The organism is Arthrobacter sp. CAN_A1 (assembly GCF_015751665.1).
GTDB lineage: Bacteria > Actinomycetota > Actinomycetes > Actinomycetales > Micrococcaceae > Arthrobacter_D.
The window spans coordinates 1-56728 of sequence record NZ_JADOUR010000012.1; the positions used below are offsets into that span (position 1 = coordinate 1).

Annotated in this window: 56 protein-coding genes, 3 pseudogenes and 1 riboswitch (1 of these 60 cut by a window edge); of the genes and pseudogenes, 29 read left to right on the forward strand and 30 right to left on the reverse strand. The window is 62.0% G+C overall.

Annotated features, from left to right (window positions below; all coding sequences use genetic code 11):
* Positions 1–170, forward strand: a pseudogene (locus IWX62_RS12810) (IS30 family transposase); the annotation flags it as partial.
* Between the two features lie 51 nt (positions 171–221).
* Here IWX62_RS12810 and IWX62_RS12815 read toward each other — a convergent pair.
* From IWX62_RS12815 to IWX62_RS12865, 11 genes are all read right to left on the reverse strand, one after another.
* Complete coding sequence (locus IWX62_RS12815; RefSeq protein ID WP_196841808.1) at positions 222–1739, reverse strand: glycosyltransferase; 1518 nt, start codon at positions 1737–1739, stop codon at positions 222–224.
* Entirely contained in the window at positions 1739–3634 is a 1896-nt protein-coding gene (locus IWX62_RS12820) for a glycosyltransferase (protein WP_196841809.1), read from the reverse strand. Before IWX62_RS12820 ends, IWX62_RS12815 begins: the two co-directional genes overlap by 1 nt.
* A complete protein-coding gene (gene wecC / locus IWX62_RS12825; RefSeq protein WP_333483412.1) occupies positions 3631–4890 on the reverse strand; it encodes a UDP-N-acetyl-D-mannosamine dehydrogenase in 1260 nt (419 codons plus the stop codon). The genes IWX62_RS12820 and wecC overlap by 4 nt, the downstream gene beginning before the upstream one ends.
* A 28-nt stretch (positions 4891–4918) precedes the next feature.
* Positions 4919–6733: a glycosyltransferase family protein gene (locus IWX62_RS12830; protein WP_333483413.1), complete on the reverse strand. Its 1815-nt coding sequence runs from the start codon at positions 6731–6733 to the stop codon at positions 4919–4921.
* Positions 6734–6837: 104 nt separating this feature from the next.
* Positions 6838–7716, reverse strand: coding sequence for an ABC transporter ATP-binding protein (locus IWX62_RS12835; protein WP_196841812.1), 879 nt, complete (start codon positions 7714–7716; stop codon positions 6838–6840).
* Positions 7703–8536: an ABC transporter permease gene (locus IWX62_RS12840; RefSeq protein WP_333483414.1), complete on the reverse strand. Its 834-nt coding sequence runs from the start codon at positions 8534–8536 to the stop codon at positions 7703–7705. Before IWX62_RS12840 ends, IWX62_RS12835 begins: the two co-directional genes overlap by 14 nt.
* 46 nt (positions 8537–8582) lie before the next feature.
* Positions 8583–10022, reverse strand: a complete 1440-nt coding sequence (locus tag IWX62_RS12845; RefSeq protein WP_333483415.1) for a glycosyltransferase family 4 protein — start codon at positions 10020–10022, stop codon at positions 8583–8585.
* 302 nt (positions 10023–10324) lie between these two features.
* On the reverse strand, positions 10325–11524 hold the full coding sequence (locus tag IWX62_RS12850; protein WP_196841813.1) for a glycosyltransferase family 4 protein: 1200 nt from the start codon (positions 11522–11524) through the stop codon (positions 10325–10327).
* Between the two features lie 109 nt (positions 11525–11633).
* Positions 11634–12398 (reverse strand): S-layer homology domain-containing protein, encoded by a 765-nt coding sequence (locus tag IWX62_RS12855; protein ID WP_196841814.1) that lies wholly within the window; start codon positions 12396–12398, stop codon positions 11634–11636.
* A 483-nt stretch (positions 12399–12881) separates the two neighbouring features.
* On the reverse strand, positions 12882–13652 hold the full coding sequence (locus IWX62_RS12860; protein ID WP_333483416.1) for a hypothetical protein: 771 nt from the start codon (positions 13650–13652) through the stop codon (positions 12882–12884).
* An 11-nt stretch (positions 13653–13663) separates the two neighbouring features.
* Positions 13664–14701, reverse strand: coding sequence for an LCP family protein (locus IWX62_RS12865; RefSeq protein WP_196841816.1), 1038 nt, complete (start codon positions 14699–14701; stop codon positions 13664–13666).
* Between the two features lie 731 nt (positions 14702–15432).
* On the opposite strand from IWX62_RS12865, the gene IWX62_RS12870 reads away from it, so the two are divergent.
* The 6 genes from IWX62_RS12870 (at position 15433) to IWX62_RS12895 (ending at position 19907) form a co-directional block, all read left to right on the forward strand.
* Entirely contained in the window at positions 15433–16068 is a 636-nt protein-coding gene (locus IWX62_RS12870; protein WP_196841817.1) for a DUF5819 family protein, read from the forward strand.
* A complete protein-coding gene (locus tag IWX62_RS12875; RefSeq protein WP_333483417.1) occupies positions 16058–17152 on the forward strand; it encodes an HTTM domain-containing protein in 1095 nt (364 codons plus the stop codon). Before IWX62_RS12870 ends, IWX62_RS12875 begins: the two co-directional genes overlap by 11 nt.
* On the forward strand, positions 17149–18012 hold the full coding sequence (locus tag IWX62_RS12880) for a serine hydrolase domain-containing protein (RefSeq protein ID WP_196841819.1): 864 nt from the start codon (positions 17149–17151) through the stop codon (positions 18010–18012). The genes IWX62_RS12875 and IWX62_RS12880 overlap by 4 nt, the downstream gene beginning before the upstream one ends.
* Positions 18013–18050: 38 nt before the next feature.
* Positions 18051–18260: a hypothetical protein gene (locus IWX62_RS12885; protein WP_196841820.1), complete on the forward strand. Its 210-nt coding sequence runs from the start codon at positions 18051–18053 to the stop codon at positions 18258–18260.
* 250 nt (positions 18261–18510) lie between these two features.
* Entirely contained in the window at positions 18511–18987 is a 477-nt protein-coding gene (locus IWX62_RS12890) for a DUF3515 family protein (protein WP_196841821.1), read from the forward strand.
* Complete coding sequence (locus tag IWX62_RS12895; protein ID WP_196841894.1) at positions 18987–19907, forward strand: aldose 1-epimerase family protein; 921 nt, start codon at positions 18987–18989, stop codon at positions 19905–19907. Before IWX62_RS12890 ends, IWX62_RS12895 begins: the two co-directional genes overlap by 1 nt.
* Positions 19908–20053: 146 nt before the next feature.
* On the opposite strand, the gene IWX62_RS12900 is transcribed toward IWX62_RS12895, so the two are convergent.
* Complete coding sequence (locus IWX62_RS12900; protein ID WP_196841822.1) at positions 20054–20842, reverse strand: SDR family NAD(P)-dependent oxidoreductase; 789 nt, start codon at positions 20840–20842, stop codon at positions 20054–20056.
* A 100-nt stretch (positions 20843–20942) separates the two neighbouring features.
* Here IWX62_RS12900 and IWX62_RS12905 point away from each other — a divergent pair, with 100 nt between their 5' ends.
* Entirely contained in the window at positions 20943–21809 is an 867-nt protein-coding gene (locus IWX62_RS12905) for a helix-turn-helix transcriptional regulator (RefSeq protein WP_196841823.1), read from the forward strand.
* 354 nt (positions 21810–22163) lie between these two features.
* The gene (locus IWX62_RS12910) at positions 22164–23678 is read left to right on the forward strand and encodes a putative bifunctional diguanylate cyclase/phosphodiesterase (RefSeq protein WP_196841824.1); all 1515 of its coding nucleotides are present in this window, start codon (positions 22164–22166) and stop codon (positions 23676–23678) included.
* Positions 23679–23782: 104 nt separating this feature from the next.
* Here the strand turns inward: IWX62_RS12910 and IWX62_RS12915 are convergent.
* Together IWX62_RS12915 and IWX62_RS12920 are read right to left on the reverse strand one after the other, a co-directional pair.
* Positions 23783–24561, reverse strand: a pseudogene (locus IWX62_RS12915) (isocitrate lyase/PEP mutase family protein).
* 23 nt (positions 24562–24584) lie between these two features.
* Positions 24585–25418 carry an alpha/beta fold hydrolase gene (locus IWX62_RS12920; protein ID WP_196841825.1) on the reverse strand — a complete coding sequence of 278 codons (834 nt, stop codon included), beginning with the start codon at positions 25416–25418 and terminating at the stop codon, positions 24585–24587.
* A gap of 92 nt (positions 25419–25510) precedes the next feature.
* On the opposite strand from IWX62_RS12920, the gene IWX62_RS12925 reads away from it, so the two are divergent.
* Positions 25511–26071, forward strand: a complete 561-nt coding sequence (locus IWX62_RS12925; protein WP_196841826.1) for a TetR/AcrR family transcriptional regulator — start codon at positions 25511–25513, stop codon at positions 26069–26071.
* 128 nt (positions 26072–26199) lie between these two features.
* Here IWX62_RS12925 and IWX62_RS12930 read toward each other — a convergent pair whose 3' ends face one another.
* Positions 26200–27057: a C40 family peptidase gene (locus tag IWX62_RS12930; protein WP_196841827.1), complete on the reverse strand. Its 858-nt coding sequence runs from the start codon at positions 27055–27057 to the stop codon at positions 26200–26202.
* 3 nt (positions 27058–27060) lie between these two features.
* A riboswitch (cyclic di-AMP (ydaO/yuaA leader) is annotated at positions 27061–27274 on the reverse strand.
* Positions 27275–27586: 312 nt separating this feature from the next.
* On the opposite strand from IWX62_RS12930, the gene IWX62_RS12935 reads away from it, so the two are divergent.
* Entirely contained in the window at positions 27587–27994 is a 408-nt protein-coding gene (locus tag IWX62_RS12935) for a metal-sensitive transcriptional regulator (protein WP_196841828.1), read from the forward strand.
* Positions 27995–28062: 68 nt separating this feature from the next.
* On the opposite strand, the gene IWX62_RS12940 is transcribed toward IWX62_RS12935, so the two are convergent.
* The 4 genes from IWX62_RS12940 to IWX62_RS12955 form a co-directional block, all read right to left on the reverse strand.
* The gene (locus IWX62_RS12940; protein ID WP_442859260.1) at positions 28063–28962 is read right to left on the reverse strand and encodes a F510_1955 family glycosylhydrolase; all 900 of its coding nucleotides are present in this window, start codon (positions 28960–28962) and stop codon (positions 28063–28065) included.
* An 80-nt stretch (positions 28963–29042) separates the two neighbouring features.
* Entirely contained in the window at positions 29043–29681 is a 639-nt protein-coding gene (locus IWX62_RS12945; protein ID WP_196841829.1) for a DUF305 domain-containing protein, read from the reverse strand.
* 117 nt (positions 29682–29798) lie between these two features.
* Positions 29799–30302 (reverse strand): hypothetical protein, encoded by a 504-nt coding sequence (locus tag IWX62_RS12950; protein ID WP_196841830.1) that lies wholly within the window; start codon positions 30300–30302, stop codon positions 29799–29801.
* A 99-nt stretch (positions 30303–30401) separates the two neighbouring features.
* The gene (locus IWX62_RS12955; RefSeq protein WP_196841896.1) at positions 30402–32375 is read right to left on the reverse strand and encodes a heavy metal translocating P-type ATPase; all 1974 of its coding nucleotides are present in this window, start codon (positions 32373–32375) and stop codon (positions 30402–30404) included.
* 399 nt (positions 32376–32774) lie between these two features.
* Between IWX62_RS12955 and IWX62_RS12960 the strand changes: the two genes are divergently transcribed.
* Together IWX62_RS12960 and IWX62_RS12965 are read left to right on the forward strand one after the other, a co-directional pair.
* Entirely contained in the window at positions 32775–34010 is a 1236-nt protein-coding gene (locus IWX62_RS12960; RefSeq protein ID WP_196841831.1) for an MFS transporter, read from the forward strand.
* Between the two features lies 1 nt (position 34011).
* On the forward strand, positions 34012–34371 hold the full coding sequence (locus IWX62_RS12965; RefSeq protein WP_196841832.1) for an ArsR/SmtB family transcription factor: 360 nt from the start codon (positions 34012–34014) through the stop codon (positions 34369–34371).
* Here IWX62_RS12965 and soxR read toward each other — a convergent pair.
* Positions 34346–34813 (reverse strand): redox-sensitive transcriptional activator SoxR, encoded by a 468-nt coding sequence (gene soxR, locus IWX62_RS12970; RefSeq protein ID WP_196841833.1) that lies wholly within the window; start codon positions 34811–34813, stop codon positions 34346–34348. The two genes, IWX62_RS12965 and soxR, sit on opposite strands and share 26 nt — an antisense overlap.
* 106 nt (positions 34814–34919) lie before the next feature.
* Here soxR and IWX62_RS12975 point away from each other — a divergent pair, with 106 nt between their 5' ends.
* Entirely contained in the window at positions 34920–36146 is a 1227-nt protein-coding gene (locus IWX62_RS12975) for an MFS transporter (RefSeq protein WP_196841834.1), read from the forward strand.
* A 101-nt stretch (positions 36147–36247) separates the two neighbouring features.
* Here the strand turns inward: IWX62_RS12975 and IWX62_RS12980 are convergent, their stop codons facing one another.
* The gene (locus IWX62_RS12980; RefSeq protein ID WP_196841835.1) at positions 36248–36970 is read right to left on the reverse strand and encodes a CDP-alcohol phosphatidyltransferase family protein; all 723 of its coding nucleotides are present in this window, start codon (positions 36968–36970) and stop codon (positions 36248–36250) included.
* Positions 36971–36987: 17 nt separating this feature from the next.
* Positions 36988–37422: an SRPBCC family protein gene (locus IWX62_RS12985; protein ID WP_196841836.1), complete on the reverse strand. Its 435-nt coding sequence runs from the start codon at positions 37420–37422 to the stop codon at positions 36988–36990.
* A gap of 72 nt (positions 37423–37494) precedes the next feature.
* Between IWX62_RS12985 and IWX62_RS12990 the strand changes: the two genes are divergently transcribed.
* Genes IWX62_RS12990 through IWX62_RS13010 form a run of 5 tightly spaced genes read left to right on the forward strand, consistent with a single transcriptional unit; the run spans position 37495 to position 41894 of the window.
* The gene (locus tag IWX62_RS12990) at positions 37495–38502 is read left to right on the forward strand and encodes a zinc-dependent alcohol dehydrogenase (protein ID WP_196841837.1); all 1008 of its coding nucleotides are present in this window, start codon (positions 37495–37497) and stop codon (positions 38500–38502) included.
* A 42-nt stretch (positions 38503–38544) separates the two neighbouring features.
* On the forward strand, positions 38545–38943 hold the full coding sequence (locus IWX62_RS12995) for a 6-pyruvoyl trahydropterin synthase family protein (RefSeq protein ID WP_196841838.1): 399 nt from the start codon (positions 38545–38547) through the stop codon (positions 38941–38943).
* A gap of 7 nt (positions 38944–38950) precedes the next feature.
* Positions 38951–40021 (forward strand): glycosyltransferase family 4 protein, encoded by a 1071-nt coding sequence (locus IWX62_RS13000; RefSeq protein WP_333483418.1) that lies wholly within the window; start codon positions 38951–38953, stop codon positions 40019–40021.
* Complete coding sequence (locus IWX62_RS13005; protein WP_196841840.1) at positions 40018–40923, forward strand: hypothetical protein; 906 nt, start codon at positions 40018–40020, stop codon at positions 40921–40923. The genes IWX62_RS13000 and IWX62_RS13005 overlap by 4 nt, the downstream gene beginning before the upstream one ends.
* A gap of 38 nt (positions 40924–40961) precedes the next feature.
* On the forward strand, positions 40962–41894 hold the full coding sequence (locus tag IWX62_RS13010; protein WP_196841841.1) for a lysylphosphatidylglycerol synthase domain-containing protein: 933 nt from the start codon (positions 40962–40964) through the stop codon (positions 41892–41894).
* On the opposite strand, the gene ribA is transcribed toward IWX62_RS13010, so the two are convergent.
* Positions 41796–43181: a GTP cyclohydrolase II gene (ribA, locus tag IWX62_RS13015; RefSeq protein WP_196841842.1), complete on the reverse strand. Its 1386-nt coding sequence runs from the start codon at positions 43179–43181 to the stop codon at positions 41796–41798. The genes IWX62_RS13010 and ribA overlap by 99 nt on opposite strands.
* 283 nt (positions 43182–43464) lie before the next feature.
* Between ribA and IWX62_RS13020 the strand changes: the two genes are divergently transcribed.
* Positions 43465–43884 carry a hypothetical protein gene (locus IWX62_RS13020; protein ID WP_196841843.1) on the forward strand — a complete coding sequence of 140 codons (420 nt, stop codon included), beginning with the start codon at positions 43465–43467 and terminating at the stop codon, positions 43882–43884.
* 63 nt (positions 43885–43947) lie between these two features.
* Here the strand turns inward: IWX62_RS13020 and IWX62_RS13025 are convergent, their stop codons facing one another.
* From IWX62_RS13025 to IWX62_RS13035, 3 genes are all read right to left on the reverse strand, one after another.
* A complete protein-coding gene (locus tag IWX62_RS13025; protein ID WP_196841844.1) occupies positions 43948–45054 on the reverse strand; it encodes a winged helix DNA-binding domain-containing protein in 1107 nt (368 codons plus the stop codon).
* A 133-nt stretch (positions 45055–45187) separates the two neighbouring features.
* Positions 45188–45427, reverse strand: coding sequence for a hypothetical protein (locus tag IWX62_RS13030; RefSeq protein WP_333483419.1), 240 nt, complete (start codon positions 45425–45427; stop codon positions 45188–45190).
* A complete protein-coding gene (locus IWX62_RS13035; protein WP_196841845.1) occupies positions 45424–46863 on the reverse strand; it encodes a glycosyltransferase family 2 protein in 1440 nt (479 codons plus the stop codon). The genes IWX62_RS13030 and IWX62_RS13035 overlap by 4 nt, the downstream gene beginning before the upstream one ends.
* A gap of 213 nt (positions 46864–47076) precedes the next feature.
* On the opposite strand from IWX62_RS13035, the gene IWX62_RS13040 reads away from it, so the two are divergent.
* Positions 47077–47787 (forward strand): VOC family protein, encoded by a 711-nt coding sequence (locus IWX62_RS13040; RefSeq protein WP_196841846.1) that lies wholly within the window; start codon positions 47077–47079, stop codon positions 47785–47787.
* A gap of 122 nt (positions 47788–47909) precedes the next feature.
* Here IWX62_RS13040 and IWX62_RS13045 read toward each other — a convergent pair whose 3' ends face one another.
* Positions 47910–48152, reverse strand: coding sequence for a hypothetical protein (locus tag IWX62_RS13045; protein WP_196841847.1), 243 nt, complete (start codon positions 48150–48152; stop codon positions 47910–47912).
* Between the two features lie 514 nt (positions 48153–48666).
* On the opposite strand from IWX62_RS13045, the gene IWX62_RS16320 reads away from it, so the two are divergent.
* From IWX62_RS16320 to IWX62_RS13075, 6 genes and pseudogenes are all read left to right on the forward strand, one after another.
* On the forward strand, positions 48667–49053 hold the full coding sequence (locus tag IWX62_RS16320) for an ANTAR domain-containing protein (RefSeq protein ID WP_333483420.1): 387 nt from the start codon (positions 48667–48669) through the stop codon (positions 49051–49053).
* Positions 49054–49085: 32 nt separating this feature from the next.
* Positions 49086–49664 (forward strand): GAF domain-containing protein, encoded by a 579-nt coding sequence (locus IWX62_RS13055; RefSeq protein WP_196841848.1) that lies wholly within the window; start codon positions 49086–49088, stop codon positions 49662–49664.
* A gap of 19 nt (positions 49665–49683) precedes the next feature.
* Positions 49684–50718 (forward strand): IS30 family transposase, encoded by a 1035-nt coding sequence (locus tag IWX62_RS13060; protein WP_196841898.1) that lies wholly within the window; start codon positions 49684–49686, stop codon positions 50716–50718.
* Between the two features lie 15 nt (positions 50719–50733).
* Positions 50734–50895: pseudogene (locus tag IWX62_RS13065) on the forward strand (ANTAR domain-containing protein); the annotation flags it as partial.
* A gap of 121 nt (positions 50896–51016) precedes the next feature.
* Positions 51017–51448 carry a MarR family winged helix-turn-helix transcriptional regulator gene (locus IWX62_RS13070; RefSeq protein WP_333483422.1) on the forward strand — a complete coding sequence of 144 codons (432 nt, stop codon included), beginning with the start codon at positions 51017–51019 and terminating at the stop codon, positions 51446–51448.
* 79 nt (positions 51449–51527) lie between these two features.
* Positions 51528–51983 carry a DUF6069 family protein gene (locus IWX62_RS13075; protein WP_196841850.1) on the forward strand — a complete coding sequence of 152 codons (456 nt, stop codon included), beginning with the start codon at positions 51528–51530 and terminating at the stop codon, positions 51981–51983.
* Here the strand turns inward: IWX62_RS13075 and IWX62_RS13080 are convergent.
* Positions 51970–52548, reverse strand: coding sequence for a HutD/Ves family protein (locus tag IWX62_RS13080; RefSeq protein WP_196841851.1), 579 nt, complete (start codon positions 52546–52548; stop codon positions 51970–51972). The two genes, IWX62_RS13075 and IWX62_RS13080, sit on opposite strands and share 14 nt — an antisense overlap.
* Positions 52545–53396: a MurR/RpiR family transcriptional regulator gene (locus IWX62_RS13085; RefSeq protein ID WP_196841852.1), complete on the reverse strand. Its 852-nt coding sequence runs from the start codon at positions 53394–53396 to the stop codon at positions 52545–52547. Before IWX62_RS13085 ends, IWX62_RS13080 begins: the two co-directional genes overlap by 4 nt.
* A 111-nt stretch (positions 53397–53507) precedes the next feature.
* Here IWX62_RS13085 and IWX62_RS13090 point away from each other — a divergent pair, with 111 nt between their 5' ends.
* Complete coding sequence (locus tag IWX62_RS13090; protein WP_196841853.1) at positions 53508–54533, forward strand: ornithine cyclodeaminase family protein; 1026 nt, start codon at positions 53508–53510, stop codon at positions 54531–54533.
* Between the two features lie 5 nt (positions 54534–54538).
* Positions 54539–56071 (forward strand): aromatic amino acid lyase, encoded by a 1533-nt coding sequence (locus IWX62_RS13095; protein ID WP_196841854.1) that lies wholly within the window; start codon positions 54539–54541, stop codon positions 56069–56071.
* Here IWX62_RS13095 and IWX62_RS13100 read toward each other — a convergent pair.
* Positions 56016–56728 carry the 3' portion of a LacI family DNA-binding transcriptional regulator gene (locus IWX62_RS13100; RefSeq protein WP_196841855.1) on the reverse strand. It continues 307 nt past the right edge of the window, so the window shows 713 of its 1020 coding nt (coding positions 308–1020); its start codon lies beyond the right edge, outside the window; the stop codon is at positions 56016–56018. The two genes, IWX62_RS13095 and IWX62_RS13100, sit on opposite strands and share 56 nt — an antisense overlap.

Sequence of the window (56728 nt, forward strand, 5' to 3'; positions counted from 1 at the left end):
GCCTCATCCGGGAGTACCTGCCCAAAGGCATCGAGATCACCAGCCACCAGCCCTACCTCGACGCCATCGCCGACGAACTCAACGACCGACCCCGCACCACCCTGGGCTACCTCACACCACGAGAAGTATTCACCAAACTACTCAACGACAATGTTGCTACCACCGCTTGACACCAAGCTATCGACCGCCCACAAATGGACCTTTGTCATCAACCATCAACGCTATATAGCAACGTTCTGCGTTTGCGTAGGGATGGATGGCTCCAACTTGCGGTCAATTGCCGCCCGCATCGTTTGACCCCAGCCCACGGTGGCAGAAATATCACTGAATCGCTCCGCCGTTTGGCGAGCATTTCTCCGCATTGAAACCACAGCGGAGGCATCGAGTTGGCTTAGGTGAACGATTGCCTGCGCCAATCCTGACACATCGCCGGGTTTCACTAAGAATCCGTTCACACCGTCTTCAATAAAGTCTGAAGGCCCGTATGGGATGTCGTAGGAAATGGGTATGCAACCAACACTCATGGCCTCAATGAGCACAAGACCCTGGCCTTCGAGCGTGCTTGTGAGAAGGGTAAAGGACGCAGATTTGAAATGATCCTTCGCATCCGGGTGGTAGCCCATAAGTTGAACTTGGCCTTCCGGATTCGACTCATGAACCAGCTTCGTCAACGCGGCGGCCTCCGGACCATGCCCGTGTATCTGAAGAGTGAAAGTCGTGTCAGCTCCAGCGCTCGCCTCAACTACCGCCCGAATGGCGTGGCCCAATCTCTTTCTCTTGGTCAGGCTAGCTAGAACTACTCCGGAACCGATCTCCCGCGGCGAGTGGACGAAGGGCTCATCAGGCAAGCTCCGGCTGTTGGGGATCACCGAAGTATTCTCCTGCCGACCGAGCAGAGTGTCCACATCCTCCTTTTGCTGCTGAGTTAGAAACACCACCGAATCGAATGAACCAAGCCGCTCGAACACATACCGTCGGGTCGGACTCAGCTCACCGTGGGGTGGCACAGCTCCGCTAGCCATGTGCGAGTTGTGCACCAAGTGCATAGTGATTACGTTTGGTCGCCGGTACCGGCTGATAAAGTTAGCTGTTGATTTGCTGTCTACAATCATGAATGTCTCGCGGCCGGCCACGACAACATCGAGCCACAGCAAATAGAGCGGCCAGATTTGGTTCCACGAAACAACCGCTTCACCGCGGGAATCACATAGAGTGACGATTCGACCGCCCACTGTGCCTTTTATTTCAACGTCCCGCCGATCGCTTACGAATATGCTTCCGTCCGGGCGCAAATAGTCGACCTGCAGTGTCGTCTCCCTGCTCTCCCCGAGCCTCATCCGTCGGCGAAGAATTCCATCGAATCGATCTTCCGTGAAGTCGCCGTCTTGACCAATCGGTTCGAATTTTCCCTTCACGCTTTTAGCTTTGACCGCCTGATGAAGGATTTCGTCAGGGAATTGAGACATTTCGTCCCATAGGTTGCGCACTCGCATCCCATGAATTAACTTTCCCTCTGCAAACAACTCACAGCCTATGTCCGCATAATCATTGGCGTAGGCGAACGTGAGGACATCAACATTCTGCCCTGCCTCCGTGACGAATGCTCGCGACCTATGGAGCATTGCCTCGGTCATGCCTCCAAAATCTAAAGGAATACCCCAGGTCACAGCGCAATGGTAACCGTCGGGAATCAGCTTCGATTGGGCCGGATTAGATGCTGCCACTGGTAGATTTTCCACTATTCAATCCTACGGGACGCAACGGACGGGATCGCACTGGCAGGTTCCGGGAGACCCGACCGAATACTAAGGTTGCCATGAACAGTGCTGTAAAACTGAGCGTCCAACTGTTTCAGATCTGCCCGCACCCTGACTCGGCGGACCGCCGCGCCCACGTAGACTTCAATGACGAAGTCCCACACAGTCTGAAGCCGCAATCGGGAAGCTATGTCCTTAAAGCTGAACGAGACACTAACCACATCTTGGTTCTTTCTGGTCAGGCGGTCGGCATCGGCTCGGAAGTACTCCTCTGTTCCCCGCTCGGAGAGTCTGCACAGAAAGCGCGGCACGGCGTCATTCCCTGCCCAAGCGTTCTCCGACAGACGAAGCTCCGTGTCGAGCTGGATGACGCCGGTGGTCCACATGGCACTTGATGCGTTGAGCAACTCCAGCGTGAAATCTTTGGCAACGAAGCCTTTTCGCTTCCACACCGCCTCAAGAACCGAGCCCCACTGCGTCAGGACAGCTTCATCGGAAAAGTCAGCAGCGCGGGAAATGGCTGCAGCCCTCATCTCAGAAACCCGGTCCTCCGGAAGCCGGCAGAACTCGACGATTGTCTCGGCCAGAGCCTGCTCATTGCCATACTCGACGATGAAGCCATCCACTCCGTGGTTAATGATCGACTCCGGACCATAGTGGATGTCATACACAATAGGGATGCAGCCCGCCGCCATGCTTTCGACGATAACCAACCCGAACGATTCTGAAGAACTGGTAAGCAGAGAAAAGGAACTGCTCGCATATGCCGCGGGAGTGTCGTGCGTATGGCCCTTAAGTGCGACGTACTCCGAGAGATTTCTCCCAGCAATCACATTCTCAAGATTGTATTTCTCTGTGCCTTCACCGTATATGTCCAGAGTGACCGGAACATTAAACTGACGTCGGGCAATATGAACAGCTTGAATAGCCTGCTGAATTTGCTTTACAGGCCTCAACTGGGCTAATAGCACTGCACTGTTGCGGGCCCTCTCCTGCGTTGCAGTATCCCTTGGGTGACTGCTTCTACTGTTCGGAATGACGTGAATATTTCCGGTGTCGGCGACCCTCTTCCGGATGTCGTCTGCCTGTCGGTGAGTGAGAACCACCACGCCATCGAACGCATCAATCCTGGGGATCAGGACATTGCCTGCGCCGGAAAGAGGCGTGGTGGGACCCAGAGCGGCATTCGACAGATGGGAGTCATGAACCTGGTAAATTACTGAAGCGTGTGACCGCGAATAGCCTGCCATGAACGTGCCAACATGCTTGTTATCCACAATAAAATGTGAACGCACACCGTCAGCGAGGTAATCAAGCCAGAACCTGTAGAGCTGCCACGATGATCGCCACTCAGCAACGGGCTCCCCTGCCTGATTGCAAAGGATCATCCTTCGCTTGCCACCAGATGTATCTGGATCCTCCGCGCTTACATCAGCGAGGAACAGTGTTCCATCCGGCCGGAGGTGATCGGTCCGGATGATCTTGCGTCCGCCGTCCGCTGTTCTGCGGATCTGTGACCGTCCTCCGACCGACTGCTCTACGGTCGTCTCCGCGGAGGACACCAACGGATGGAAATCGCCGTCGCGTGACGCTACGGGCCTGCTCCATCCCGCGCCGATGTCAGGCAATTCCTCCCAAAGGTTTCTCAAGTTCACGCCGTCCACCAGCTTCCCCTGCTCGCGGAGCGCCCCCCGGATCTCTCCATAATCACGGAAATTGTCGAACGTGAGGATGTCGACGGGCACGCCGCCTTCAACGGAGAAGGTTCTCGATCGGTGAAGCAGCACGCTGGTTCGCCCGCCATGCACCAGAGGAAGGCTCCAAGACAAGGAGAAGTATTTGCCGCTTGGTAACTTCGGGCGGCCGGAAATCGTCAATGTCCGGCCTCCGCCAGGGCAGTTTTACCCCAAAATCCTCGTGTATCCACGATTCCCTTGCCCGTCAGGCTGGCAACTGGTATCTCCCGGAATCGGTCGTGGTCCACGAGTAGAGCGACTACATCGGCTGAGTCTACGGCGTCCTGGGTTTCACTCCACTCCACGTTCGGAAGCCCGGACACTTCTGGCGGGAGGGTTCGCCCGTTCCTCAGCGGCGTCGCGACCCGCAGGCGTGCGTGCGGAGCCGCCGCAGACAGCAGCTGCACAATTTCCATAGCCGGTGACTCCCGAACGTCGTCAATGTTAGCTTTGAACGCCAGCCCAAGACACGCCACCGTCGGCGTGTCTATCCCGTTGATTTGTTCGATGATTTTCTTCACGACGTGGGCCGGCTTACCGTCGTTGACCTCGCGCGCAGTCCGTATCAGGGTTGAGTGCATGGGATCCGCAGCCACAATGAACCATGGGTCCACGGCTATGCAGTGGCCTCCCACGCCGGGCCCCGGCTTGAGGATATTGACCCGCGGGTGATGGTTGGCGAGCCGGATCAGTTCCCAGACGTCAATGCTGAGATTTTCGCTGATCACGCTTAGCTCGTTTGCAAAGGCTATATTCACGTCGCGGTAGGCATTCTCGACCAGCTTACTCATTTCAGCGGTCTTCGCGTCAGTGACATGGATGCTCCCCTGGCAAAACGTTAGGTACAGGTCCCGGGCCGCTTCTGATGCTTCTTCGGTGAGGCCACCAATTACCCTGTCGTTCGTCACTATCTCGATCATTATGCGTCCCGGTAGGACCCGCTCGGGACAGTGCGCCAAGTGGATGACCGGGAGACCTGCGTCGCTGTCCAGACTGAGGTCCGGCCGCAACTCGAGGAAAATTTCACCTAGGCGTCGGGTAGTTCCGGGGGGCGACGTTGACTCAAGAATAATGAGCTCCCCTCCCTCCAGCTGAGGGGCAATGCCGCGCGCCGCTGACTCGATGAATGACAGGTCGGCGCTTTTGTCCGCGAGGAAGGGCGTGGGAACAGCGACTATATATGCGCGCGCTTTGGGGGTCTTGATGCTCGCGCTGAGACGAGACTGGCTCACCGCCCCGGCCACATGAATACCCAGGTCCGGTTCGACAAAGGGAACCAGACCTTTATTGATTGCGTTTACTGTGTCGGGGTTTGTATCGACACCAATTACGGTCAGGCCATTGGTCGCGAGTACCGCCGCGGTCGGCAGACCAATGTATCCGAGGCCGACAACCACTACGTCAACGCAATCCGCTCGCTCCTGTTTAGATGTCAACATGTTCGTTGGGCCTTCCGTAGAATTTCAGATCGCATGATGCCAACAGCTCAGAGTCATCGATCTGCCAGGTGTGTCCGGAACCACGCCGCACTTGCACATAGTTGTATCGATCTGCGGAGTAAACCGTCCCTCCCGCAGCGATCAGCCGCCGAAGGAAAGCTGTATCCTCACCGATCCGCACGTCTTCAAATCGCAGGCTCCGCATCGTCTCCGCCGACGCCATTATGGTGGGTCCCGCAACGAAGTCGGTGAAACGATGCTCTGCGGAGCCGTTGCGTAGTAGCACCGCATTTGATGAAGTGAGGTGCATGTAGTGCGCCTGTTTACCGACCACGTCGGCACCCGAGTAGTCCAGTGCAAAGACCTGATCACTAAGATAGTTGGGGCCGTAGTGGTCGTCGTCGTCCATTTTTGCCAGCACGCGCCCATCTGCCGCCTCGACACAGGAGTTCAGGCAATTGCCAAGAGAGATTTTGGCCGGCTCAGCCAACAAAACCACATCCGCAATCTCGTACTCTCGCGCCATGGCACGTACCTCTTCGGAGTGGAGTTCCGGGCCATGCGCCAGAAGAATCAACTGCACGTCGACGCCCGTTTGTCCGCCTATTGTCCTGCACACGTGCTCGAATTGATGAGGACGCATAGAGGAGACCAGCGCAGAAACTAGTGGCCGCGTGACCGGCTTGCTCCGTTGGGGTATGACCGCGCTGAGCACGGACTCAGCCCGATGGGCATAGGTATGTTCATTCCAGATCCGCCGCTGCGCAAGGTGAGCGGTCCGATCGTTGAGCTCGGAATTTTTCGACAGTGCGCGAGAAAGCTGCATTGCCTCGCCGCGTGTTCCTGCCACCGGCACCTCGGCGGAATTAAAAAAGCCCCCAATAGCAGCGCTCGGCGAAGAAACAACCGGGGTACCCGAGGCCGTGATCTCAAAGATCCGTCGGGCACACATACTGGACGAATCAATCACTGAATTGACGTTAAGGAATACCTTGTACGCCTTGTATGCAGTCAGCATCTGGGCATAGGAAAGACTGCCAACAACTCGAGAATTTAGCGGCTGAGGAAATTGATAATCTTTGCCTGCCAAGAGCATCCTTGAGAAAATCTCCAACCCAAGCGGCAGGCTGCGCGAAGCATCGAGCGCACCGCCGAGTAAATACTCCATCTGCATCCGACGCTCCGGATACTTATGGGCAAAGTACATACCGGCAAAAGCAATATCTCTCGCATGTCTCCCGTGGGACGGACGTAGCGGGTTATGGACAGCGGGTTGGGCGGCGAATGGCAAGACGGCAATCCGTTCGTGTCCCAAATCCTTCCTGTATGCCTCCAACCTGCCTTCATCCGAAGTAAACACCCAATCAGCGCAGCTGGCGGCGGAAAGGAAGTCCTCATAATGAGGCGGATCCTCCTTGTTCCAAAAGACTGTAGGAACGCCCGAATTCCGGCATTCTTGTAACAGGTCACGATACTCCGGAGCCGGACCGTTGGGACCGGTAAGCTTCCCACGCCAGAGACGACTGTTGCCGGACCACGCCGACTCGATGAAGACCAGATCAAGCGACTCCTTGGCTAACTGGACACGCCAGGCCTTCGGGTCGAGGGCCACCAGACTCCATTCGTAAGCAAATGCGGTGGTGGAAAATTCGTCGAGGATTACACCGACACGCAGATCTTCACGGCGTGGCGCACGTGCGGAGATCGGCGTTTCACCGAAGGAGAGACGGCGCTTAATACCCTTTCCTAACCAGATTCCCTCCGCACCTCTCGCTCCCCCAGGTACTGCGTGTTGGCGCATCACCCGTTGCCTACTCCGCCACTGAGCTAGCTGGCCGATGCCGCCACGCCGCAGGTGCCACAAGCCCTGCCGCAGGCTAGTAACGGATGCCGACGAATTACCCCTCATGCTCGTCTCCGCCCAGAACCAGAGTCCTGAATTGCAGTCAATGCAATTGAGGAACGAGCTTCCTCGCGCAACCTTTCAGCTGAGATGTTGTTTCCTTTGGATAGGTGTTTAGTGAAATCCGCGTACGCAGCCGTGGTTGTCTTGGGATCCCCATCCATCAGAAGGTCACCATCGTCGAGCCAGAGAACTCTGGAGCACATATCTCTAATGGTTCCAAGGCTATGGCTGACCAAAAAAACCGAGCCCGCATTCGCCCGCAATTCGTTCATACGAGCTTTGCTCCGCTCCTTGAACTGGGCATCGCCGGTATTCAACGCTTCGTCAATCAACAGGATTTCCGGGTCAACGCTTGCTGCTATGGCGAACCGAAGCCGCGACGCCATACCAGAAGAATACGACCGCATGGGAAGGTGGATGGCCTTCTCCAACCCGGACAGTTCGACGATTGCCGCAAAGTTGCGGTTTACCTGGTCCCTTGTCTGGCCCATGGCGAGACATCCCAGAATTATGTTGTGGTCACCAGAGAGCTCGGGGACTAGAGCTGCGTTCACACCGAGCATGACAGGGATGCTAGACGCGTACACAGCCCCTGAGGTGGGATTACTTTGGCCGCTGATGAGTCGCATTAAGGTACTTTTACCTGAGCCGTTACGGCCCACGATACCCACAGATTCCCCCCGCTCAACCAATAGCGACATCTCGTTTAGCGCGCAGACCGTCACCAAAGGTGACCTCCCCAAGACCTTCTTGGCAATCCTCCCAGGCAGCGCACCGGTTTGCCGTGCCTGAGCCTCGGTGGTTGGCACCCGGTAGTGCATTTTTGCGCGATCTATGACCACCGTGGCGTCTCCACTGAATGGGTCACTCGCGTCCATAGGACTCCTCCGCCTTCCAGAAGAAAACCATTCCGACGATCAAAGCGGTCAGGGCCCATGCGGAAAGAATTGCCCATGATTGCCAAGAGGGTAGCACCGCATAGAGAAGAGAATCCCGAACAATATCGAGGACATTAAATAGGGGATTCAACTCGACTATTCGCAGCAAGGTGGGATTGTCAATAAATCTCTCGTAAGAAAAAAACACCGCTGACGCATACATCCATATTCGTAAACTGAAAGTTAACAGGTGAGTGACATCGTTTATTTTTGAAATGATTCGAGCAAGTATTAAACCTACCCCAAGGTTGAAAACAGCCTGCAAGAACAGGGCTGGGAGTATCAAAATCCACAGCCAGGTGATCTCTTCGACCGGGGGGAATAGAAGTATGAGTACCAACATCGTAATCAGTACAGGAACACTAGCCAGAATCTCCCGCATGTTCACAGCGATGGGCAATGTGGCACGGGGAAAATTAAAGGCTTGGATGACTGCGCGGTTGGACTGGATGGATCGCGCCCCGTTGGTAATTGCCCGGGCACTGATCTGGAAAAGAAATACTCCTATCACCAGATATCCAATGAAGTTTTCTATTCCACGGCTGGTCTGAAGAAGCAATCCGAAAATCAGGTAGAAAGTCAACCCATTAAGAATGGGGTTGAGGATCATCCAGGCGCTTCCCAAACGATCCTTACGATTACCGCTACTTACCCGTGCACGCGCGTCGTACATAATGAACTCACGGTGATCCCAAATTTGAACTAGATAATCAAAGAACCCCGGGCGTGCCCCAATTCGAACCATTTCCCGGGTAGACACATTCACAGTCTTCGTTCTCGTCGTTTTCGGGGTTGATTGATTTTCATCATCCACTTAATCTACTGCCCATCATCGTATAAACGTCTGCCAATTTGCTCGCCCCGCCTACCCAGGTGCGTTCGGATAGAACCTTCTCTCGGCCGCTCTCTCCGAAGGTTTGACGGTGCAATGGTGAACTGATCAGGTGAGCAACGCTTGCCACCATGGAGTCGATGTCCTCGGGGTCTACAAGCCACCCAGTCACTCCATCGACGATAATTTCGGCAAGAGCCGGTAAGTTGCTACCGACCACAGGTCGGGAGCAGGCCATCGCCTCGACTGGCTTCAATGGCGTTACCGCGCGAGTCACTTCAAGGTCCTTCCGCGGCAGCACAAAAATGTCTAAAGCTTGATGATGAAGCCAAGCCTTCTCGCGTGGCACCCGGCCGGTGAACGTCACGAGGGCGCTCACGCCAAGCTGCTGAGCCAGGGTCTTCAGCGACGGTAAAGCTACCCCATCCCCCACAATCAGGCAGCGTAATCCAGGATGATCAGTCACCAGGACGGCGAATGCTCTCAGTAGATCATCGAGCCCTTCATAGTCAACAATGCTGCTAACCGTGCCGACATACACTCCGTCGGTAGGCAGCCCGATCAACTTACGCGCACTCCGTGAGTCCATCGGCTCGTCGAGATACTCATCTCCAACCGCGTTAGGGCACAACAGAACCTTGCGCGGATCTACTCCCTTGCTCACGATGTCCTGCTTCATAGCCTCACCCAACGTCACCACCAGGTTGGCACTTTGCATAACCTGCGCTTCACTTTCAGTGAAGAGCCTATAGCGTTCACTCTTCTTTGCCGCATCACTGCGACTTGATGCCCAAGTGTCAGCCAACTGACCACGAACCTCGTAGACCCAGGGGATCCCGAGGACCCGCGCGACTTCGCGAACCACCAAACCATTCACAAAGTGTGTAGTTGTGTGTAACACGGTTGGTCGGATCCGTAACGCCAGCGCCAGAAGTTCTTCTGCCTGCTGCTGAAGTCTGGCATCAAACCCGTTTGCGAGTCGCGAAGGCAGCAAGCGGTGGTATGCCACTCCATCAATGAGATCAAGGTCCACAGCGAACAACTTTCCCACTTGCACCGGATAACCCACACGGGTGGCAGCATGAACGTGCCACCCGGCGTCGTGCTGTGCCTTGAGTATCGAATGTGAGCGCTGGGCATAGCCGCTGCCCGTGTGCGGCAGAGAGTTGGTCAAAACATGCAGCACCGTTTGCGGCAGGGGGGAATACCCATTCACTGCCGTCAGCATGGGCGTCCACCCCTCAAAGACCCTCCGCTCAGATGCAAGATGATCAGCGGCACTGAATCGGTCAGCAGACTGCAGCTCCTCAATGGCGCCGCTCATATCGCCGTCAAACCATCGCTTTCGGGCAACAGTCCTGCTCACATCCGTAGCGCCGGCTAGCCGCGCTTGGAGGAGGAACTCGTCAGCCATGCACGGATGCCCGGCGGTGAGGGCAACATCCGCCAGCAAAGCTGACCGGAAAGCCGAACTTCCGTTGGATAGGGCCGCCTTCAAAACAGTTTGAGTGCGCGACTGGTCTCCCCGAAGATGTGCCGCCAAGGACTGGACTACTGGCCCGCCATTCAGGTGAGCCGCCACCCCCGCCGCGCGATCAACGATGCCGCTGGGCAGTCTCCGCGAGACTTGCAAAAACAGCAGAAATGGGTCGTCTCCCAAGTGACGGATTACTGTGACGCCTAACAACCGAGCATTACGCAACACCGATAGTGGCATCACCGGTGAGGACCTCCAGCAACCTCAGCCAACAGATCGATATAGCTCTGTGCTAACGTCTCTACATCTGCGTTGTTTTCCACCCAGGCACGCCCGGCGCCGTTCACCTGAAGCAGCGATCGATCGGCTTGAAGTGACTTCCATATTTCAGCGAGGTCCTCGGGCGAGGATGCAACGACGTGACCTGATTCTGCGTCTTCAAGGATTTTCCGCGCCTCACCCAACACGATGCCAGTGATGTGCCGTCCCAACGACAAAACTTCGTAGGTTTTGGAAGGAATGGTGGTCTCAAAGGATTTCCAGTCGTCCCGCAAAGACACGATGCAGCTATCGGTCCGGTCATAGAACCCCATCACCTCGGGACCGTGGACTGGCTGGTGAAATTCGACGGGTGCGTTCAGTTCCTGAGACAGACGCATCAGGCCCTCTCGCTGCACTCCGTTGCCCACCATGGTCAGACGCATCTGCTTGCCGACAAGTGCGGCGGCCTTTATTGGCACGTCCAACCGTTGGCTCTCACCATGGTTCCCAAGATAAAGCACCTCCAGCCGGTCCGATTTCAGTGGACGCGGCTGAAGTTTATCCAGGGTATGGAGGTCGACTCCATTGGTAACGGTTGCGACGTTCGTCAGGCCTCGGTCCCGCAACGTCCGAGCGAAGCCGTGGGTCACAGTGACTACCAATTCGGCCCGGTCCTGGATGGCCATGATAATTCGTTCGACTACCCCTTTGGCGCTGCCCTTCACGAGCCGTGCATCCCGAGCAATGTCTGGCCATGCGTCCCGCATATCGACAACCAGCGGTCGCTTCAAAATTCTCGAGACAACATAACCAGCCCCAAGGATCGGAAGACTGGGCACTGTCACAATAACGACGTCGGGCCGCTTGGAGATTAGCGCAGCAGGCACACTACAGCCTGCCGAAAAAAGGTGGTTGCCGAGCCGGCCCAAGCGAGTGTTCCGATGCCAGAGGAACGGAACCCTACGGATTCGTTCGCCATACTCGCCCGGGGAACAGAGGAACGGCCTTCCCGCAACGCTGCGTGGCAACGTCCGCCGACCGTGGGGCGCATGCGCTACCGGTGTAACCACATCGACGTCCCAGCCAGCGGCGCGGAACGATCGGACGAACTGTGTCCACCTTCTCTGCGGCGGGCTGTGCTCCGGGGCATAAGAATGCGTCAGCAATAAAATACGCAACGTACACCCCCAACGTGTCTAGGTTGCAATGTGTCAATCAGGATCAGGATCAAGTGTAGACCTCGAGCAACCAATCTCTAGATTGGGCCCCATTAGGCGTGACACGCATTTATGGCTGGGTGTTGATCATCAGCGCGTACCGATTCATGAAGGCAGCCATGGCGTCACGATTTACCGCCGAGTAGGGCTTGAAAGTTTTGGTGCCGTTACTTTCGTTCCATCCTCCGCTGATTCCCGTCGATGCCAGCCAGGAAATTTCTTTGATGTAGACGTTGTCAGCGGACACATCGGCGAAAGGCGATGTCGCCGGCTTCTCAAGGTCAGACCGCTCAGCGAACCGATATAGGAAGACCGCCATCGCATCCCGAGCCACCGGGCTCAGCGGCCGGAAAAGCCTCGTTCCGTCTTCTTGAGCCCAGCCGGTGCTGATCCGTTGCGCTGCGAGCCAGGAAATCGCCGTGTAGTACACGTTGCTTTTAGGTACGTCGGTGAACGGAGAGATTTCGGGCGGCGTGTAGTCAGGTGAACCCGCGAGACGGTAGATGAATGCGGCCATCGCATCCCTCGCGATGGGGGTGACCGGACGGAAAGTCGACGTTCCGTTGGGATCAGTCCACCCTGTACTGATACCGGTAGACGCCAACCAGGAAATTTCCTCGGAGAACTGCAACTTCTGCGGAACGTCGGCAAACGACTTGGCCGGGAATGCTGTGGTGCTCGGCGCGACCGCCGTATCTCCCGCCTCAACCGCTACGATCTGCGCCGAGGTCTTGAGGACCTTGCCTGGCACCCATTGAGAGGTGCCCTTCACGCTGGATCCGTCCGGACGAGGGTCATCGAGGTAAAGCCGGTAAGAACCGGGTTCAAGCGCCACGAAAGTGTAACTGCCGTCAACCACCGGCTGGGACTCCACAGCGAAGGGTGTCTCAGCGCACGGACCCTCGGTGGGAGGCGGCACGCCCGGCTTCAGCTGGCCGACGGCTGGCGAGAAGCTGGCTCCGGTTTCAGAGTTTGGGACGGGAGCCGGAAGAGCATAGACGCAAAGCTGATCGTTCGATGTCAGGCCGAGTACCGTACCGGTGATCTGACCAAAGTCCTCAACTGGCGGTTCGGAGGGGATCCCCGCGCCCATCAAAAGCCCCGATACGAGGAGCCCTGATCCCGCTGCGGTTGCGCGCCGGCTGAGGCCCCACCGAGGTGATGGTTGGCTGTCCGGTCGCGTTGATTCCACTCTGGCCATGCTGGGTCCCCCTACAGATACGAATGATCGATTCATCGTATGGCTGAGGTGGTAGCCCAGAGCACCTTTATTGCCGATCAGCGTGAAGAGTAATCAAAACGTCACCGACTTGCGGGACTATTCTCCAGCCTTCGGACGGGTGGTGTTGCTGCCGCGGAGCTTCGCGTAGTACAGCACGCCCAGCCCGACGAGGCCCAAAATGACCAGGACCCGGGTCACCGGGCTGGAGCCAATGGAGGTCTCTTCCGAAGCGGGGCTAGCGGCGACGACGGCTGCCTCAGTAGGTGTGGCCGTAGCGGAAGGAGTAGGTGTGGCTGTAGCCGTCCGGGTAGGGGTGGCGGTCGGCTCAGGCGACTCGGACTCTTCAGGCTCAGCTGACTCCGATTCCTCTGGTTCCGGGGTTTCTTCTGGCTCTTCAGTTTCGATCGATTCGGTCAAATCAACCACCGCGCCGGTCACAGCAATGAACCTGAAATCCGTATAGAGGAAGGTGGTCGGGTCAATGAGGTTGCCGGTGCCGGGTTCGATCAGGAAACCTGTCGGCGGGTGAATGGGGTACCCGGTTACCGGGTCAACAGCGAAACCAGTCGCAGGATCAACGGCTGGAGCGGGATCTTCCTGCGGATCCGGCTCCGGTGCTGGCTGCTGCGGAGCGGGCTCGGGCTGCGGCGCGGGAGCTGGCGCAGGGGCGGGCTGCGGAGCGGGCGCAGGCTGTGGTGCCGGTGTAGTGGGCGCGGGCGCTGGAGGCGGCGTGGTGGGCGCAGGCGCGGGTATCGGAATGATCGGCAAAGGCGGCTCTTCGACAGAGTGAGCCGCGCCGACACCGGCTCCGACACAGAGCGAGGCCGCGGCTAGACCGGCGAGAGCACGGCGCATCAATAATCCCATGGGTCCTGATTCTACTGTGCCGCGGCCTGGACGTAGTCGCCCAGGGTATCGGTGTCCAGCGCTTCGGCAATTTCCGCGATTGCGGCGTCATCCTTCAGAATAATGGATTGACCGTCGGCGGACGTCCCGATTCCCAGGTTTGGCAGCGTGAAAAATTGCACATCATCGCTGCGGATACTCCTCAACGACAGCGCCAGGCCGCCAGCCGTGGAGGCGTCCAGCCCCTCATCGACGCTCAGGTATGGCGACACCTGATTGACCACTTCGTTGACCTTGAGCGGATTTGTCAGGGTCTCCGCGGTGAGGAACTTGCCCATAACGGCTTTGATGAACAGCTGCTGATTCTTCACCCGCTGGAAGTCGCCGTCGGTGAACGCATACCGCTCACGAACAAACTTCAGCGCCGACTCCCCCTGCAGATTGATCTCGCCCTGCTCGAAGAACTCGCCGTCGGCTCCGCGTGACTGGAACGCAATCTCGTTGGTGACCGTCACACCACCCAGCGCGTCAGTGAGGCCCGTGAATCCCTCAAAGTCGATGATGGCTACGTGGTCGATCGGTGCGTCGAACATGCCCTCAAGTGTCTCCACCAGCAGCGGCACTCCCCCAAACGCCGTCGCGGCATTGATCTTGTGCTCGCCGTAGCCGGGAATCTCCGTCCAGGTGTCCCGCATGATCGACATCACATACACGCCTTCACGATTGGCGGGGATGTGCATCAACATCATGGTGTCGGAGCGGCCCGCGTTAGGGACGCCCGGCAGGTCCTCAGTCTCGCCACTGCCGCCGTTCTCATCGCTGCCGAGCAAGAGAATGTTCCGTGCCTCTTCAGCGGCCGGAGCCCGCGTAGGGCGATACGTCGACTCCGGGAACACCTCAGCGATAGTTTCGGTCTGCGTGTTGTACGTGTTCGCGAGGTTGAACAGGTATCCGCCAGCAACGATGCCGGCCACGAGCACCAACGCAAGTGCAGAGAAAAGGACAATCCGGACCGGGCGGCGCTTCTTGCGAACGCTCTGCTGATCGGGCTCTTCGAGATAATTTGACACGACGGATTCTCCCTGACATAAGACAGCTCCTCATACTAACCATCAACAGTGGGAGAAAGCTGGGAGGCGCAACCACGTGGACAGCAGGAACCAAGGGCTTGCAGCGGATCAGTGCTTGCACAACCACCTTCAAGCGGGGATGCCCAGCGCAGCACTTTAGCTCTTGGCTTCTCGACTTCGCCTGCCGGAGGGGTCTGATGTCGTGATGAGTAAACCCACCGTTGACAGACCGCTGTGGGTTCGTGAAGCATGAGCACGTAAGCTCGGTGACGCGGGTCACTGGGATTGTCTGTGCCGCTGGCACAACTTTTCACTGGGGGAAAAATGAAAAAATTGCGTTTGAGTGTCATCACTATCGTTGCCGTTGGTGCTCTTGCCGCCGGACCGGCAGCAGCGAATGCCGTCACGAACTCGGGCCCAGAATCGGCTGTGTACGTTGCGGCTGCATCAGGGGGAACTTCGACGGCCGTTGGAGTGTCACCGAATGTGCCTGCAGCTGCTATCAACGCCGGACGGGCGCTATACGCGGGCTTCAAGGCTGGGACTAGCCCACGCGAGGTCGGTAGAGTGCTTGGTTGGGGTTCGTTCCTCGCCAGCTCGCCGGTCGAAAACCCGAAGTCGTTCAACCAGGATCAGGCGTTCGACCGCTAACCCTGGATTCGTAACGATTTTCTAGGCTGGGGGGCCCTCGTGCTGCGAGGGCCTTCCAGTTTGGATAGGGAAGAACGTAAATGAACAATCGAATGCGGTACGTGATGGCCGCAGCGGTATTGACGGCTGTTGTCGTCTACGCCTGCCTGACGCTGATCGTCACGGGGCCATCCAACCCGATCAAAGTTGCTGCTGCCCCGACTATTACATCTCTGTACAGCCCATACTTCCTTCAGAATTGGCAACTTTTCGCGCCGGATCCGCTGGCGCAGGAACGTGGAATTCTGGCGCAAATGAGATGCGCCGACGGGGTAGAGACAGACTTCCAGGACATCACGACTGTTCTGGTCACCGAACTGCAGAGCACTCGACTGTTTCCCAGCAGGGAACACCGAGTGATCACCAATGCGATCTCCCGACGCTTCGAAACGGACGAGGTTGTGCAGCGGCTGATTGATAAGGACACTGAGATCGAGCAGCAGGAATCGGTGGACAAGTATGCCGACGAACTCAGCGCTCGCAACGTTCGCGCGTCCGAGGCACTACTGGCCGAGTACGCGGCTCGGAAGCTGAACACGTCTGAGTGCGGTGGGGCATTCAATGCTGTCCGCGTCCGTTACGTCATCCACGACTACCCCGGCTGGTCTGATCGCCGGGACTGGGACGCTCAAGGACAGATTACGACGATCGATTCGGAGTGGGTCAATGCGGGTTGAAGTTGTGCAACACTTGGGAGCCCCTATCCGTCAACTCCTTGACTGGGTGCTAGAGGGGTACCACGGGTTGGCTGCCGTGGGATTGCTTCGGTCTGTTTACGGACTGACTACGGCGGGCCTCATGGTCACGAGTTGGCCGGACAGACACCTCTTCTTCGGACCTACTGGGCTCTTGTCATCGGCCGGGCTGAAGGAGCAGTGGACAAACGAGGACGCGTGGAGCATCTTCGATCTGGCTTCCACGACCTCCGGCTTTGATGTCTTCTACGTCTTCTTCGTAGCAGTGGCGATACTGACGATGCTCGGAATCGGTGGAAAGCCCATCCTGGTTCTCCAGTACATCGGGACCTGGAGCCTTTTCTCGCAGAACTCGTTGCTGGGGGACGGCGGAGACAACCTTATGTACATCTGTGGGATCTTCCTCCTCCTGACACGCTGCTTTGACCGCTTCACCGTCCTTCCAAGAGAGCCCAGCCGACGCTACCGCTTCCGCACCCGCTGGATCCCTTCATGGCTCAGCATGCTCACACACAACACTGGCGTTCTACTCATCGCCATGCAGGTATGCATCGTCTACTTCATCGCGGGATCGTTCAAGATGCAAGGCGAGATGTGGACCAGTGGCACCGCTCTGTACTATGTCCTGCGTAATCCTGAGTACCATCTCCCCGGCATCGAGTTCCTCTTCTACTTCGCCTTTCCGAGCGTCGTGGCAACCTACGTCACCGTCATCTCCCAGGTGTTCTTCCCCCTCCTGATTCTGTTCCAGCGGACCCGGCTCGCGGCCGTCATCTTGATGATGATGTTCCACCTCGGCATCGCAGTCATAATGGGGCTTACCTCCTTCGGGCTGATCATGCTCGCTTGCGACACGATCTTCGTCAGCCACCATCTCGCCAAGCTCACCGATAAGATCATGGGCCGACCACCAGCACCTCAGACCGCGCCAGGTCCGGGAACACCACAATCCTCCCCAGTAGACGCAGAATCGTATCCGTTGGAAACCACCGACAGGCCCTCCGACAACCCCGGTGAGCAGAAGGTGTCAGTGCCCGACGGTGACTCTCGAAAGGCGCCATCATGATGACCACCCCCCGAGCCGTCGCTTCGCTGAAACAGTTCTCACTCCTACGAGTCAACGGAGAAACCGCCCGCGACATCAGTCCCAAGAACTGTGCAGATACGCCCTTCGAGTGGGCGTCGATCACCAAAACGTTAACGGCCGCGATCACCTACCAGTTCCACTTAGACGGACGCCTTAACCTGGACCAGCCAATCGCCGCTACCAGTGGCCCCTACGAAGAGGCACCTCCCTGGATCACCCCACGGTCTCTGATCGACCACAGATCGGGTCTGCCTCGGATGCCCGAAGGGATGACCGACAAGGACGACCCCTACAGAGGGATGACCATGGATCGGTTCCACAAACTCCTTCCCGCGATTTGGGGTACCGTCACGGAACCAGTCAACCAAGACCCGATCTACTCCAACCTTGGGTATGCAATGCTCACAGACCTCCTCGAGAAACACACCGGTCATACCTGGCAGCATCTAGCCATGAGTCATCTGTCGTCCCTGGGAATCACGGATGGCATCTACACGGAGGTACCAGACGGAGGACTGGTAAGAAAGACCATGCTTGGTCGGACCCGTGCGCCCTGGTCCTTGAGCGATGGCCCCTTCGTCGGTGCCGGCGGCTTGTGGGGAACTCTCGACGCCCTCGTCGATTACGGGCAAGCTTCTCGACTATGGTCCAAGGCGTTGCCGATGAACACCAATCCGCCCGGCTGGGCGTCGAGCGAAGACTACTGGTGGCATACCGGCGGCTCACGCGACGGCTCCGCAATCGTCCTCTTCAACGACGATGTCGTCCTGGCGGCCAGCACCCTCGGCTTCGGACCCTTCGAGGCGGGAAAAGTCGCCCGCAAAGCACTCCTGGCATAACCATCACACACCCCGACGCCCTTCATAAGGAACATCCCATGAAACACGCCCGCACGTTATGGTTCGTCATCGCCGCCCTGTGTGTTGCCCTCGCAATCGGCATCTTCGCCGGACGCGCCATGCTCAGCGACATCGTTAGTGACGGTGCATACCGCGTGCTGATTGTGTCGGCCTATCTTTCCCTCGCGGGCGCAGCGGGCAGTCTTACCAAAGCCTTCGCGCTGGCACGCGACGGCTCGAATGTCTGATGCCGCGGGTCCCCGCGACGGATTGCGGATCCCGACACGCAGCCAGCTTCTGCCAACCCTTCGCGGTCACCATTCCAAGCTGAGGCCCAGCCCGGGCAAGTTTGCGCCACTATTTGGAATGCCTGAATGCCCACAGACCGATCGTGTGTAGGCGAGCGCTAACCCGCTCCAAAGAAAGCACGGGACCTCATGGGCTCGAATAGGAGAAGCACTTGGCTTGACCCGCCAGGCTGACCAGTAAACTGGCACCATGCGTGCCTCCCGTCTCATTGCCCCGCTCGCCGTCGTCATCCTTGGCCTGACGGCCTGCTCGCCGATCGTTGGTGTGGAGGCAGCCGCCGACGCCGCCAACCCCGAATGCGCGTCGGTGATGGTGTCGCTGCCGGAGGTGGTTGCCGAGAACGAGCTACGCGAAACCAACAGCCAGGCCACCGCCGCATGGGGCGATCCTTCGCAGGTGGTGCTGCGCTGCGGCGTCGCCGTCCCCGGACCCACCACGGATTCCTGCGCGTCAGTGAACGGCGTCGACTGGATCATCCAGGAAGAGGCCGACGTGTGGCGCGCGACCACTTATGGCCGCGACCCTGCGGTGGAGGTGCTGTTTGATCCAAATGAGGTGCCGTCCAGCACCATTTTGGTTGATCTGGGGGCCGCTGTGTCTCTGGTGGCACAGGATTCCGAATGCCTCAGCGTCAATGACGAACTGGAACTGCCCGAGGGCTCATGATGGATCACGCCCCCACTCCCCTGTCCGGACGCCAGTTCGGCCTGCGGCATGGTGAGTACACTGCCGTCGTCGCCAGTGTTGGAGCCTCGCTGCGCGAACTCCGCTTCGGCGGCCGAGACCTGATCCGTTCCTATGACGCAGACGAAATCCGCCCCAACTATCGGGGCGCGATCCTGGTCCCGTGGCCCAACCGGGTGGTGGACGGCACCTATACGTTCGGCGGTGTCGCGCATCAGCTTGGCCTGTCCGAGCCCGAGCGCGGCCATGCCCTGCACGGGCTCCTCGCCTGGGAGGACTGGGAGACGGTGGAGCAGAGTGGCTCGTCGGTCCGGCTTCGGGCGACAGTGGTTCCGCAGGAGGGGTATCCGTTTTTGCTCACCGTTGAGGCAACCTACACGCTCGACGACGACGGTCTCACCGCCTCAGTCACCGCTCTCAGCGCGGGCCCCGATGCTGCACCCTACGGTATTGCACCCCACCCCTACCTGGTGGCCGGCGACGGCCGTGTGGATGACTGGACCCTGACCCTGCCCGCCTCCACGGTGCTGGAGGTGACGCCTGACCGGCTGATTCCCACTGTTGTGACTCCCGTGTCGGGTGACTTCGATTTCCGTGTGGCGCGCCCGATCGGTTCAGCGTTCCTTGACCATGCGTTCACTGACGTCCAGTACGACGACGGCGTAGCTACAGTTCGCGTGACCGGTGCCGACGGGCGCGGGGCAGCAGTCTCGTTTGGCCGCGACCTCCCCTGGGTTCAGGTGCACACCGGGGATCTGCCAGCGGATCCTGCGGGGAGCAGGCGGGGGCTCGCGGTCGAGCCGATGACCTGCCCGCCGGACGCCTTCAACTCGGGGACGGACCTGGTAGAGCTGCAGCCGGGTGCGGAGCACACTGTCTCGTGGCGGATTCACGCGGTCTAAGGGGTCTCCACCTCGCTGGTTCATGACCCGGGACTCCTTTTCCATGGCTCCCGCCCAACGTATGCCCTGATTCAGTGGAGAGTTCCGGACATGCCCACCGAATCCGGCCATACACTGAGCAACGCCGTCGGGCGACCGGGCGGAACTCAGGCGGCCCGGGTACTGGTGATCCCGCCGTCGACGGCGAGAGTGGCTCCGTGAATGTAGGCCGCCTGCGGGGAGGAGAGCCAGGCAACAGCTGTGGCAATTTCGTCGGGGGTACCGGGCCGGCCGCCGGGTGTCCCCGACGTCATCCGAGTGATCACGTCCCCGGCGCCCGCATTGATCGGAGTTCGGGTAGCGCCTGGGGAAACCGTATTGACCCGGATGCCCCTCGGACCGAACTCAGCAGCCCAACTGCGCGCGAGCTGTTCCTCCGCGGCCTTGGACGCTGAATAAAGTCCGACGATCGCATGACCCACTGTCGACATCCAGGATCCGATCACCACGATAATGCCATTCCCCTGCTCGATCATGCCCGGCACCAGCGCCGCGGTCAGCACGTGCGGGGCGCGAATGTTGACGGCAAGGGTAGCTGCGAGATGCTCATCCGTGAGGGACAACGTGTCAACGGCCGGACACACGGCGGCGTTGTGTACCAGAAGGTCGACCGTACCGCCGAGGGCGGACTCCCAGGACCGTGCGGCGGCGCGCAGTTCGTCGGGGGTTGCGGAGAGGTCCGAGTGGACGAAAGTAGCCACACCGCCGTCGCGCTGTATGCCTGCGACGACGCTGTCGCCTCGCCCCCGGTCACGACCGGTGATGAGTACATGAGCGCCGCGGGCGGCGAGCAGACGGGCAGTAGCGGCACCGATGCCGCTGGTGGAACCGGTAACAACCGCCCGGCGGCCGGTAAGGGAAAGGGAAGCTGACTGGGACTGATCAATGGTGGTCATGAACCCATTCCAGCCGAGTTGCCAAGGACGCACCAGTGCAAGCGGTGCCTAGGCAGGAGCTGACCACGCTAGACCGGATACCGCTTCCTATACTGAAAGGGTGCCAGCAGACCGTACCGCCCTCGCCGCTTTCCTCCGCACGCGCCGCGACCGTCTCACACCGGCGCAGGCCGGAATCGACCCCTTGCCGGGCCGCCGTCGCGTCCCCGGGCTCCGCAAAGAAGAGGTAGCGCTGCTCGCCGGCCTCAGCACCGACCACTACAGCCGGATCGAACAGGGCCGCCAGCGAACACTGAGCAACGACATCGTGCAGTCACTGTCACGGGCACTCCGGTTGGATGATGTTGAAACTACGCACCTGGGCGACCTAGCCGTATCACCGGGCAGGCACCGTGGCTCCGGGTGGGAAGCGCCCCAGCGCGCCGACCCCGGCATGCTTCGCCTGCTCACGACGCTCGACCATGTTCCCGCTGTGCTCCTGGGCCGCCGCGGCGAGGTCCTCGCAAGCAATGGGCTCCTGTGCGCCGTGCTCGGCGCCGACCTCGATCCCGGGGTGTCGTTCATGCGGTGGCTGTTCCAGAATCCGGCAGCCCGCCAGCGGATCCTCAACTGGTCCGACTTCGTGGCCGCCGCCGTCGGCGGGTTGCGCTACGAGGTGGGGCGGCGCCCTGACGACCGCAAGCTTCTGACCCTCGTCACGGAGCTGCGCGCCGAGGATCCGGACGTCGCCCGGTGGTGGGACGACCACGGCGTCACGGATCAAACGTCGGTAACGAAACGTATCGACCACCCCCAGTTCGGGGTGCTCGTGTTCGGTATCGAAGCGGTGAGCACTCCCCACGACCCGGACCAGCGACTGGTTGTCTACACCGTGGAACCGAACTCCGCCACTGCAGCACTGCTACCGCTCCTGCAGTCCTGGGCGGACCCGCGCCCTGACCGATCAATCCCTCCGGTGAAGCATTGACTCTGTTAAGTTTCCGTTTGCTTTCGCCTGATAGTAAAAGGTCCTGTGGATCCCTTACCTTCTCTCGATGCTCCTCCCCGCGCGACGCATCCTTCCCTTCCCACGCTCGGTGATCTGGGCTGTGAAGCGAAAGTCCTACCGGGTTGCACTTCTGCGGGCGAGATCGAAGCGCTATTCAGGTCCAACCCGGGGCTCCGGGCCGTCGTCGTCGAGGTCGATGACACCCAGTATGTGTTGAGTCGTGACCACCTTGATAACCAGATGACAGGACGGCTCGGGTACGGCCGGGCCTTGAATGCCCGAACAACAGCCAAAGCTTTGCTTCCGCAATCAGCCTTTAGCCTTCCACCATCATTGGATCTGAGATCTACCGCCGCGGCCTTGCTGGAACGGCCCGAAGAGTACCGCTATCAGGATGTACTAGTCACCGCCAAGCCCCCTCGTATCGTGCCGGTACTTGAGGTTTTCGAAGGTCTCTCCGACATGTTCCGTCATGCCGCGCTCCATGACCCACTCACCAATCTGCCTAACCGGCTACGCCTCGAGGAATCTGGAGCAGCCCGTTTGTCAGGGGCCGAGCCGCACCGCACCGCAGTGCTTTACATTGATCTGGACAACTTCAAGGTTGTCAATGACACCTTCGGGCACCGGGCCGGCGACTGCGTGCTGACCGCTTTCGCAACAAGGCTGTCAGCTTGCACCAGACCGGCGGATACTGTTGCTCGGCTGGGCGGAGATGAGTTCGCGGTGTTACTCACTGATGTCGACGAGACTGCTGCCCGCGCCGTCGCCCACCGTGTCCTTCAATCCCTGGAGCTGGCTTTCCCACATGACGGGCATGAGTTCCGGCTCTCCGCGACCCTTGGCTTGGCCATGGCTAACGACACCGACGAGGAAGACCCGAGAAAGCGCCTTGAGTATCTAATCCGCCACGCTGACGCAGCCATGCTTCAGGCCAAACACGAAGGAAAGGGACAACTGGGAAGGATAGACCCGTCGCAACCGACAAGCCGTTTTGCCCGCCAAGCGCTGATTCGCCGTCGCCTGCCTCTTGCCCTGACTAACGCAGCCTTCACCCTGCATTACCAGCCCCTGATGGACATCGTCACAGGTTCCTGCCTGGCGGTTGAAGCGCTGCTTCGCTGGCAGGACCAGAACCTCGGCAACGTGTCACCGGATGAATTCATCCACATCGCCGAGCAAACGGGTGACATCCACGCGATCGGCCGGTGGGTCATCGATCAAGCCTGCGCCCAGGCTCGTCTCTGGTCGGACTCCGGTACCCCTCGGGCAGTTTCAGTGAACATCTCCCCACTGCAGTTGGCTGCAGGGCGCCTTACCGCCGACATCCAGGGAGCCCTGCAACGCCATGGGGTGCCGGCAACGCTCCTGAACCTTGAAATTACTGAAAGCGTAGCCATCGCGGATCTGCCATCCGCCGCGGCCCAGCTACGCGTCCTCATCGACGCCGGCATCGGCGTCGCTCTCGATGACTACGGAACCGCCTATTCCTCACTATCCTTGCTCCGAGAGCTCCCGCTGACCGCGCTGAAGCTGGACAAGTCATTCATCGAGACCATCGATACCGATCCGACCTCAGCAATCCTGGTGGCGAGTGTCCTTTCCCTGGGTAGGGACCTCAATCTGAAGACGACAGCCGAAGGCGTGGAAAGGGAAACACAGTTGGCCGTCCTCCGCGAACTGGGATGTGACACCGCACAGGGCTACCTCATCTCACGCCCGCAGCCTGCTGAAAACTTCGGTACGACCCGAACAGTTCATGAACCCGGGTCCGGTGCCCTACCTGGCGAGCCCACAGCCTCAGCAGAAGAGAACGGCGCATTCAGGACCACCCGATCGGCCGCCTGAAACGGGTCAACACACCGGCCGACCCCGAGCGCTGATGCCATAGCATCATCGCCGGGGTCGGCCGGGGCAGACTTTTCGAATCCTCCAGAGGGTCCGTTCTCTGACTAGTTCAGGGCAGGGGTGTCCTTTGGGATGACCCCGGACCCATACAAGTCGGTGGCGAGATTCTGGAGTGCGCGCAGTGCGACCCGTTGGGTGAAAGGTCCGTAAGAGATGCGGGCCACTCCGAGGTCCTGCATCTCGGCTGCTGTGAGGGCACCGGGGCCCCAATGACTGACAGCTTTCCTTGTCCGAGACCGTCGACGAGGGGCTCGATGACATCGCGGGTGAGCGCCCCGGGCACGAAGACCAAGGCGGCGCCGGCATCGAGAAAGGCTCGACCCCGGTTGATGGCGTCCTCGATGCTGTCCTTCAGCGGACGGTCACCACCGCGCACGATAGCGTCGGTCCGTGCGTTGAGCTGAAACGCGATGCCCTCGTTGTGGGCTGCGGTGACGATGGCTCGCACACGGGCAACCGACTCCTCGAAAGGGCGAAGGCGGTCTTCGACGTTGGCGCCGACGACGCCGAGCCCGATCGCTCGACGGATTGTCTCTGCCGGGTTCTCGTAGCCGTCATCGAGATCGGCCGTGACAGGGAGGTCGACGGCGTCGACGATGGTCTTGATCCCGGCAAGCGCCGTCTCTAACGGCATAGCGCCGTCGGCGTAGCCATGGGCGGCGGCAATTGAGTGACCAGCCGTGGCAATCGCCTTGGATTCCGGTAGGGCTGCGACAGTCGCCGCGCTGATGGCATCCCAAACATTGACGACCCGAAGAATCTCCGGTGCTGTATGCAGCGCCTTCAGCTGTTGAGCGCGGTCCAGTGTGTGCTGATCGGTCATTGTTCTTCTCCGTTTTCTGTCAATTACTTGGCGAGGAAGCCAAGAAGGATGTCGTTGACCTCCGCGGCATGGGTCCAGAGCATGCCATGCGGGGCTCCGTCGATCTCGACGTACTCGGCCTCAGGAAGAGCCTTGTGGAACTCGCGTCCCGTCGAGTCGATCGGCAGAATATTATCGGCGGTGCCGTGCACGATCAGGGAGGGCACCGTGATCTTGGCGACGTCGGCACGGAAGTCGGTGAGCCAGGTGGGCTGCGCCCACACGGACGCGTAGGACGACGCCGCGTAGGCGAGGTTCTTGTTCGCCGCCAGGGCCTCCTCGCTGAGACGGGTGCCGAGATTCTCGCTTGTATTGAAGAAGTCATCGAAAAAGTTGGTGAAGAATGCGTACCGGTCCGACTTGACTGCCTCAAGGAGCCCGTCGAAGACCTCCTGAGGGACCCCGGCTGGATTGTCGTCGGTCTTCAACAAGAAGGGCTGCAGCGATCCGAGGAATACTGCCTTCGCGACACGCTCTGAACCGTAGGTTCCGAGGTAGCGACCCACCTCGCCGGTTCCCATGGAGAACCCGACCAGGACAGCTTCGCGAAGGTCCAACGATTCCAGAACGGCGGCCAGGTCGGCAGCGTACGTGTCGTAGTCGTGGCCGGTGGTCGGCTTGGAGGACCGGCCGAAACCGCGTCGATCGTAGGTAATCACTCGGTAGCCCGCATCAAGCAGGGCTGCGCTCTGTTTCTCCCAGGACGACCCATCAAGCGGGTACCCGTGGATCAGCACCACTGGCTGACCGGTTCCGTGGTCCTCGAAATACGCCTGCACTGGCGCCGAATTCTCGTTTCCGACAGTGATGAACGGCATGTGAGTGTCCCTCCAATAGTGTGAGAACGAGCGTTCTCTACGTTTCACCGACTGTACGGGAACGATGGTTCTCCCGCAAGTACACTTGAACAATGGACGAGGGAAAAGTACGCGACAGCGTGATCGAGGCCGCTGACGCGCTGTACTACGCACGCGGCATCCAGGCGGTAGGAATGGACGCTTTGCGAGAGGCATCCGGGGTGTCGCTGAAACGGCTCTACCGGTTGTTCCCGTCAAAAGAAGCGATAGTCCTCGCGGTACTGCAATACCGGCATCAGCTCTGGACCGACGGCGTCACAACAGCCGTTGACCGTGCCGCCTCCCCCGAAGACCGACTTCTGGCTGTTTACGACTACCTCGCCGACTGGTTTGCCAGCGACTCATTTCGGGGCTGCGGCTTCATCAACGCCTTCGGCGAGCTCGGGGCCGTTTCGCCCGCAGTCGCCGAGGTAGCGCGGCTCCACAAACACTCGTTCCAGGAATACCTCGGCCGCCTCGTCGCCGACGCCGGAGGAACAACCGAACTTGCCGCCCAGCTGGCCATCCTGGCCGAAGGCGCACAAACCACTGCCGCGATCAGCGGAACCACCGAACCCGCACGGCAAGCCCGCCGAGCAGCCGAGATACTTATCGCCTCGATCGACTCGATGTAAGGGCGTGGCGAACGGCAGGATCCGCGACGGTCTGACCCGACTCCGCGAACCAAAAGTGGCAGGTGCCCTCCGCTCAGGACACCTGCCACTTTTGATCGGCTTGCGGAGCATTTCCGCAAGGTCGGGTATTAGCCGTTGACTCGCACGAAGTAGGAACCGGCGAGGTCGGACAGCGGGTGCTCGATGGTGAGGTTTGAACCGTTCATGCCGCTGCTGATGACGTTTCCGTTCCCGACGTAGATGGCGATGTGGCCGGGGCGGACGACGAGGTCACCGGGGGCCGGGGTCGAGACCCGGGTTCCGTACTGGTCGAACTGCAGGGGGCCGAGGTCTCCGACGTTCAGGCCGATGGAGCGCAGCGCCCGCTCGACGAGAATGGTGCAGTCCTGGATGGAGCCGAGCTGCCCGTATGCCGAGGCGACCAGTGCTGAGCCGACGCCGCTCGCGGGAACTGACGGGGTTTCCGGCGCGATGGGAGTAATGGAACCCGAGGCCAGGGACATCATGGCCGGCGCGGCGGCGGGCGCCGGTGACGCAGGGGCCGGTGCCGCGGCAAAGGCCTGTGTCGCGGGTGCGGCCGGAACGGTAGCGGGGCTGACGGCTGCGCTTGGACCGCCGGTGAGCTGGATCTGCTGTCCGGGGTAGATCACTGAGGCGTAGGAGAGGCCGTTCTGGGCCAACAGGGTATCGAGGTTGATGCCGTGCAGTGAGGCGATCGCACCCAGAGTGTCACCGGCAACGACAGTGTGAACACCTGCAGTCGGCGCCGAAACGGTTGTCGTCTGCGCGGGTGCGGTGTCCTGAGTGTAGGTTCCCGCGTGGGCGGCGGCTCCGACGGAGAAGACGAGGCTGCCGGTTGCGGCTGCGATGATGGCTGGCTTGCCCAGTGCGACGGCATTGGTCTTCGCGGAGTAGGCCAGGCCGGTGAGGGCGACGGAGTGGGTGGTTGCGGCGCGGTGGCGTGCAGGAATGGACGTACGTGACATGGTGTTTTGCCTCTCCCATGCCTGCGGGGTGAGCTGTCGGGTTCGGATGGGAGTCACCCGGCCGACCGCTATCTGTGCTGTCCTGCGATCGCTAACGATGCTGCAGGTTCTGCTCTGGATAGTCGGATCGACTTAACCCCGAGGGTCACCGCGTGCGGTGGCCCGGTGGAAACGTGGTTCCCCCGTCCCTGCCATCTGGATTGTGCGAACGGCTCCCGGTGCAGTGGCAGGACTCGGCATTCTGCGCGGGAATATGACCTCGGCGGATGCCAGGATCACTCAAATGAGAATACCCCACCCTGGTATTTAAGTCACATTACGGTAACGGAATTCAGCAACCTTTCAGGGTGCTCCCAGGAATAGCGGAGCGCTGGCGGAGGAGGGAACCGATTCCGACGTCCACGCGTTCGCGACTGTTCGAAACATCGATAATACTTAGAAGGCTGCGCGGAGTGCGCCGTTGGGGACCCACCATCGATCCTGTCCGGGCACTACCCGAGCAGGTCGGTTGGTATTGAAAGGATAGACCGTGAACGCCGGAGCAGGACCTCGGAGCACGACCATTGACACACCGAAAGCAGCCTCCACTGAAGGTTCCACGGCGGAGTCCCGGGCAACGGCCCAGCCGGTTCCCGCTGGCGGAGTACACGGTTACTCCCCAGACAAGGCGGCCTATCTACGGCGCCTGAAGCGCATCGAAGGACAGGTCCGCGGGATAGCGCGGATGGTCGATGAGGATCAGTACTGCATCGATATTCTCACCCAGGTCGCGGCGGTCAATAGTGCCATGCACGCCGTGAGTCTGGGCCTGCTGGAAAATCATTTGCAACACTGTGTCGTCTCCGCAGCAAAGGAGGCCGAAACCAGCGGGTCCTCCAAAGCCGTTGACGCGAAGGTTAAGGAAGCAACACAGGCAATCAGCAGGCTGCTGCGCTAGCCCCTCTCCCGGTATCATGCGGTGATCCCAGGGCTTCCGGATTTCGATCGGCCATCCTAACCCCGCGTTTACTGGTGGCTCGATCTGATGTCCGTGAAGGTTTGCCCGTTGTCGTTGGAGACCTGGACACCGTTTTCGGTCGCGACCCAGATGCGCTGGGTGGAATCCTTTAGCAGGTGGGTTGCGATTGCCGCTACCTGGCCGGGGACTGTTCCTTGTTCGGTCCAGGTTAACCCCGCGTCATCACTGGTGTGAATCTGTCCCTCGGGTGTGATCCCGGCTGTTGCTCCTTGTGAAAGGGCCGTGAGCATCAGCAGGGGTGCTCCGGGCACGGAAGCCCACGTTTCGCCGTCGTCGGTGGAACGCTGCAGGCCTTCCTCGGTGGTCGCCAGTACAACACTGTCGCGGGCCGTTGCGCCCAGGTTGAACACGGGAATCTGTTCATCAACGGGTTCCCACGACGCCCCCTCAGCACTGGTCTGGAGCTGGCCGTCGAAACCGACTATCCCAGCGCCGGTGGCGGCGAGGGCGTGGAAGTCGGACTCTCCTTGTCGGGACAGCGGCTGCCAGGTCTGGCCTTGGTCGGTGGACCGGATCAGCCCCACCGGGTCGGGCAGGTCGGTTCCCGGACCGGGATGACCGGAGGCGTAAAGGTCACCGTTCCCTGCCGCGGTGAACCCCATCAGGTCGATGGTCGGGCCGATCTGACTTGCGGGCGATTCTGAGACGTCGAACAAGCCATCGTGGGTGGCGAGGAGGACACGGTTTGTGCTGGGATCCACGCTCATGCCATGGACGTGACCGGTTGGATAACCCTCCGCGCTGACTGACGGGGCCGCGGTACTGGCGCTGTTGGCTCCCTGCGGGGGTTGTGGTGAGCAAGCGGTAACGACGAGGATCGCTGCGGTCATGACCACCGCCGGGGCAGCCCGTCGTGGGCGGGGTAAAGAGCGGTGAATACGAGGCATGTCAATAGTCCTTGAAGTCAAAATAGGAGCGAGTGGGGAGCGCCACAGATTGGCCCTCCCCACTTAAAATCGGTGGCAGATTAGAGCTCGGCGAGCAACTCGTCCATCTCCAGGATTTCGGCCTGCTGGGTTTCCACAATCGTCTCGGCGAGGGCGATCGCTTCAGGGTTCTCGCCGTTGTCGATTTCTTCCTGAGCCATGTCCACTGCCCCTTCGTGGTGTTCGGTCATGGATTCGAGGAACAGTCTGGCCGCGTCGTCGCCCTCGGCTGATTCGAGGTCAACCATCTGATCCTCGTCCATCATCCCGTCCATGCCACCCATGGACCCCATGTCGTGGCCCTCCATGCCACCTTCAGGCATGACCGGCCGGTCCCAGGCCTCCAACCAGTTGGTCATTGTTTCAATCTCGGGACCCTGCGCATCTTTGATCCTGGTGGCGAGGTCGGTAATCTCGGCACTGATGTTGCCCTTAACGAGCATCATCTCGCTCATTTCCACTGCCTGTTGGTGGTGGGGAATCATCATCTGAGCGAACATGGCATCGGCGTTGTTGTGCTCGGTGGACACCTCAGCCCCCGATTCTGTCGGGGTGGTTGTTTCCTGGGTGGACGCCGTTGGCTCGGCCGCCGGGGTAGCCGGATCGTTGTCGCTTCCGCACCCCGCGAGGGTGATGACGGCTGCGACGCTCAATACTGAGAAGGAAAGGTAACGCTTCATGGTGATCTGATCCTTTGTGAATTCATCTGATGAATAGTCTGTGGGGCCCGTACTGGGCTTGCATGCCTGAGTGCGCGATCATGTGAGCAGCACACGAAGATGGCAGGTGCCGGTGTTTTACGTCCGGCTGATACAGAGTTGGATCAGAGAAGGAGCAGGGATCGATAGGGGTCGTAGACGGATCAGCGGCGGACCGCGCAGGAGTACTGACCCGGGAACGAACCGGCCGGAACGTACCAGGAACGCCAGCACGGCGACGACGATGACCGCGAGGAGACACATTCCGAGGACCGCACCGTCATTGCCGCAGGACCCAGCGCATCCTTGAACCAGTTCCCCGGCACTCCCCTCAGAGGAGGCGGCGGGGGCATCGTTTGCCTGGACGTGGTGCGAACCGTTGGTGGACGTGGCAGATTCGGTGTGCGACGTCATGGAATTGGTTGAGAGCACTGCGCCGTGGGCTAAGGCACCCTGCGCTGAAACACCGTGCGTTGACGGGCCGTGACCGCCCATCCATACGTGCATCGCGAGGATGCCGATAATTACGGCGGTAAACCACAGAAAGGTGAGGGCTGATCGCGACAGATCCAGCACTGCCTTTCGCCTGATCGTGCCTGCCACTGCCCTTACCCTTTCCTGTCCGTCGGCTGTCTCCAGTCTAGTGAATTCATGGCTTCGTCCTCCAATCCGGAGGAACGCGCCCGGAGTCATCCCACCCCGCTACACAGTGGTGAAGCGTTCGGGGCTGAGATCGATCCTGCGCAGTAGCTGAGCGTTCAACGCGACCACAATGGTCGAGACACTCATCAGTACCGCACCAGCCGCGGGCGAGAGGACAAAACCGGCGAACGCCAGCACGCCGGCGGCCAAAGGCACAGCGATCAGGTTGTATCCAGTGGCCCACACCAGGTTTTGAATCATCTTCCGGTAGCTGGCCCGGGACAAGTCGATCATCGCCAAAACTGATCGTGGATCATTGCCCGCCAGCACCACCCCAGCGGATTCCATTGCGACGTCGGTACCGGCACCAATAGCGATTCCCACCTCGGCTCGGGCCAGCGCGGGGGCGTCGTTCACGCCGTCGCCAACCATCGCCACTTTCAGGCCACGGGACTGCAGATCGGCGACCTTGGAGTCCTTATCCTGGGGCAACACGTCAGCGAAGACTTCATCGATACCGAGTTCAGCTCCGACCGCCTCCGCCACCTGGCGTGCGTCCCCGGTAATCATGGCGACCTTGACACCCCGGGCCTGGAGCGCTTTCACCGCCGCCCGCGATTCATCCCTCACCCGGTCTTCAAGTCGCACTGCACCAATGACGACGCCGTCGCGGACCACATGCAGCACGGAGGCGCCCCGTCCGACCCAGTCCTGGACGGTAGCGATCAGGTCCGAAGGTGTCTCCAGTAGAAGTTCCTTGAGCATATTCGGGCCACCCACGGTGATCTCGGACCCGCTGACCGCCGCCCGGACACCACGCCCCGTCATCGACGAAAAGCTGCTGCCGCGGTAACCGAACGCCTTCGCCGCTGACATGTCCATAGCCGCCTTGACGATGGCCCGTGCCACCGGATGTTCGCTGTCGGACTCGGCCGCCGCGGCCAGCGCCAACATTTCCGCATCGCTCATTGCTCCGGAGGTGACGGTGGCGGTGACTGCGTGCCGACCTTCGGTGAGGGTCCCTGTTTTGTCGAACAGGACGACGTCGACAGTGCGCATGCGCTCCAACGCCATCCTGTTCTTGATCAACACACCGGACTTCGCCGCACGTTCCGTCGAAATGGCGATCACGAGCGGGATGGCCAGCCCGAGGGCGTGCGGGCAGGCAATGACCAGGACCGTCACGGTCCGGATGACCGCGTCATCGGGGCTGCCCAGCAGGATCCACGCGATGAAAGTAAGAATGCCGGCGACCAGCGCAAAGTAGAACAACAGCGCAGCGGCCCTGTCAGCGAGGGCCTGAGCCTTCGACGACGAGGCCTGCGCCTCAGCGACCAGGCGCTGAATCCCGGCCAGAGTGGTATCGGACCCGACCGCGGTTACCCTCACCCGCACCGCGTTATCGGTTGCCACAGTTCCCGCGACCACCACATCACCGACCGTGCGTTGGACGGTGCGGGATTCGCCAGTGATCATCGCCTCATCGAACTCGGCCGCCCCGTCAACAATCTGCCCATCCGCGGGCACCCGAGCGCCCGACCTGACCAGGACGACGTCGCCGATGGTCAGCGAACTCACCGGGACGGTTTCGATTCCCGCGTCCGTGACTTTATCTGCCTCATCGGGCAGGAGCGCGGCCAAGGCATCCAATGCACCTGCAGCGGATCCGAGGGCGCGCATTTCCATCCAGTGTCCCAGGAGCATGATGACCACCAGGAGGGCCAGTTCCCACCAGAAGTCCAGGTTGAAATCCCCTATCCCGAGGGTGGTCACCCAGGATGCGATAAACGCGACGCTGATGGCCATAGCAATCAGCAACATCATCCCGGGCTGCCGCGTTTTCAGTTCAGCCACCGCACCTTTGAGGAACGGGGCACCGCCGTAGAGGAAAATAAAGGTGCCCAGGACTGGTGGGATCCACATCGCACCCGGGAAATCCGGTGGCGTGTAGCCGACGATCATGGCGAACATATGACTGAAGAGGACCACCGGCACGGCCAGGATCAGGCTCAACCAGAACTTGTTCTTGAACATTGCGGTGGAGTGCCCCGCATGTTCTCCGTGGGAATGCACCTCATGGTCCGCATCGACCGGCCGGGACGCTACCTGCCCGGCAGCGGCAAAAGTGGAATCGGAAGATGTGCCGCACATTTTGGTCTCCAAAATACGAGAAATGGCCATTCGGGAATCAGTGGGCGCAGCCACCGGGGTCGCCGCCGGCTGCAGCCGTTCAAGGGGACCTTCAAGGAGTAAGCGGCCGTTTGGTGGGCTCGGACTTCCCGATTCGGTAACCTCAAGATATACCCCCTAGGGGTATGTGTCAATACTAATCTATGGCACCAGCTCATCCGGTGTCAGCGGCCTTATGCATAAGTGCTTACGTGTGTACGTATGCTATACATGGAGCTGATGAGGTTCGAAGGAAGGTTCACGATGCTTGAGGTACTTCGGGTCACTGCATACCGGAAGTTGTTCACGGCCCAGGTTGTTGCCTTGCTGGGGACCGGGCTTCTGACGGTGGCGTTGGGGCTACTAGCCTTCGATTTGGCTGGAGGGAAGGCTGGCGCAGTTCTCGGCACTGCCCTCACGATCAAGATGCTGGCGTATGTGTTTGTCGCCCCCGTGATGGCTGCCTTAGTGGAGCGGTTGCCGCGCAAAACGGTGTTGGTTGGGGCGGATCTGGTCCGCGCCGGCATTGCGTTGAGCCTTCCCTTCGTTGATCAGATCTGGCAGATTTACCTGCTGGTGTTCGTCCTACAGTCAGCGTCAGCTACCTTCACGCCGGCGTTCCAGGCGCTGATCCCGGTTGTCCTGTCACGGGAGAAGGACTACACCCGGGCGCTATCGCTGTCCCGTCTGGCCTACGATCTGGAATCGCTGTTGAGCCCGGTGGTCGCTGCAGCACTCCTGACGTTGGTGTCCTATCACGACCTCTTCGTCGGCACGATGGCAGGGTTCCTGGTCTCTGCCCTCATGGTCATCACCACTAGCCTGCCGCGGATCCCCAACGTCGTACGGTCTGGGTCGCTCCTTCATCGGACTACCCTCGGAACACGAATTTTCCTGCGTCAGCCCTCGCTCCGTGGTCTGATGGCCCTGAACCTCGTCGTAGCCTGCGGAACAGCACTGGTCCTGGTCAACACCGTGATTTTCGCGCTGGATGTGTTCGAGGGATCCACTACTGATCTGGCACTCGCCCTGGCTTGTTACGGTGCAGGGTCAATGGTGATCGCCCTCGCCGCGCCAAAGCTGCTGGACCGGGTTTCGGATCGTTCCCTGATGATCCTCGGCGGAATCATCGTGCCGTTGGGAATCATGGCGGCAGCAGTGATTGCCTGGACCGGACAGTCTTGGCCGTTGCTCCTCCTCATCTGGGCGATATTGGGTGCAGGCACGTCGATGATCAACACCCCCTCTGCTCGGCTTCTGCGCCGGGCGGCCACCGATAACACCCGTTCTTCCCTGTTCACCGCCCAGTTCTCCCTTTCCCACGCCTGCTTCATCCTCACCTACCCGATCGCTGGCTGGATAGGCGCTACTGCGGGGCAGACCGCTGCCGCGGCGGTCCTGGCGATACTGTCTACAGTGGGCGCACTGGCTGCCTGGCGATTTTGGCCCCGAGGCCAGGAATCGCTCCACGAAGTCCCCTCAACACAGAAGGCTCACTGAAGTGAATGATCCCCAGATCCACCCAGCGCCGAGCCTGCATCACCCTGCCCGTCCTGATCCTGAGCGGTTGGAAACCGGGGCCGCAACCTTTCGGATGCTCGCCGATCCCACCCGACTTCATATCCTCTGGATCCTCACCCTGGGCCCGACGGATGTCACCTCCTTGGTGGAACAGACCGGCGCAGCCCGCACATCCGTCAGCCAGCACCTGGCGAAGTTACGATTTTCCGGGATGGTCAGCACCCAACGGGAGGGCCGGAACATTATCTACAGCATCCCCGACGGTCACCTGGTGCGACTCGTGCTAGAAGGGCTCAACCATGCTGACCACCGCATCACTGGGGAACCCGCGCACGAGTAACACCCCTCAGCCACCGCGAACCGGCGCCCTCGGTGGCGGCTTCGTCCCCCGGATTGAGCATCCCGCAGGTGCGCATCGAGAGACAGCCACATCCGATGCAGCCATCCAATGACGTTCTCAGTGACTCAAGACCTGCGATCGCCAGGTCAATCCGCGCCTTCCACGGTTCGCTGAGGCTGTCCCACTCAGCCGGCGACGGCGCCCGATCAACAGGAATGCCGGTCATTGCTGCCCTGATCTCAGCGATGGACAGCCCCACCCGCTGGGCAGCTGCGATGAATGCCAACCGGCGCAAGACGTGCCGGCCAAACACCCGCCGCGATCCCACCCGACCGGATGGCTGAATCAAACCGGCCTCCTCGTAGAACCTCAGAGTGGCGACTGAGACCCCGGATCTTTCAGCGATGTAGCCGATGGGCAAGCTGTCCTTGGCTAATGTCATTCCCTGAACCTACGTGGACCTCACGCTTGTGCTCAAGTGCACTTGAGCACATAGATTTCGACTATGACCCGCGCCCCGGAACTTCCTGACCCAGATTCCGGGCCGAATGCGACTCTTTGACCGTAAATTCCTCACCCTCCTCAGTGCCTACACCTCATCGAACCTGGCGGACGGCATCATCCTTCTGGCTTTCCCGCTCACCGCCGTGGCTTTCGGGGCTGAAGCGTGGCAGACCGCCGTCGTCGCAGCCTGCACCAAGGTTCCCTGGCTGATCCTCGGCTTGGGGGCGGGAGTGCTCGGGGATAGCGTTGACCGCCTCCGCATGGCCCAGGCCGCCGCGGCCGCCCGGGTGCTGGTGCTTGCCGGGCTGACCTGGCTGCTGCTCTCCGGGTCCACCAGCCTCATCCTGCTGGCCGCAGCGGCGCTGACAGCGGGCGCGTGCGAGGTGGTATTCGACGTCGCTGGCCAGACTCTGACGCCCGCTATCGTGCAGCGAGCGAACCTGGTGCGAGCCAATGGCTATGTGTCCGCTGCGCAGAACACGTCCAACGAATTCGTTGGCCCACCGCTGGGTGGCCTCCTCATCGGGCTGGCCGTCTGGCTTCCCTATGCGTTCTCCGCCGCAGCCTATGCGCTGGTTGCGGTTTGGATGACCTCACTGCACCACACGACCCGGACCGTGCTGAGCTCGATCCCGGAGAAGCCCTCCACTGCAGCGAATCTTGGCGAAGGCCTTCAATTTGTCTACCGGGCTGTCTTTCTACGCCGACTGGGAGCGTATCTCTTCGGCGTCTACCTGGTGTTCGGGGTATGGATTGGACTCTTTGTCTTCTACATCTCCACGATCAGCGCGCTTCACCTTAATCCACCGGAGCTAGGGGCACTCATGGCCGTGTCGGCGATGGGCGGGGTCGCCGGCGGCCTGACCGCCAACCTGCTGATCAACCGGCTGGGTGAATACGCGGTGCTGGCCCTGGGCGCATCGGGGTGGTCCTTGTACATGCTGGGACCGCTGATTTCCGACTCTTTCTGGGTCGTGGCCGTTCTAATGGTGGCGGGCTCAGCACTTGGCACCGCGATGGGTGTGGCGAGCTTTGCGCTGCGGCTCCTCAGCACCCCAGACCAGCTGCTGGGCCGGGTGAGTTCGGTGTTCCGTCTTCTCACCTGGGGCTCCCTGCCGCTCGGTAGTCTGGTGGGCGCTGCACTGTCCGTCGCCGCCAGCACGTCCGAAACGATGTGGATGGCGACGGGCGCCATGGTGATGCTCTCCGCCGTCGCGCTGGTGGCCTTCCGCGGGAAAGGACGACCGGCACAGGATCCCGGGGCGGCCTGATCAGATCAGCGCCTGACCTCGGTTTTGCCCACCCTACGCCCGGATTCGGTGGAGAGTTCCGGACATGCCCACCGAGTCCGGTCATACACTGAGCAACCAGGTCAGGGGTGAACAGGACGGGCGGCATTCCGTTCCAGCTCGACCACGTCCCTGCCGAACGACAGACACAGCAACGCGAGCGCGGCAGCAGCCACCGGTGTGGCAACGGCCAACGGCACCACCGGGATCAACACCACCACCATCACTACCGACTGGGTAGCGGCGACGACACGGCGGAACTGGCTGAACTCCAGGTCCCGCTGCAGGGCGGGGCGTACCCACGAGGCAGCCACATATAGATACCGCATCAGCCCGATCAGCAACGCCCACCACCCGACGGTCAGCGCGACAGGGATGGACAGCACCAGCAGCAGGATGGCGTCGGTTTCCATATCAAGGCGAGCGCCCGCTTTGGACGCCGTGCCCGTCCGCCGGGCCACCGCACCATCCACCGCGTCCAGGAGTACTGCCGGCGCCGCCAACAGCACGAGCCACCAGGACCGCGTAGGCACAGTGCCCCACAGCGACAACACCACGATCGTGGCGCATCCGCCGGCAAGCACTGCTCGGAACAGCGTCACGCGGTCGGCGGGACCGGAATAGGACGGCCGACGTCGCAGCACGCTGAGCGCAGCAACGGACACCAGCGTCAGACCGGCCACCACCGCGGCCAGGTTGGTCACGTTGTGTGAATCGTTCGATGCCAGCAACATGATGCCGACGCCGATCGAGCCCAGGATGGCACTCGACGCATCAAACAGGGCCCGCCTGCTGACCTGACGCATGGGATAAGCCTGTCGAACTAGACGAGCGAGTTCAATTTGTCCCGCAGACCGTTCAGTGCGGGATCACGCAGACCGTTCAGCGCTGGCTTCACGAAGGGCTCAGCGATCTTGCGGAACCCCTTGAGCTCGAACTCTGCGGTGTAGGTGACATCACTCCCTGACCCGGAAGGGGCTACATCGATGGAATCGTACGAAACCAGCGTCTTGTTTTCGCCGCGCAGCTTGATGTGGCCTTCACGCAGTTCGGTGACCTCATACTCGATCGGCTGACGCTTCCCTCGGAACTCCGCCTCAGCATGGTAGCGGTGACCGACAGCCACGGGCCCGATGGACCGCTTCTCTACGACGGGCGTGCCTGGATCCCATTCGCTGGTGTGCTCGAACTCAGAAAGGAAGGCGAAAGCCTTCGACGGCGAGAGGGGTGTACTGATGGTTCCCTTAACAGTGATCATCTGCCCAGCTTACTGACGAAGTATGGCAAAAGGTTGGGAACCCCCGTCAGTGCCGCAGGGCATAATCAAATCATGGACAGCACTTCTTCGGAGCAAAGCCAGTCGTACTGGACCACCAAGCCCGGCCACGGCGAACTGCGCACCGCCCCCCTGCCCGCCCTGGAACCCGACCACGCGCTGGTTCGCACCCTGTACTCAGGGATCAGCAGGGGCACCGAAACACTGGTCCACGACGGACGCATCCCACCCGAGGTGGCCGCCCTGATGGAGGCACCTTTCCAGGAGGGCACCTTCCCCGGCCCCGTAAAGTACGGCTATCTCTCGGTCGGCGTCGTCGAGGACGGACCCGCCGCCCTGGTAGGTCAGCGGGTCTTCTGCCTCTACCCCCACCAGGACCTGTACGTGGTTCCGGTGTCCGCGCTCACGGTGATTCCCGACGACGTCCCCAGCGAGCGCGCCGTGCTGGCCGGCGCCGTGGAGACGGCGGTCAATGCCCTCTGGGATGCCCGGCCCTGCATCGGCGACCGGATCGCCGTCGTCGGCGGCGGGATGATCGGCGCGGCCGTGGCAACACTGCTCCGCCGGTTCCCGCTGGACCGCCTCCAGCTGGTGGACCCGGATCCCACCCGCGCCGACCTCGCCCGGCAACTGGGCGTCGACTGGGTGCACCCGGACGATGCCCAGGACAACTGCGACATCGTGTTCCACTGCTCCTCCACAGCTGCCGGCCTGGCTCTGGGACTCGGGCTGCTCGGCGATGAAGGCGAAGTGATCGAGCTGTCCTGGTACGGCACCCACGAACCCGAGGTGCCGCTGGGCGCAGACTTCCACGCCCGACGCCTCAGCATCAGGGCAAGCCAGGTGGGAACCATCGCCGCCCCGCGCCGCGCCCGCCGGACCCACCAGGACCGACTTGCCACCGCCCTGGACGCCCTGAAGGACCCGGCGTTCGATGCCCTGCTCAGCGGAACCTCACAGTTCGAGGACCTCCCCAACGTGATGCGCAATCTCTCCAGTGGCACCCTGTCCGCGCTCTGCCATGTGATCGCCTACCCGGGCGCCCCCAACCCCGCCACCTGAATACCTCCAGCGCCGCTACCATCCCCCGACCCCAGGAGACCCATGTACCGTCTGACCGTCCGCGACCACGTGATGATCGCCCACAGCCTGCCCGACCCCTTCTTCGGCCCCGCCCAGGGGCTGCATGGCGCCACGCTCGTGGTGGAGGTGACGTGGCGGCGTCGTGAACTGACGGAGCATGCGGTGGTGATCGATATCGGCGAAGCGACCGCCACGCTGGGCGAGGTGCTGGACGGCCTGCGGTACAAGAACCTCGATGAGCATGCCGACTTCGACGGTGTCCTCTCCACGACCGAAGCTGTTGCCCGGTACATCTCGGACCAGCTGGGCAAGCGCTTCGACACGGCGCTGTTTGCCGGGCTGGACGTGGTGCTCCGCGAACACCCCGACGCGTGGGCCGGCTATTCGGTGGACTTCACCCCGGCAGACGCCCCGGGCTAGCCGCAGCATGGAGTTGGGGCTGATAGTCCCCCGCGGCCTGGGTGGACCGAGCGGCGGCAGCATCTATAACCACTACTTGGCCGCCGCCCTCGGCGAGGCAGGACATCTCGTGGCAATCTCCCCGGTCAGCGGCAACTGGCCGAATGCCACTCCCGATGACCATCGGGCGCTGACCCGGGCGCTCCGCCATGAGCCAGTGATAGTGGTCGACGGGATTATCGCGTCCGCAGCACCCGACGCTATCCGCACAGCCGTCAATGCCGGGACCACCGTCTGGGTGCTGCTGCATCTGCCGCTCCCCGCGGAGACCGGCCTCTCCGACCGGCAGATGACCGCTTTTGCTGCCTCAGAGGAGGCTGCACTCCAGGCTGCCAGCGGGGTGATCTGCACCAGCACGTGGGCCAGGGATGATCTGCTCCGCCGCTACCGGCTGGATCTGGTCCATGTGGCGCTTCCCGGCACCGAACCGGCAGCAGTGTCTCCGGGCAGCACTCCCCCGCACCTGCTGATGCTAGGGTCCCTGACGCCACGGAAGAACCACTCGATGGTGCTGGCTGCGCTCGCCGACGTGACCGACCTGCCGTGGACCGCTGCCGTCGTCGGCGGCGGAGGGCAGAGCGGCTCCCACGAGGCGACGCTGACGTCCCTCGCAGGCCGCTTCGCCCCAGGCCGGATTGCCTTTCCCGGGGTGCTGCGAGGGGCAGCGCTCGACGCCGAATGGGACCGGACCAATCTGCTGCTCCTACCGTCGGTCGCTGAGACCTTCGGGATGGTGGTCACCGAGGGGCTGGCGCGCGGGATCCCCGGTGTGGTCGGCGCGGGCACCGGCGCCGTCGAAGCCCTCACCGGACATACCGCTGGGCGCACCGCCGGTCCGGGCCAGGTTCCAACCTCCGGCACACTGCCGGGCGGCGTCGTCGACCCCCAGAATCCACACCACCTGGCCGGGCTGCTGCGGGACTGGCTCACCGACCCTGCCCTGCGCCGATCCTGGCGGGACGCCGCCCTGCGCCGTCGCGATACACTGCCGACATGGGCCAACACCGCGACAGCACTCCTGGACATCATTCATCAGTGACCGACGCCGATCCCGACGCGCCTCGTCCGATCAGCAGCGACTGGCTCACGCTCCGTCGCCCCGCTGACGAAGCCGCCCGGCGCGCCAGTCTTCCGCTCATCGCCAAACTGCAGGCCTTCCTCGCCGGGGATTCAGTGCCCGACGGCGACTTGGCATCCGATCGCGGACCTGCCCGGACGATCCGGATCTTCGACCTCGGAGCCGGTACCGGAGCCAACCAGGCCTGGCTCGCCCCGCAGCTGGCTCTGCCCCAATCCCCCCTCCCGCTGGTCTCCCAGCACTGGACTCTGATTGACCACGATCCTGACCTCCTGGAGCACACGGCGAGCGCTCCGGCGATCGACAGCGTCACCGGAACCGAGGCAGTAGTGGCCGGGATCGAGGACCTCGGGCGGATCCTCGGCGCCGACACCCTGGCGGACGGACTCCGGTTTGTCACCTGCTCCGCCCTCCTGGATCTGCTCACCCCGGCACAGCTCGACACCCTGTGCGCAGCGCTCGCCGAGACGAAGACTGCCGCCCTCTTCAGCCTCAGCGTCACCGGGATCATGGACATCCACCCAGCGGATCCCCTTGATGACTCGCTCAATGACACCTTCAATACCCACCAGAACCGAGGGGGCCGCGCCGGCCCACGGGGCGTTGACCTCACGGCCGGCATTCTCGCCGACGCCGGGTTCACCGTCACCACGGTAGAGACGCCGTGGGCGCTCACGGCCGATCATGCCCAGTTGATTGAGCGGTTCCTCACCGACCGCGCCGAGGCGATTCTCGAGGAGAATCCGGCGCTCGCCGACGACATCGGGCAGTGGCTGGCCCGCCGGAGCTCCCAGGCCGGCGACGGCTCGCTTCGCGTGACAATCGGCCACCAGGACCTGCTGGCTCTGCCGCCCCGGCAGTGAACCCGCGACAGTGACCCCGGACCCATGACTCCACGCCCATGACCCGCCGGATCTGGCTGGCGATCCTTCAGGCGGCCTGTGCCGCTGCACTGATCTACTATCTGGTGCTCACTTTCGGGACCGCGCCGTTCGCGGCCGGGGCAGAAGCTCTCACGGTCCCCTCGATCTCCGCGGCACTGGTGCTCGGCCTGATCGGGACTGCCGCCCAGGCACAACGCTGGCGGCTGGTCTCCAGCGGATTCGGGATGCAGCTCCCGCGGGGAGGCGCACTTGCCCAGTGCTACGAGGCGTCATTTTTGAACTCGGTACTGCCGGGCGGTCTCGCCGGCGACGCTATCCGCACCGCACGCCAACGGTCGGCTCACCGATCCACCTGGTTGAACAGCATCGGCTCGGTGCTTGGTGAGCGTCTGGCCGGCACCGTGGTGGTGCTCCTCGCCGCGGCGGCAGCGCTCCTCACCGCCGATTGGCGGCTCGCTGCTGCGGTTACCGCGGGTGCTGTGCTGGTGATCGCCGCGGCCTGGCCGTCCTTGCGGCGGCTTCCCGGCCGGACCGTCGTCGCCGTCTGGGCGTTGTCGGTGCTCGGGTGGGCGTCCTACGCGTCGCTGTTTGCCGTGTCAGCGGCGCTGACGGCACCCCGGGTGGGGGTGGCTGACGTCGTCGTCCTCGCAGCGATCTGCCTGGCTGGCATGTCCATCCCGCTGAGTCTGGGCGGGTGGGGACCGCGCGAGGGAGTGGCGGCGCTGGCATTCATGATGATTGGCTACCCGGGTGCCCTGGGACTCGAGGTGTCGGTGGGTTACGGACTGCTGGCGCTGGTGTCGGTGCTTCCCGGCGCCGCGCTGCTGCTGGTGCTGGCGGTTCGCGGGCTCCTACGCCACGGGGGCGGGCACGGCGGCAGAAAAGTCGAACTCGGTGCAGATGTCCCGCCCAAATTCGAAACGCCGTACGGGAGCGGAGAGAGCGCCTGAGAGCGAATCGCTGCCCGTAAACCGGATGCCCGGCACACCGTCGCCGACCAGAATGGGTGCGCACGTGAGGTAGAGCCGGTCGAGCTCGCCCGCTTCGAGGAAGCGTGACACCGTGTGCCCGCCACCTTCGACCAGGACGCGCGGGTGGCCGAGGTCGGACAGCAGATCGAGGATGCGGTGTGGCTCGAAGTCGCCGTCCGGCAAGCGCCTCACGCTCACGTGCGCGGCGAGGGCGGTCGGGACAACAGCATCGCTGCCGACCAACCACAGGGTGGGAGCGGCGCCGTCGGTCAGCACCGCGGATCCGCGAGGAATGCGTGCCTGCGGATCCAGCACCGCCCTGACGGGGTTGGGGCCGTCAACGGCGCGGACCGTGAGCAGGCAGTCGTCAGAGGTGACAGTTGACGCGCCGATAACCACTGCGTCCACGAGGGCCCGGAGCCGGTGCAGGTGTTCGCGGTCCTCGCTCCCGGTGACGAACTGCGCGTCTCCGGTGCGCGAAGCGATAAACCCGTCGAGGCTCTGCCCTAACTGCCCGATCACCAGCCGGCCGTCCGGGCGGACCGCCTCAACCAGGGGGCCGTACCGGGTGAGCAGCTCGGCGGCGAGGCCGTGAACCGATCCCCGCGGAACAACTCCCTCGGTGAGCTGGCGCCACACATCCTGGGCGGGTTCGCCGTCGTGCCTCATCCGGGCACGTTTAGTGGCAATGTAGCTGGCGTTCTCGGGGCGCTGCGCAATGTTCAGCCCGCTGCGCGCGGCGACGGTGATCCCACCGCTTTCCAGTGCCTCCTGCTTGGCCGGATTGGAGGAGAGCAGACGGATCCGGGTAATGCCGAGGCCAAGGAGGATCTCGATACTCTGCTGGTAATCCCGGGCGTCGACCGGAAGACCGAGCGAGGTGTTGGCGTCCACCGTGTCCACACCCTGATCCTGGAGCGCGTAGGCGCGGAGCTTTTCGAGGAGGCCGATGCCCCTACCCTCATGGCCCCGGACATAAATGACGACGCCGGTGCCCTCTTCACTGATCCGCTGCAGCGACGCGTCCAATTGTTCGCCGCAATCGCAGCGGTAGGAGCCGAGCGCGTCTCCCGTCAAGCATTCGGAGTGGACCCGCACCAGCGGCACGGTGCTCTCGATATCGCCGCAGACCAGCGCAACGTGCTCGTTGTCCTGGGCATCGCGGTAGCCCACCATCCGGAACACGCCGTAGCGCGTGGGTAACACCGTTTCAACGACACGTTCTACCCGTGAGGCACCCCAGCCGGAAGCCGAACTGATCGACATAGACCTAACCATAGGCGACTGGCGTGCGATAAGATCCCCCACTTCGCTGCCGGCGATATTGTCGCGAAGACATCTCGGCCCGGCGAGATCTATTACAGTCAGATAAAGAAAGCATGCTGAGTGTTGTTTGGTTGCCCGGGGCTAACTATCGTCGAAATCAGGAACCGGCTGTGCGCTCGGGGCGTTAACCCCATAGCTAAGCCATCCGGCGAGGACACGACGTGCCGGTGATGCAGTACGGGCAGCCCGCTGGGGTGCTGCCTCCATTCGAGCGTAAGGCAGCATGGAACCGCAACGGCCATCACCGGACACTGGACGCCGCCTGGCACGGTCATACGCCGCGCAGGCTGGCAATCTCGCCGTCATGGTGGACTCCCCCCACTCCCGTGACGCTTCGCGGATCCCCCGTCGCCGTATTGAAAGCTCCCAGCAGCGGCTCTCCGGTCTGGAAGCCTTGCGGCACCCCCTGGTGCGTGCGGTTATGGATGCCCGCGAGTTGTGCGAGCGCACCGCTGCTACGCACCCCCTCGCCGCCCAGCCTGACGGGGTGGCCATTGCCATCGGCTCGGCACCGGTTCTCGCCTCCCCCACCTTCGGACAGCTGCTGCTGTGCGCGGCGGTCAGGGATCTCGAAGAGCTCGACGACCGACTGCATCAGGCACGGCTCGAAGCCTCAACCCACCGGGAGCATGCTCCGCGTTGAGGGCAACGGGAGCGACGTGCCGCCCAGAACTTCACCCGCCAGCATCGGGATTGCCGAGTGGACTCATTCCGGTCCCGGCTGGCACCGGCTTTTCCTGGCGCCGATAAACCTCTCGTAGGAGCGTCCCGCCTCGAGGAACGCTCGCTCGTCCCGCGCGGTCATCGACTCGAACGGGTTAGCTACTGGGCCACCGGACCGGTCCGCAGATCTGTGCCAGGTCCCGGCGACGCGGCCGTTCGTTACCACGGTAGGCCTAAAAACCCCGTTGCCTCCTGGAACGATGAGCTGCGCGTCCTTGGGCGCCAGCACCGGTGAACGGTCCTGATAGCCGATGACGTACTCGTCGAACGCGGGCAGGAGAACCATCCCTGACGTGCGCGGTAGGTCCTCGAATCGCGCCGTGGCCACCCAATAGGTGATGTCGTTACAAATCAGTTCTGTAAGGTGGCTGCGGGCCAGAGCCAAACCGGCCTTCGCGTCGGCAACGGTCAGCTTGGACCACCAGACAAAGTCCCGGAGCGTAGCCGGGCCGTGGCCAGTGAAGTAGCCCAGGACAAACCTGCCCAGCGCTTCCTCACGGTCCGGTTGCGTGCCGGATGGCACCCACTCATCGAGTAACACCAGTGCCTGTTGGGAGCCGGCGGGTGGACCCCAGCAGAGTGTGCCGGTCTGCGCGAGATACCAGATCAGGTGATAGCCGCGTTGACTGGTTGTGTCGATGCCCGCCGCATTGAGCGCAGAAAGGAACTCGTTGCGGCCCAACTGGCCGCCGCCGGCCAGCACCGTGAGGGCGACACCACGTGCGCGCTCCAGTGTCGCCCGATCGAGCCCCAACTCCCGATGGCGGGCGGCCGCGCCAGCGACCAGGCGGTCGGTGGTGAGACGGAGAAGCCAGCGCAGATCAGCCGGGAGCACGAAGTGCAACGTGCCGCGCATGGGCCACGACCGCACGATGTCACCACGTTGAAGAGCAGCAAGGACCTCGTCCCGGGTTGAGCCCGGCGACCGCAGACCGACAGCCCACAGTGCCTGATTGAAATCCTGGGCCTGCATCGCCAGTAGACGCTCGACGACGTCGCGCACCGATGGCCGGGCGCCGCCGTCGTTCCGGATCAGCTGGGCGCCAAGCCGTAACTGAAGCAGCCGATTCCGGCCCACAGTGCCGCTCATTGCACCAGCCTTCCTTTTTGCTACTGGGACCGCGGATCAGTGTCGGATGGAGCTCCTCTTCCATGGTGACCCGCGGTCGCGAGCAGCCAAGACCACGGACGAGGATGTTCGCGAGGATCGACGACCGACCACGTCAGGCCTCGTGCGCGGAATAACCTTCCGGGTAAATGCTGCGTGTCTCCGATCGGCGGTTGCGCCCACGCACCCAATCCGAGGGGTAGACCTTGGGCAATATCTTTGAGGCAGCCAGCGCCGCGTACATCACCGTGTTGATGGCAACGAAGGCGGCCAGGACTGCGAATAGCTCCGTGTGCACAATCGATTCGGGCAACAGGATCCCGGTGGGCATCCCGACGACAACCATCCTCATCATCGAATGGCCTCCTGTGACAGGGTGTGGGTTTCGTGGGTGACATGCTTCCAGGCCGCCTGCCTGCCGACGGCGATATCCAGAATCCCCTTCACGTAAATGAGATTAAGGACCATGTCGAACAGCAATTCGGGAAACAGGGTGGCCGCAAGGATCCGCGCCCGCCACCCGCCCTTCCATACCGTGGCAACCCGTTCGACGATGAAGAGCGCCCCGAGTCCCAGCCAGAAGGGGAACCAGATCCAGTTCTCCAGTGACAACAACGCCAGCAGGATCAACAGCAGATACGAACCGAGGGCGATCACCCCGTAACCGATACCGAGTTGCTGCGCCCAGTACCGCATGGTCTGGGCCCTGACGCCATAGGCGCCAAGGTTCTCCAGGGCGCCACGCTGCCACCGTAACCGCTGCGCCCACAGGGTCCGCCAGGTGGGCATCAATTCGGTGACCACAGTGCATTGCGCAGGCGACACCATCTGGGCGCCGAGGGACTTAAGCGCGATCGTCAACTCGTTGTCCTCGGTCAACGCGGCCGTGTCGTAGACCATGCCCGGCCGGCCCGGGATCGATTGCCCCCGGCTCCCCGCCACGGTTCGAAGGGAGATTGGACGAAACATCGAGGCCGTGCCGGTCAGGACGAACACTCGGCCCCGTCGTCGTCGGATTTCACGCCCGTACCGGATGTACTCGTTGCGCTGGAACTGACCCAGCAGACCGTGGCCAGCTTCGCCGTAGAAGAGGCCTCCGATAGCCATCAGTGCCCGGTCATCGGTAAACCGCGCGATGGCTGCCTCAATGAAGCCGTCGTCGAGCCTGGTGTCAGCATCCATCACCATGACGACGTCGTTGTGCTTCTGATCCGGCAGGAGCTGTGCCAGCGCCTGATTGAGGGCGCCAGCCTTCTTATGGTCGTTATCGACGGACATGAATACCTCGACTCCTGCTTTGCGGGCGACGTCGGGCGTCGAGTCTGTGCAGTTGTCGGCCACGACGATGACACGGTCGGGCGGGCGGGACTGGGCGAGGAGCGACTCAATAGTGGCCGGCAGCGACACTTCCTCGTTATGGGAGGGAATCAGGACTGTCACCGTCACTGGACCCGCATACACTCCACGGGTGGCCGCCATCACGATCTTGGGCGCGAGCGGGGCGGCTGAGGAATCATTTGAACGTCGCGACCTGGAAGCAATGCGCCGTTCAAGCACTGCAACGCCAATGGCAAGCAACAGGGCCATGGCCACTGCGGTCAGGATCACGCGCAGCGCCGGAGCCTCAGAATCATAGAGGACTCGCCAGAATCCAAGGAGGAGACCTTCCGTGGGCTCCTCACGGACTTCCGGATCGCCACTGGCAACGGCAAACCACAGCAGCGCCGCAGCACCTCCTGCCAAGACCGCGATAACAATGCCAACCCAACGCTGAAACCGGTTGCTCCCCATGCGAAAACGGTAGCAGGCGCTTGGTCGGTAGCCCAGAGTATGTCGGCTTTCGACGAGCACGAAGGTGGGGTCCGTCGCGATGGCTGGCGGGGAACTCTCCTTTGCGAGTTCGCTCGACGCAGTGTGTACCGCGGGACGATTGTCGGCCGAGGCCCGCTCTGGCAGCGTCAATGACTTGACCTCAAGTGCACTTGAGCGTGTTAGGTAAAAAGCATGCGAATACTCTCGGTTGAGTTTGAAACAGAAGACCTCCCCCGCGCGGAAAGGTTCTATGGTTCCCTTTTCGGCCTTCCCACCAGGAGGGATGACCATGCCCTCACTATTAGGGTGGGCTCCTCAACGCTCACCCTCAAAGAGGGGCCTCGTGATCAGGGCAAGCAGCATCTTGCCTTCACCATCCCGCGGCTCATGTTTGACAGCGCCAAGGAGTGGACAGCCCAGCGTGTTCCGCTGCTTCTTGATGTCGACGGCCGAGACGAGTTCGAAACGTCGCCGCACTGGAACGCCCATTCCCTCTATTTCGCTGACCCAGACGGCAACATTCTTGAATTCATCATCCGCAGGGACATCCTCGATGACCAAGGTGGGCCGTTCCAACCCGAGCACGTCCGATGCATCAGCGAAGTGGGCATCGCCGTCGACGACGTTCCGGAGATCGCAGCATCTGCCAAACAGGTCCTCGGCCTGGATGCCTACGGCGGCGGGGCACCAACATTTCAACCTGTTGGAGATCCTCAAGGTCTACTCATACTGGTCAAGCGTGGCCGGTCCTGGTTCCCAACCGCCACGCCGAGCGGGCCCAGACACCTCGTGCTGCATATCGAGGGCGGATCGACCGGAACCCTGGAACCGGCACCCGGGACCATCATTCACTCCCACGAATTGTCTGCATCGTCGTCTGACAGGGGTCTGGCCACGGCATAAGCGGCGGGGCACTCGAACGTCATACAAGTGCCCGCCTGCTATGGATGACCACGGCGGGAGCATCGGCGCAAACCAGAGGTGATGCGCACTGCAAGGGGTTATCCCAGCGTTCCGCGCCGGACCTATCTGACGATCACCGGAGGACCCGCCGAGACGGAGACAAACGGCATGTTGAACGACAGGAACCGACTGAAGGCACCCACACCATTCCCCTCGGACCGGTCCTCTTCGAGGGAATTGTCGGCATTGGGTAGTCGCTCAACGCTCAGCCGTGGGTCGGCGCTAATCCGCCGTTCAATGGTAGGCCTGATCTCGTCGTACATGATCACCACCTTCTGTTGGACTCCCCTGTTGATGCGAGTCATCTTCCGCCGGGAGGAATTTCGTGTAAATCACCCACAGTGGGGGGTGCGCACGGGACATCTGCTGTCCGCGAAGAATCTCCCTCCAACGGCTATTCCAGTCCGGTGCAAAAAGTCTAAAATTGGACTGACTTCTATTTCGGCTTGGCTGCGCCCAGTGCCGGGGAATGGGCGGCCGTGAGGAACGGAGAGAAGGATGCTCAGCGATGCCTGACCTCACCGTATCTGGGCTCGAAAAGGTATGTTCCACCCTGTGCACGTCCTTCATCAACGCTCTCCCCATATCGGGAGCCGCCCTATCCGCGTTTGGCGGTTCCCTTCAGGAGACAACGTTGGGTGCAAGCGACGCACTCGCGGCGCGCCTGGTCGAATTGCAGTTCGACCTCGGTGAAGGTCCGCGGTGGGATGCTACCCGTTCCAGGGTTCCGGTGCTGATCCCCCGGGTACGTTCGGCAAACCATAGCAACTGGCCGGTGTTCGGCAACGCCCTCATGGATACGGAAGCCCAGGCTCTTTTTTGGATACGGAAGCCCAGGCTCTTTTTGTCTTCCCCTTGGTCATCGGCGCCATGGACATCGGAGTAGCCGAGCTCTATAGCTATACCCCAGGCCCGCTGAGCGGACCAAACCTTCTCAATGCACGATCCCTGGCAAACGACGCTGCCTGGACTCTTTTGCGCAGCATCCTGGCCTTGGACCCGGACACCGATCACCAGCCTGGGTCAATGTTGTCTCGACGGGAAATTCATCAGGCAACGGGGATGGTGCTTGCACAGACTGGAGGAAACGCCGCCGATGCGCTCCTGATACTCCGAGCCCACGCGTTCGCCAACGGCCTCACCCTGCGCCAAACCGCCGACGACGTGCTGGATAGGCGCCTGGATTTCACGCCTTCCCAGACCTGACCAAAAGCGCGCTGACTTGGTAAAATTCAGGTATGGAAATGGCTACCCGCTCTAGCCGGGTTAGCGCTGCCTTTGTCAAGATCGCTGACGCGCTCGTCGGGGACTATGACGTGCTCGACCTGCTGTACACCCTGGTTGAGCAGTCCGTCGAACTGCTCGACGCCGCGGCTGCCGGGTTGATGCTCGTCGGCGACGATGGGGCGCTTCAGGTGATGGCATCCACCAGTGAGGAAAGCCACTTAGTTGAAGTCCTGCAGCAACAATCCGGAGCGGGCCCCTGTGTCGATTGCTATCTCACCGGGACGCCGATCACCATCAGGGACATTGCAGGCACCAATGATCGCTGGCCAGAGTTCAGGGATGCCGCGACTTCTCAGGGATTTTTCTCTGTTTATGCCTTCCCGATGCGTTTGCACGGCAAGACCATCGGAGCAATGAATCTGTTTCGGACTGAGGTGGGCGAACTGACAGCCGAAGATGTGGCAATAGGTCAAGCGTTGGCGGACGTTTCGACTATCAGCATTTTGCAGCAGCGCACCATCCGCGAGTCCGCCGTCGTCAATGACCAACTGAAGAAGGCTTGGTGTCATAGCCTCGTAGCAACAACATAATCGAATGAGGGAGCTGCTGGTGGGCCGCAGGGTGTTGACGTTTTCTGATCGGGCGGACATCGCTGTAGGGATCCGGGCAGGACACACGGACCGTCAGATTGGGGTGGAGATAGGCCGTGACCATACGATCGTGTGGCGAGAACGGCACCGGAACTCCACGAAGACCCGCGGCTACAAACCCGTGGCCGCAGACTGCAAGGCTGAAGACCGCAGGAAGCGTCCGCAAGTCCGCAAGATCGACGCGGACCCGGTTCTGATGGTCCGGGTGAAAGCGGACCTGCTCAGGTCCAGGACACCGCGTCAGATCGCGGGCCGTTTGCACTTAGAGGCTCGGGACTCCACCGTGGAGACCATGATCAAATCCCCCGACGCGCAAGGCCGGACCGTGTCCCATGAAGCGATCTACCAGTGGATCTACGCGATGCCCAAGGGCGAGTTGGCTCGGGAGGCGATCCTGCTGCAGTCCAAGCGCACCGTCAGGAAGCGTCGTAAACCTGTGGGTGAGCGCACCGGCGGGCGGATCATCGGGATGGTCAGCATCGATGACCGCCCGGAGACTGCTGCGGACCGGCGGGTCCCGGGGTCGTGGGAAGGGGATCTGGTGATCGGTCGGGCGGGCAAGAGCGCGGTGGCTACCCTGGTGGAGCGCTCGAGCCGGTTCCTGATCATGCTGGGCCTACCGGAGGGGAAAAAGGCTACCGGCCTGGCGGATGTGCTCATCGACCGGGTTAATGACCTGCCGGCGCTGATGCGCGGCTCTTTGACCTGGGACCAAGGCACGGAGATGGCCCGCCACGCCCAGCTCACCGTGGCCACGGACCTGCCCGTGTACTTCGCGCACCCCCACTCGCCGTGGGAACGCGGGTCGAACGAGAACACCAACGGGTTGATCCGCGAGTATCTGCCCAAAGGCATCGAGATCACCAGCCACCAGCCCTACCTCGACGCCATCGCTGACGAGCTCAACGACCGGCCCCGAGCCACTCTCGGCTACCTCACCCCACGAGAAGTCTTTACCAAACTACTCAACGACAATGTTGCTACCACCGCTTGACACCAAGAGGCCCTCAAGAGCCGGATTCTGATCGAACAGGCCAAAGGCATGGTTGCCCACGTGCAGAACATTGACACCAACGAGGCTTTTCGGCGTTTGCGCAGCTACGCCCGGGCGAACAACCGGAACCTTCACGAAACGGCTGAGGCCGTCCTGAACCGGACCCTGACCATCTAGCTGAGTTGCCGCGAGCGCCGCCACACAAGCCAGCCACTGATGGCGTTCAGCGGGCGCCTCCAGCCTGCAGGTTATAGTTACATGCCTAACCATTTTTCCCCTGGGACGCACAGGAGTATTCGTGGATCGAGAGCAGGCCGCCTCCATCAACGCCGCCATCCGCACCATCGGGATGCGCCACCGCACCCTCACCGGCGCCAAACTGGCTGAAATTGGTCTGTCCCTGGGGCAGGAGACGCTGCTGACCGAGCTGTTCGAGCAGGGGCCACGGACTCAGGCACAGCTGTCCGCTGCAGCCTGCTGCGAGCCACCGACCATCACTTCCGCGGTCAAGAAATTGGAAGCCAACGGCCTGGTTACCCGGACACCCTCGTCGTCTGACCGCCGGGCGATGATCGTCGAGCTGACGCCTGCGGGCGCGGCAGTGGTCGCGGATCTTGAGCGGTTATGGCAGGACTTGGCCAGTGAAACTGTCGCCGGACTGGAACATACCGAGCTTCAGGACCTGACCGCCACCTTGACCGATCTTGCCAACAGCCTGCGGCGAACCTAAACCTCTTGCGGTGAATTGCTTAGGTGCCTAACATTGTTTTTGTTAGGCACCTAAGAGAAACATGACAAAGGAGCACGTCATGAAATCCCGCACCCTCCAGCCAATTGGCTGGATCCTCCTGAGCACACTGACAGCACTGGTTGTCTGGCTCATCACCGGCCCTATCGCCGGCGTCGTCCTCACCGTTACCGTCAGCGGCATGCCACCGATGGACATCACTCCCCTACAAATCGTGGTGATCTCGGTTGCTGCGGGCCTGGTGGCGTGGGCACTACTCCTCCTCCTGCAGCGCTACCTGCGGCACGGCCGCAGGATCTGGCTGATCACCGCCGCCGTTGTCCTGGTCCTTTCGATGGCCGGGCCGCTGACCGCCGAAGCCTCCGGTGCAACCAAAGCTGCCCTGATCCTGATGCATATCCTGGTGGGGGTAACGCTCGTTGTTGGTCTTCCCCGCGCATCAGCCACGTCCGGCGCTGCCCGGCGAGCCGACCGGAGTCACGCTGTCAGATCCACCGGAGGCCTCAACCCCGGGTGAACGGGGTAACGATCGAGGCGATGGCGACTGCGGCGTGACCCCTGAACGCTGCCGAACCGTTGTCAATCAGCACTGCGTCATGGGGTGCCAGCCGGGTGCCACCGTAACTGAGCTCTCCCGACAGGAGAACGACGACGACGGCACCTGACTCGGCCTCGATGACCTGCCCGGACGTGAGCTCACGATATTGAAGGTCTCCGGAGCAGGCGGCCCGTCGGGTCATCAGGTTGAGGTCGAGTGTTGGAGCTGTCACGCCCACCGCAGCGACCTCGTTCTCGCCGGCGAACCGATGCACCTCATGCTGGCGCAGCTCCACCGGAGTTCCGTTGTCAACCAAACCCAACCCCTGGGGAGACAGTGCCATTAGGGAACGGTCCACACCGGGGAAGGCCGAAAACCCACCGTCGCTGTCCACCGTGGCAATACTGAGCCGCCAGTCGAAGGGGCAGGTGCCGGGGGTCGGGGCGTCGCCGTCGGGCCGTATGACCAGTTCGGTAGTGTAGCCGCCACCGTTCTTCCACGGCACCCGCTGGCGCGCCGACGCAGGCAGCAGAAGGGCACTCATCGCTGGATGTGAGCCCATCGCTCCACCAGCTCCTCGTGGGCTTCGAGCAGTTCCTGGGTGCGGTGCGGATCCCGTGCAGCGAGGGCATCGAGGAGAGAAATCGACAGGACGACGGCTGCCGCGTGGGAATCGAACACCAGATCAGTGCCCACCGGTGCGACCAGGAGGGCATCGACGTCGTTGGCGAACGGGACGAGGGGGCTGTCGACGATGGCCACCGTCGCCATGCCCAGCGCGCGGGCCTGTGCCAGCGCGCGGACGGTTGCCGCCGGGTAACGGGGCATCACGAAAGCCACGACGGCGGTGGCGCCGTTGCGATGCAGCTGCAGGATGGCGTCGTCCATGGAGGCCGCATCGGAGAGCACGTGAACGTCAGGCAGCACCCGGCGCGCGAAATAGCCCAGATATTCGGCGAGCGCAGCCGAAACCCGAAGCCCGATGATGCCAAGCGGCTGGGTGCCCGCGAGCAGGTCGATCGCCTTCTGCATCTGTTCGCTGGCAACAGTCCGCTCGAGGGCTCCGATGTTCTGCTGCTCGAACTCAAGGATGGTCGGCCGCTCAACCCCGGCACCGTTCAGCGGCGCCGATTTGCCGCGCACCACATCGCGGATGGCGTTGCGGAACTCGGGGTACCCGGGGTAGCCCAGCGCGGTGGCCAACCGGGTGACGGTGGGCTGGCTGACCCCGGCAGCTTCGGCGACGTCGATGGTTGAGGCAAACGCGACGTCCGGCAGGGAGGAGAGCATGTATTGGATGACACGGCGCTGGGTGGGCGACACCCGGTGACGATGGGCCAGATCGACCAGCCAGTCATGCGCGCGGTCAGCAGATGATTGGTCGCTCAGCACAGTCAGTCCCCCGGTTTCGGTAACGTCATCGTTTGGTGATCCCGCTCACTATGAATAGCATGATACACAGTCAGGCTAGGTGCATGAAACAATTCATATTCGGAGGTTCGGATGTCACAGCAGAGTCACCGCGAAATCTGGTTGAGGTTTCTGTCCGGCCCGGATATCGACTCCCTTGAACTGACCCGCCCCGAGATCATCACGGCAGTGGACGACGTCGTTGCCTCCCACGGTCGCGGTGAAACGGTCTTCGAACCCCGCATGCACCTCATGCCCAACAACGGCGGAATAGGCCACTTCAACGTCCTGCGAGGACACGTCTCCAATCTGGGCGACCACGGCATCAGCGGCGTGAAAGTAGTGGGCGACTTTGTGCCCAACTACCTGCAGGGGCTCCCCAGCGAACTTGCCATGGCCACCCTGTACGACCCGACCACCGGGGTGCCGCTCTGTGTCATGGATGCCACCCTGGTGACCGAGGTCCGCACCGGCGCGATGACCGCCGTCGGCGCCAAGCATCTGGCCCGGAAGGACTCGAAAATCCTGGGGCACGTGGGCGCCCGCGGCACGGCGTTCTCCAACGTCACGATGCTGGACAGCATGTTCGACTTCGACGAGATCCGGGTGACCAGCAAGCGCGCAGAGTCCCGTGAGGCGTTCGCCGAGCAGCTGCGCGCCGAGATCAGCACCCCGGTACGGGTGGTGGACACCGCCGAAGAGGCCTTCGACAACGCCGACATCCTGGTGGAGGCCTCCCGCCTCAACGAGCCAACCCCGTTGTTGCGGACCGCAGCGGTCAAACCAGGCGCCTTTGTGGTGCCCTACGGCACGGTGAGCGCCGTCGAACTCGACCTGCTCGAGGTAATGGACAAAGTGGTGGTTGATGACTGGCGCGAGGCGCAATCGGGACGGTTCGGCGCACTGCGCCCGCATGTTGATACCGGCAGGCTCTCCCCTGAGACGCTCTATGCCCAGCTCGGGGAAATTGTCAGTGGGCAGAAGCCGGGCCGCGAATCCGACGACGAGCGGATCCTCTTCTGGCACCGTGGCCTGTCCATCCTTGATGTGGCGGTGGCTCACCTGATTCTCACCAAAGCTGAGCAGGCCGACGCCGGAACCATGCTGAGGTACCGGTAGCTATCGTGCCCACCACTAGCCCCGCCCTCCACCTCCCTGTGTTACGGGTCTCGCACGCTGAGCAACTGGACGCAGCCGCCATCGCGGATATCGCCGGTGGCCGGCCCCTGCGACTTGAGCAGCCCCTGCTGGACCGTATCGCCGCCCGACGCCGGGAGGTGCTCAATCTGTTGACCGACGGCGATCCCGTCTACGGGGTCAACACCGGGATGGGTGCTGCCAGCGAGGTCCGCCTCGACGACGCGGCGCAGTCCAAGCACCAGAACAACCTCATGTTGGGCCGTGCCGTGGGATCGGCCCCCTGGCTGACCGAACCGGAAACCCGGGCCGTCCTTGCGGTGCGGCTGCGGACCTTCCTCTCCGGAGATGCCGGAGTGTCAGCGACTCTGTGTGTCAGGCTGGCCGAGCTGCTGAGCGCCGACATGTTGCCGGCCATTCCCCGCACCCGGATTGGTGCTGCCGGGGAGATCATTCCACTCGCGCATCTCGGTGGGGCGATGACTGGATCCGGTGAGTTCCTTGCCGGCGGCTCAGCCGTGGACGCCGCAGCGGCGCTCCGGGCGGCCGACATGGAACCGTACTCGTTTGGTACCAAAGAAGGCGTTGCTTTGATTGAGGGGATCCCCGTCACCACGGCTCTCGCCATTCTCCGGGCCGCCGAGGCCCGCCTGCTCGCCGCTCAGGCCGTTGCCCTCACCGCTGCTGAAGTGTGCCTGGTGGGAGCCAGCCGCGATCCGTTTGATCCAGCCCTGGCGCGGGCCGACGTCGGGCTGGGCACTGTCCTGGGTGCTATCCGCCGGCTGTCCGGACCGGACTCGCAGCCGCGCACCCTTCAGTCGCCCCTCTCGTTCAGGGTGCTGGGGACGGCCGTGGCCCACCTGTTGCGGTCCATCGCTTCGGTCGAGGACGCCGTCGAGCGCGCCCTCAGTGGGGTGACCGACTCACCCGCCTATCTTGATGGACGGTTCATTGGAACGGCCGGCTTTGACGGGTTTGACCTTGCTGCGGCCCTGGATGGACTGCGGCTCTCCATGATCCATGTGGCCGAGACGTCTGCCGCCCGCGTGCATCGCCTCCTGGACGAGAAGTTCACCGGGCTCCCCCGGCAGCTTTCTGGCCAGCCCGGGCTGCACGCCGGGATGGTGGCGGTCCACAAACGCACTGTCGGCGTCGTTCACGAGCTGGTGGCGGCCGCTCGGCCCTCCAGCCTGGGGGCAATCGAGACCTCCTTTGGCCAGGAGGATGTGCAGAGCTTCTCCGCTGAAGCGGCTGAGGCGTGCTGCCACGCTGCCACCGGGCTGCGAGACGTGCTGGCGTGTGAACTGCTGACGGTCATTCAGGGCGTACGGCTGGCCGATCGTCCGCTGAAACCTATCGACCCTCGCCTCGGAACCCTGGTGGACGACGCGTCCGCCCTCCTGCCCGAGGGCACCGATGACCGCGCCTACGGCAAGGACATCACCCTGCTCCACGATCTGTTGGCTAGCGGGTGGGGGCGCTGGGTGTCAACGGACGAGCTGTCGACGCCCGCGCAATAAACACCGGCCGGAACATCACCTGGCCGCTGGCGGTTCCGGTGCCGTCCGGTGAGGTGAGGGCGCTGACTGCGGCGTCGACGATTGCCTGTTCGTCCCAGCCGAAGGTGGTCAGCTCCGGGTTGACCAGCGACGCGAGCTCGCTGTCGTCGAACCCGAGGATCGAGAGGTCCCCGGGGACCGACAGGCCGAGGTCCCGGGCCGCACGGTAGGCGCCGAAGGCGATCGAATCCCCCAGGCAAAACAGTGCTGTGGGCCGATCCTTGCCCTCAAGCAAGTGGGCGGCGGCGTGAGCCGCGCCGTGGACTGACGACGGCGACGACGATACGGTTACCGTCAGCCCCATGGAGTCCCCGAGGCTTTGGGCCAGCAGCTCGGCGGGCCGGCCCGGCGTCGTCGGGAGCGTGGGTGCCAGCAGCCCGACAGTCCGGTGTCCCAGGTCGGCGAGGTGTTGCAGGGCCGTCCCGACGCCATACTCGTTGTCGAAGAGGACGCTTTCCGATGCGGGGCGGGCCGTCAGCGCATCACCAATCGAGACGATCAGCGTCTGGTCCGGCACGTCGGCCCAGTAGCTGGCGGAAGGATCCACGGGGAGCGCAATCACCCCGTCGACCCGCTGCGCCGCGAGGGAGCGGAGAACTTCCTCTTCGCGCTGGGGCG

What these genes read in the sequence shown, in the direction of transcription:
- IWX62_RS13090 (WP_196841853.1), top strand. Translation starts at nt 53,508, where the DNA reads ATGTCACAGCAGAGTCACCGCGAAATCTGGTTGAGGTTTCTGTCCGGC.
- IWX62_RS13020 (WP_196841843.1), top strand. Translation starts at nt 43,465, where the DNA reads ATGGAACCGCAACGGCCATCACCGGACACTGGACGCCGCCTGGCACGG.
- IWX62_RS12875 (WP_333483417.1), top strand. Translation starts at nt 16,058, where the DNA reads ATGCGGGTTGAAGTTGTGCAACACTTGGGAGCCCCTATCCGTCAACTC.
- IWX62_RS12870 (WP_196841817.1), top strand. Translation starts at nt 15,433, where the DNA reads ATGAACAATCGAATGCGGTACGTGATGGCCGCAGCGGTATTGACGGCT.
- IWX62_RS13075 (WP_196841850.1), top strand. Translation starts at nt 51,528, where the DNA reads ATGAAATCCCGCACCCTCCAGCCAATTGGCTGGATCCTCCTGAGCACA.
- ribA (WP_196841842.1), bottom strand. Translation starts at nt 43,181, where the DNA reads ATGTCGATCAGTTCGGCTTCCGGCTGGGGTGCCTCACGGGTAGAACGT.
- IWX62_RS12890 (WP_196841821.1), top strand. Translation starts at nt 18,511, where the DNA reads ATGCGTGCCTCCCGTCTCATTGCCCCGCTCGCCGTCGTCATCCTTGGC.
- IWX62_RS12985 (WP_196841836.1), bottom strand. Translation starts at nt 37,422, where the DNA reads ATGATCACTGTTAAGGGAACCATCAGTACACCCCTCTCGCCGTCGAAG.
- soxR (WP_196841833.1), bottom strand. Translation starts at nt 34,813, where the DNA reads ATGACATTAGCCAAGGACAGCTTGCCCATCGGCTACATCGCTGAAAGA.
- IWX62_RS13025 (WP_196841844.1), bottom strand. Translation starts at nt 45,054, where the DNA reads ATGAGCGGCACTGTGGGCCGGAATCGGCTGCTTCAGTTACGGCTTGGC.
- IWX62_RS12975 (WP_196841834.1), top strand. Translation starts at nt 34,920, where the DNA reads ATGCGACTCTTTGACCGTAAATTCCTCACCCTCCTCAGTGCCTACACC.
- IWX62_RS13080 (WP_196841851.1), bottom strand. Translation starts at nt 52,548, where the DNA reads ATGAGTGCCCTTCTGCTGCCTGCGTCGGCGCGCCAGCGGGTGCCGTGG.
- IWX62_RS13055 (WP_196841848.1), top strand. Translation starts at nt 49,086, where the DNA reads ATGGAAATGGCTACCCGCTCTAGCCGGGTTAGCGCTGCCTTTGTCAAG.
- IWX62_RS12885 (WP_196841820.1), top strand. Translation starts at nt 18,051, where the DNA reads ATGAAACACGCCCGCACGTTATGGTTCGTCATCGCCGCCCTGTGTGTT.
- IWX62_RS12925 (WP_196841826.1), top strand. Translation starts at nt 25,511, where the DNA reads ATGGACGAGGGAAAAGTACGCGACAGCGTGATCGAGGCCGCTGACGCG.
- IWX62_RS13035 (WP_196841845.1), bottom strand. Translation starts at nt 46,863, where the DNA reads ATGGGGAGCAACCGGTTTCAGCGTTGGGTTGGCATTGTTATCGCGGTC.
- IWX62_RS13030 (WP_333483419.1), bottom strand. Translation starts at nt 45,427, where the DNA reads ATGATGAGGATGGTTGTCGTCGGGATGCCCACCGGGATCCTGTTGCCC.
- IWX62_RS12895 (WP_196841894.1), top strand. Translation starts at nt 18,987, where the DNA reads ATGGATCACGCCCCCACTCCCCTGTCCGGACGCCAGTTCGGCCTGCGG.
- IWX62_RS13045 (WP_196841847.1), bottom strand. Translation starts at nt 48,152, where the DNA reads ATGACTCGCATCAACAGGGGAGTCCAACAGAAGGTGGTGATCATGTAC.
- IWX62_RS13040 (WP_196841846.1), top strand. Translation starts at nt 47,077, where the DNA reads ATGCGAATACTCTCGGTTGAGTTTGAAACAGAAGACCTCCCCCGCGCG.
- IWX62_RS12930 (WP_196841827.1), bottom strand. Translation starts at nt 27,057, where the DNA reads ATGTCACGTACGTCCATTCCTGCACGCCACCGCGCCGCAACCACCCAC.
- IWX62_RS12995 (WP_196841838.1), top strand. Translation starts at nt 38,545, where the DNA reads ATGTACCGTCTGACCGTCCGCGACCACGTGATGATCGCCCACAGCCTG.
- IWX62_RS12990 (WP_196841837.1), top strand. Translation starts at nt 37,495, where the DNA reads ATGGACAGCACTTCTTCGGAGCAAAGCCAGTCGTACTGGACCACCAAG.
- IWX62_RS12835 (WP_196841812.1), bottom strand. Translation starts at nt 7,716, where the DNA reads ATGGACGCGAGTGACCCATTCAGTGGAGACGCCACGGTGGTCATAGAT.
- IWX62_RS12900 (WP_196841822.1), bottom strand. Translation starts at nt 20,842, where the DNA reads ATGACCACCATTGATCAGTCCCAGTCAGCTTCCCTTTCCCTTACCGGC.
- IWX62_RS12940 (WP_442859260.1), bottom strand. Translation starts at nt 28,962, where the DNA reads ATGCCTCGTATTCACCGCTCTTTACCCCGCCCACGACGGGCTGCCCCG.
- IWX62_RS13000 (WP_333483418.1), top strand. Translation starts at nt 38,951, where the DNA reads ATGGAGTTGGGGCTGATAGTCCCCCGCGGCCTGGGTGGACCGAGCGGC.
- IWX62_RS12830 (WP_333483413.1), bottom strand. Translation starts at nt 6,733, where the DNA reads ATGCGCCAACACGCAGTACCTGGGGGAGCGAGAGGTGCGGAGGGAATC.
- IWX62_RS12960 (WP_196841831.1), top strand. Translation starts at nt 32,775, where the DNA reads ATGCTTGAGGTACTTCGGGTCACTGCATACCGGAAGTTGTTCACGGCC.
- IWX62_RS12860 (WP_333483416.1), bottom strand. Translation starts at nt 13,652, where the DNA reads ATGGGATTATTGATGCGCCGTGCTCTCGCCGGTCTAGCCGCGGCCTCG.
- IWX62_RS12880 (WP_196841819.1), top strand. Translation starts at nt 17,149, where the DNA reads ATGATGACCACCCCCCGAGCCGTCGCTTCGCTGAAACAGTTCTCACTC.
- IWX62_RS12955 (WP_196841896.1), bottom strand. Translation starts at nt 32,375, where the DNA reads ATGTTCAAGAACAAGTTCTGGTTGAGCCTGATCCTGGCCGTGCCGGTG.
- IWX62_RS12980 (WP_196841835.1), bottom strand. Translation starts at nt 36,970, where the DNA reads ATGCGTCAGGTCAGCAGGCGGGCCCTGTTTGATGCGTCGAGTGCCATC.
- IWX62_RS13010 (WP_196841841.1), top strand. Translation starts at nt 40,962, where the DNA reads ATGACCCGCCGGATCTGGCTGGCGATCCTTCAGGCGGCCTGTGCCGCT.
- IWX62_RS12845 (WP_333483415.1), bottom strand. Translation starts at nt 10,022, where the DNA reads ATGGCTGACGAGTTCCTCCTCCAAGCGCGGCTAGCCGGCGCTACGGAT.
- IWX62_RS12920 (WP_196841825.1), bottom strand. Translation starts at nt 25,418, where the DNA reads ATGCCGTTCATCACTGTCGGAAACGAGAATTCGGCGCCAGTGCAGGCG.
- IWX62_RS12945 (WP_196841829.1), bottom strand. Translation starts at nt 29,681, where the DNA reads ATGAAGCGTTACCTTTCCTTCTCAGTATTGAGCGTCGCAGCCGTCATC.